The following is a 40,688-nucleotide window of genomic DNA, read 5'->3' on the forward strand; positions in this document are numbered from 1 at the left end:
GCACGACGCGGACGTCGACGAAACGCGCTACATGCAGGTGATCCGCTACAAGACGGCGAAGCTGTTCGAGGCATCGGCGCGCTTGGGCGCGGTGCTCGCGGGCGCCGATGCGCCCACCGAGGCCGCCGCCGCCGAATACGGCCGCCGGATCGGCACCGCATTCCAGATCATGGACGACTGGCTCGACTATGCCGGCACCGCCGAGGCGATGGGCAAGAATGCCGGCGACGACCTGCGCGAAGGCAAGCCGACGCTGCCGCTCATCTATCTGATCGAACGCGGCACCCCCGAACAGTCGGCGCTCGCACGCGAGGCGATCGAACAGGGCGGCACCGATCGCTTCGACACGATTTTCGAAGCGATCACGCGCTCGGGTGCGCTCGATCACACGCTCGAATGCGCACGTCAGGAAGCGCAGGCGGCGGCAGCGGCGATTGCCGCGTTCCCCGACTCGATCTACAAGGAAAGCCTGCTCGGGTTGTGCTCGTACTCGACGTCGCGGCAGTCATGAACACGCCGCGAACAGGAAGCAATGCTCTGTCTCGAAAATTTTCTTCGGCAAAGTATTCCCTTTTAGAAAAAACATCGTTATAGTTACGTTCTTGCTTGAGACGACGCAGAAATCTTCACGAAGACGGCGAAGTCCGAAGAGCAAAAATCGGGGTGTAGCTTAGCCTGGTAGAGCGCTACGTTCGGGACGTAGAGGCCGGAGGTTCGAATCCTCTCACCCCGACCAGATTTAAAAAAACCGTGCACCGTGTGCACGGTTTTTTTTCGTCCGGCCGCCGCGAGCCCCTCGTGTCGCGCGCGACACATCGCGGTCGCCGGCCTCTGCTATATTTCCCCCATCCCTGTCCTTCACTGCCCTTTCCAACGCGTGGACCAAATTCCCTTATGGGCGCAAATCGGCGCCGTCTTCCTGCTTCTCCTCTGTTCCAGCTTCTTTTCCATTTCCGAGACCGCGATGATGGCGCTCAATCGCCATCGGCTGAAGCACCTCGCCGGTCAGGGCGCACTCGGCGCGAAAACCACGCAGGGACTGCTCACGCGCACCGACTTGCTGCTCAGCGTGATCCTGATCGGCAACAACCTGTTCAACACGATCATTCCGGTCCTCACGACGTCGCTCGCGCTCCATACGTTCGGCCGTAACAACCTCGCGCTGTCGATCGCGACCGGCGTCGTCGCGTTCCTGATCATCGTGTTCGCGGAAATCGCGCCGAAGATCGTCGGCGCGACGTTCCCCGAACGCATCGCGCTGCCGGCGAGCCTCGTGATCGCCCCGCTGATGCGCGTGTTCAAGCCGGTCGTCTGGTTCGTCAACGCGCTCGCGAACGGCGTGCTGTGGGTACTGCGCATCAACACGAAGAAAGGCCGCGACCAGCGGATGTCGGCCGACGAGTTGCGGGCCATCGTGCTCGAATCGAGCAGTTTCATGCCGACCAAGCACCGCAGCATCCTGCTCAACCTGTTCGACCTCGAGAACATCACGGTCGACGACGTGATGGTGCCGCGCCGCCAGATCGAGTCGCTCAACTTCTATGCGCCGCTCGACGACATCCTGCATCAGCTCGAAACCTGCTACCACAACCGTCTGGTCGTCTACGAAGGCGACATCGACAAGGTGCTCGGGGTGCTGCACGTGCGCAAGACGCTCACCGCGCTGCACAACCAGGATTTCGACCGCGAGACGCTGCGCACGCTGCTCGCCGAGCCGTACTACGTGCCGTCCGGCACGCCGGTGGTCCAGCAGCTCCAGTTCTTCCAGGAAACGCGGCAGCGCACCGCGCTCGTCGTCAACGAGTACGGCGAACTCGAAGGGCTCGTCACGCCCGAGGACATCATCGAGGAGCTGATCGGCGAATTCACGACGTCGATGCCGCGCAGCGAACGTGCGGGCGGCTGGGACGAGAACGGCGAATGCATCGTCTCGGCCAGCATGCCGCTGCGCGAGCTGAACCGCTGGTTGCACCTGAAACTGCCGACCGATGGGCCGAAGACGCTGAACGGACTGGTTCTCGAGATCCTCGAGGAAATTCCGGAAGACGACGTGTGCCTGAAAATCGACGACGTGATGCTCGAAGTGATGCGCAGCGACGATCAGGCAGTACGCACCGTCAAGCTCTTCAAGCCGCGCGGCGCGCGCACAGGACGCGCCGCCTCACGCTAGGGCCTGTTCACGCCAATAACGGTCTTGCGAACGTGCCTTTCCGCCCGTCCCCCAAGGGGACTTCCTTTGGGCGCGTGCAAGAAGTAAGGCGCGCCGTTTGGCCGTGCCAAACAAGCGACGCACGACGCCGCCATGCGGGCGGAAAGGCACGTCCCCTGTTTGAAAAAATTCATCGTGGGGCCAGCGCAAGCCCGTTATTGGCGTGAACAGGCCCTAACCGAACGGCCGACTGCCGGCGCCGCCCGCGACGCGCGATCATTTGCGCATCACGGTCAACAGGCGGCCCGCGTGCCGGCTCACATGCATTTCCCTTCCCCCGGGGCGCCGCTGCACACGCAGTCGCCGCCCGCGCATTCCGACGCGCCAGCCGCCGCACCCCATGCCCTCGATGCGGCGCAGCTCGACGATGCCCCCGCCGTACGCCTGCTGACGGACACGCTGCATGCGGCGCGGGTGCGCGACGCGTCGGACATCCACGTCGAGCCGTTCGAGGCGGGCTGGCGCATCCGTCTGCGCATCGACGGCGTGCTGCATGAACATGCGCGACCGCCGCTGCACCTGCGCGATGCGCTCGTCACGCGGATCAAGGTGCTCTCGCGCATGGACATCGCCGAGCGGCGGCTTCCGCAGGACGGCCGGCTGCGCATTGCGATCGACGGAGGCACGCGCGGCGACTACCGCGTCAGTTCGCTGCCCACGCTGTTCGGCGAAAAGCTCGTGCTGCGGCGGCTCGAAACGCTGCCGCCCGATCTCACGCTTGCCAACCTCGGCTTCGACGCGCGGCAGGCCGCCGCGATGGAGGCCGCGATCCGTGCGCCGCATGGCCTCGTGCTCGTCACGGGCCCGACCGGCAGCGGCAAGACGCTGTCGCTCTACTGCGCGCTGCAGATGCTCGATCGCGACGCGCACAACGTGTGCACGGTGGAAGATCCCGCCGAAATCCAGCTCGACGGGATCAACCAGGTGGGCGTTGCCGACAAGGCGGGGCTCACGTTCGCGACGGCGCTGCGCGCGCTGCTGCGGCAGGACCCGGACGTCATCATGGTCGGCGAGATTCGCGATGCGGAGACGGCCGACGTCGCGATCAAGGCCGCGCAGACCGGTCATCTCGTGCTGTCGACGCTGCACACGAACGACGCGCCGGCCGCCGTCGCGCGACTGCTCGACATCGGCGTCGCGCCATACAACCTCGCGGCCGCACTGCACCTCGTCACTGCGCAGCGCCTCGTCCGGCGCCTGTGCGTCGCGTGCCGCGTGCATTCGGACGCATCGGCGCACGCGCTGCGGGAAGCCGGCTGCGACCCGGCAGCGCTGGCAGCCGGATGGCGGCCGTTCGTCGCGCGCGGCTGTTCCGCCTGTCACGGCATCGGCTATCGCGGCCGCATCGGCCTGCATCAGACGATGCCGGTATCGCCGGGGCTGGCCGAGCGCATCGTCGCGCGGGCGAGCGTCGGCGAGCTCGCGCAATGCGTGGCGGCCGAGGGCGTGCGCACGCTGCGCGACGCGGCATTCGCGCGCGTCCTGGACGGCACGACGAGCATCGCGGAAGCCGTCGCCGCCACACCTGCGGCATGAGCATGCGCACGCCACCGCGCGAAACCCGCTTTGCATGGCGCGGCCGCCGTCGCGACGGCTCACCGCGCCGCGGGATCGTCATCGCCTTCGACGCCGCAGCCGCGCGCGCCACGCTCGCGCGCGACGGCATCGCGGTACTGTCGCTCGACGTCCGCGGGCCGGCCCGTCCGCCCGCGGCGGCCGCGCGCGACATCACACGCTTCACGCGCCAGCTCGCGAGCCTGCTGCAGGCCGGCCTGCCGCTCGCGCCGTCGCTCGAGATGCTCGCGCACACCCGCACGCGCGACGGCGTGCCGCGCATCGCCGCGGGGCTTGCCCGCGAGATCGTCGGCGGCCGGCGCTTCGCCGACGCGCTCGCACGCTATCCATCGCAATTCGGCACGCTGTATCGCCAGTTGATCGAGGTCGGCGAGGCGTCCGGTTCGCTCGGCATCGTGCTGACGCGGGTCGCGGAACACCGCGAACGCGCCGACGCGCAATGGCGCAAGCTGCGTGCCGCACTCGCGTATCCGGCCGCCGTCATCCTGTTCGCGCTCGCAATCTCGGCGGCATTGATGGTGTGGGTCGTGCCGACCTTCCGGCAGATCTTCGACGGCTTCGGCGCCGCCCTGCCCGCGCCGACCCGCGCACTGCTCGCACTGTCCTCCGCGCTGTCGGCATGGGGCGGCGTGCTCCTGGCCGGTGCGGCCACGATGGGGCTGGCCGCGCAGCACGCGCTTCGGCGCTCGGCCGCGCTACGCCATGCGCTCGCGCGGCGCTTGCTGCGCGCGCCGCTCGCGGGCAGCGCGCTGGAACGGTTCGCGGCGGCACGCTGGTGCCGGTCGCTGGCGACCCTGCTCGGCGCCGGCGTGCCGCTCGCCGATGCGTTCGCCACGCTCGAGCGCACCGCCGGCCATCCGGTGTTCGCGCACGCCACCGCGCACATCGCCGCACGCGTGCTGCGCGGCGTGCGTCTGGCCGATGCGATGCATTCGGCCGGCTGCTTTCCGGACGACGTCGTGCAACCAATTGCCGTCGCCGAGGAAACCGGTGCGCTCGACACGATGCTCGCCGACATCGCCGCACTGTGCGAACGCCAGCTCGACGCGCGTCTCGATACGCTCGCGGCACTGGGCGAACCGTTGATCGTGATCGTCCTGGGCGCGCTCGTCGGCGGCCTCGTGATCGCGATGTACCTGCCGATCCTTCAGCTCGGCAACGTGGTGTAGCATCGCAACCGATTCTGTCGCCTTTTAGTCCAACCTCGAGCCTCATGACGCCAGCGCCCCTGTCCGCCGTTTCCGATTCGCCCGAGAGCACGCTGCTCGCGCTGGCGATGCTGCCGCCCGCGCTGCAGTATGCGTTCGCGGTCGTCATCGGCCTTTGCATCGGCAGTTTCCTGAACGTGGTGGTGCACCGGTTGCCCGTGATGATGCAGCGCGCGTGGCAGGCCGAGATCGCCGAAGCGACCGGCGCCGCGGGCGCCCCGCCCGACGACGGTTATCCGCCGCGCTATGATCTGTGGCGCCCGCGCAGCGCCTGCCCGCACTGCGGCCATGTGTTGCGCGCCTGGGAAAACATTCCGCTCCTTAGCTACCTGATGCTGCGCGGGCGCTGCCGGCGCTGCGGCCATGCAATCGGCATCCGCTATCCGCTCGTCGAACTCGCGTGCGCAGGGCTCGCGGCCGGCTCGCTCGCGGCGTTCGGCCCGACCGTCGCCGCGCTTGCAGCGTTCGCGCTGTGCGCGGCGCTGCTCGCAATGAGCGCGATCGACATCCGGACCGGCTACCTGCCCGACTCGATGACGCTGCCACTGCTGTGGGCCGGGCTCGTGCTGAACCTCGGCGGCACTTTCACGTCGCTGCGCTCGGCCGTGATCGGCGCGATGGCCGGCTACCTGTTCCTGTGGTCGATCTACTGGCTGTTCAAATGGCTGCGCGGCATCGAGGGCATCGGTTTCGGCGATCTGAAGCTGCTTGCCGCGCTCGGCGCATGGATGGGCTGGGCCGCACTGCCGCAAGTCGTGCTGTTCGCGGCGGTGACCGGCGCGGTCGTCGGGCTCGTCGCGACCTGGCGCGGCCGCATGCGCTTCGAGGAGCCGATTCCGTTCGGCCCGTTCCTCGCGGCCGGCGGCGTCGCCACGCTGTTTTTCGGCACCCCTTTCTATGCGGCGCTCGGAGGCTGACATGTTTTCAGTAGGACTCACGGGCGGCATCGGCAGCGGCAAGACGACCGTTGCCGACCTGTTCGGCGCCCGTGGCGCATCGCTCGTCGATACCGACCTGATTGCCCACCGCATCACCGCACCAGGCGGTCTCGCAATGCCGGCGATCGAGCAGGCCTTCGGTCGCGGCTTCGTGGCCGCCGACGGCTCGCTCGATCGTGCAAAAATGCGCACGCTGATCTTCAGCGACGACGACGCGCGCCGGCGCCTCGAAGCGATCACGCATCCGTTGATCCGCGCGGAGACCGATCGCGAAGCGCGCGACGCACGGGGCCCGTACGTGATGTTCGTCGTGCCGCTGCTCGTCGAGTCGGGCACGTGGAAGGCGCGCAGCAATCGCATGCTCGTCGTCGACTGCCCGGTTGAAACGCAGATCGCGCGCGTGATGCGACGCAACGGTTTCACACGCGAACAGGTCGAAGCGATCATCGCGCGCCAGGCGACGCGCGAAGCGCGCCTCGCGGCGGCCGACGACGTGATCGTCAATGATGCGGTCACGCCCGACGCTCTTGCCGCCCAGGTCGATGCACTGCACCAACGCTATGTCGGATTCGCGGCCGCCGCGCACTGAGCCTCGCACGCAATCGTGATGGTGTACGAAATTGGCGCGTTGCTAGGGTAGAGAGGGGGCATTAGAATGTCCTTCATTGTTTCAATCCCTACCCAAGAGGCGAGCGCGCTTGATTCTTTACGAGTATCCGTTCAACGAGCGAATTCGCACGCTGTTGCGTCTCGAAGATCTGTTCGAGCGCTTCGCGTTCTTTTTGGCTCAGGAGGACCCGCGTGAGCACCACGTCGCGCTGACGACGCTGTTCGAGATCGCCGAGGTAACGGGCCGCGCGGACCTGAAATCGGATCTGATGAAGGAGCTCGAACGTCAACGCCAGACGCTCGCCCCCTTTCGCGGCAATCCGGGCATCGAGCAGAACGCGCTCGAGGCCGTGCTCGGCGAAATCGAGCAGACGCTCGCGAATCTCGCGCAAATGCAGGGCAAGACCGGCCAGCATCTCGTCGACAACGAGTGGCTCGCCAGCATCCGCAGCCGCGCGGTGATTCCGGGCGGCACGTGCAAGTTCGACCTGCCGTCGTACTACGCGTGGCAGCAATGGCCCGCCGAGCAGCGGCGCCAGGACATCGCGAAGTGGATCCTGCCGATGCTGCCGTTGCGCGACGCCGCGGCGATCGTACTGCGGCTCGCGCGCGAATCGGGTCAGGCGTCGAAGGTCATGGCGATGCAGGGCAGCTACCAGCAGATGCTGTCCGGGCGCAGCTATCAGTTGATGCAGGTGCGGGTGCCGCCGGAGTTGCGCGTGATCCCCGAGGCGAGCGCCAACAAATACATGCTATGGGTACGGTTCACCATGCACGACGGCGACGTGCGGCCGCGTGCGGTGGACATCGACGTGCCGTTCCATCTGACCCTGTGTAATCTGTAACGGCCGCGTGCCGGTTCAACGCTTTCGTATGACTACCGTTGTGAAATGTCCGTCGTGCGGCGCAGAAGTGCGCTGGACGCCTGAAAACAAGTTCCGTCCCTTCTGTTCGGCCCGCTGCAAGCAGCTCGATCTTGGCGCATGGGCCGCGGAAAAGTATCGGATCGGCGGCGCCTCCGACGAGGGTCCATCGTCGGAAGAGGACGGTACGGACAACCACCGCGACAGCTGAGCGGCGCGCGACGCCACCGTCCGCCGATATGGCCCGCGTTTCCGGCGGGCTACCACGGCGTCATTGCGACGCCGCTTCCTTCTCGAGCAGTTCGAGCACCGGCAGCGCCGCCGGCAGCAGCGGCGCGACCTCGACCGGCAGTTGCTGCCATACGAACGCCTGCCCTTCCTTGCTGTGCGGCTCGCCCGTCCAGCCCGTCACCTTGCAGAAATAGAGCCGCACGTACGCGTGCGGATAATCGTGCTCGAGCGTGTGCCAGCGGTGGCTGGCCGTGACTTCGATGCCGAGTTCCTCGTGCAGCTCGCGCGCCAGCGCGTCCTCGACGCTTTCGCCGGCCTCCAGCTTGCCGCCCGGAAACTCCCAGTAACCTTCGTACGGCTTGCCCTGCAGGCGTTGCGCGAGCAGATACCGACCGTCCGGCTGCACCATCACACCAACCGCGACTTCCGTCACCTTGCGGCCGTCCGGCGCCCGCACGGCGCCCTGTGCCTGATCCGCGCTCATGCCTGCTCCTTGCGGCCCGACCAGTCCCGCGCGAACTGCCACGCGACGCGGCCCGAGCGCGAGCCGCGCTCGAGCGCCCACACGAGCGCGTCGCCGCGTGCGGATTCGATCTCCGCATCCGGGCAGCCGAAATGACGCAGCCAGTGCCCGACGATGTCGAGGTAGTCGTCCTGCTTGAACGGATAGAAACTGACCCACAGGCCGAAGCGCTCCGACAGCGAGATTTTCTCCTCGACCACTTCGCCGGGGTGAATCTCGCCGTCCGGCAGATGCTTGTACGACTCGTTGTCGCTCATGTACTCGGGCAGCAGGTGGCGGCGGTTCGACGTCGCGTAGATCAGCACGTTGTCCGACTGCGCGGCGATCGACCCGTCGAGCGCGACCTTCAGCGCCTTGTAGCCCGATTCGCCGTCCTCGAACGACAGGTCGTCGCAAAACACGATGAACCGCTCCGGACGCTGCGAGATCAGGTCGACGATGTCGCCGAGATCGTGCAGGTCGTCCTTGTCGACTTCGATCAGGCGCAGCCCGTCGTTCGCGTACGCATTCAGGCACGCCTTGATCAGCGACGACTTGCCGGTACCGCGTGCGCCGGTCAGCAGCACGTTGTTGGCCGGCTTGCACTGTACGAACTGCCGCGTGTTCTGGTCGATCAGCGCTTTCTGGCGGTCGATGTTGTGCAAGTCGCCGAGCGTGATCGACGACACGGCCGGTACCGGCTGCAGGTAACCGCGCCCTTGGCGCTTGCGCCAGCGGAACGCGTGCGCCGCGTTCCAGTCGATGGCCGCCGGTGCTGGCGGCAGCATCCCTTCGAGACGGCCGAGCAGCGCTTCCGCGCGCGTCAGAAACTGTTCAAGCTTGTCCATGTCGTTCGAGCGCTCCCGATCAGGAGCGGTAATCCGCGTTGATGCTCACGTAATCGTGCGACAGGTCGCACGTCCAGACGGTAGCTTGCGCGTCGCCACGACCGAGCAGCACGCGGATCGTGATCTCGCTCTGCTTCATCACGCGCTGGCCGTCTTCTTCCTGGTAGGCCGGGTTGCGGCCGCCCGCCTTCGCGACGAGCACGTCGTCCAGATAGAGGTCGATCTTGCCGACGTCGAGATCCGCGACGCCCGCATAGCCGATCGCCGCGAGAATCCGGCCCAGGTTGGGGTCGGATGCGTAGAAGGCCGTCTTCACGAGCGGCGAATGGCCGATCGCGTACGCGATCTGGCGGCATTCGGCGACGCTCTTGCCGCCTTCGACCTGCACCGTCATGAATTTCGTCGCGCCTTCGCCGTCGCGCACGATCAGTTGCGACAGCACCTGCGCGACTTCCGTCACCGCGTCGCGCAGCGCCGCATAGGCCGGCGAATCGGTCGACGTGATCGCCGGCAGCGTGCTCTTGCCCGATGCGATCAGGATGAACGAGTCGTTCGTCGACGTGTCGCCGTCGATCGTGATGCAGTTGAACGAGCGGTCGGCGACTTCCTTCACGAGCGTGTCGAGCACCGGCTGCGCGACGTTCGCATCGAACGCGAGGAAGCCGAGCATCGTCGCCATGTTCGGCTTGATCATGCCCGCGCCCTTGCTGATGCCCGTCAGCGTGACCGTGTGGCCGTCGATCGTCACCTGGCGCGACGTCGCCTTCGGCAGCGTGTCGGTCGTCATGATCGCCTGCGCGGCGTCGAACCAGTTCGCGGCCTTGCGGTTCGCGAGCGCGGCCGGCAAGCCGGCCTTCAGGCGGTCGATCGGCAGCGGCTCGAGGATCACGCCGGTCGAGAACGGCAGCACCTGCGCCGGCTCGATGCCTGCGAGGCGCGCGAGCTCCGTACACGTTTCACGGGCGTTCACGAGGCCCGGCTCGCCGGTGCCCGCGTTCGCATTGCCCGTATTCACGACCAGCGCACGGATGCCCGCGCCGCCCGCACGCACCTTCGCCAGGTGCTCGCGGCAGACGGTGACCGGCGCTGCGCAGAAACGGTTTTCGGTGAACACGCCCGCGACCGTCGCACCTTCGTCGACGGAGATGACCAGCACGTCCTTGCGATTCGGCTTGCGGATGTTCGCTTCCGCCCAGCCGAGCGTGACGCCGGCGACGGGATGCAGTTGGGCGGGATCGATCGACGGAAAATTGACAGCCATGGGGCACACCTGCCGGATGGAAAATGCCGGCACGCGCCGGCATCGATTGGAAGAACCGGCGGCCGCACGCGCGGGCCGCCACAACTCACATCACTGACTCGAAGCTGCGAACGACGCGGCACGCGTGACGCGCGCCGCCGCCGATCATGACAGCTTCCCGTGACATTGCTTGTACTTCTTGCCGCTGCCGCACGGGCACGGGTCGTTGCGGCCGACCTTCGGCATTTCGCCGCCGGGGCCGCTGTGCGTCATCGCGCTGCCGACCATGTCGGCCGTCGCCGTGGCCGCCGCGGCTGCCGTGACGTTCGCGACCGGCGCGCCGGCGTCCGCGTAGTCGGCGTGCTGGTATTCGACGTTCTCGAGATGACCGCCGCGCTCCTCGATCTGCTCGGCAGCTTCTTCCAGCTGCTCCGGCGACTGGATCTGCACGTTCATCACGATGCGCGTGACTTCCTGCTTGATCGCGTCGAGCATCGCGGCGAACAGCTCGAACGCCTCGCGCTTGTACTCCTGCTTCGGGTTCTTCTGCGCGTAGCCGCGCAGGTGGATGCCCTGGCGCAGGTGGTCGAGCGCCGCGAGGTGCTCGCGCCACAGGCGATCGACCGTCTGCAGCATCACCGAGCGCTCGAACGCGCTGAACGATTCGCGGCCGACCATCGCGACCTTCGCCTCGTACTGCTCGTCGGCGGCCGTCATCACCGCGTCGAGGATCTCCTCGGCGGTGATTGACGACGACTCGTTCACCATTTCCTGGATCGCGAGATCGAGCTGCCAGTCGTTGCGCAGCGCTTCCTCGAGCTCGGGCACGTCCCACTGCTCTTCAATGCTGCCTTCCGGCACGAACTGGCGGACGACTTCGGTGATCACGCCGTGACGCATCGCGGTGATCGTCTCGGTGATGTCATGCGCTTCGAGCAGCTCGTTGCGCTGCTGGTAGATCACCTTGCGCTGGTCGTTCGACACGTCGTCGTATTCGAGCAGCTGCTTGCGGATGTCGAAGTTGCGCGCTTCGACCTTGCGCTGCGCCGACTCGATCGACCGCGTGACGATACCCGCCTCGATCGCCTCGCCTTCCGGCATCTTCAGGCGATCCATGATCGAGCGCACGCGGTCGCCCGCGAAGATGCGCAGCAGCGGGTCGTCGAGCGACAGGTAGAAGCGCGACGAGCCCGGATCGCCCTGGCGGCCTGCACGGCCGCGCAGCTGGTTGTCGATCCGGCGCGATTCGTGGCGCTCGGTACCGATGATGTGCAGGCCGCCCGCAGCCTTCACCTCCTCGTGCAGCGTTTCCCACTCGTCGTGCAGCTTCTGGATGCGGCGCGCCTTTTCGTCGGCCGGGATCGCATCGTCGGCCTCGATGAATGCCGCCTGCTTCTCCGCGTTGCCGCCGAGCACGATGTCGGTACCGCGGCCGGCCATGTTGGTCGCGATCGTAATGCGCTTCGGGCGGCCGGCTTCCGCGACGATCGCCGCTTCACGCTCGTGCTGCTTCGCGTTCAGCACTTCGTGCGGCAGCCCTGCCTGCTTCAGCAGGTGCGACAGCAGTTCGGAGTTCTCGATCGACGTCGTGCCGACCAGCACCGGCTGGCCACGCTCGTAGCAGTCGCGGATGTCGCGGATCACCGCGTCGTAGCGTTCCTTGGCCGTCTTGTAGATCTGGTCCTGCTTGTCGATCCGCTTCGGCGGGCGGTTGGTCGGGATCACGACCGTCTCGAGGCCGTAGATCTCGTTGAATTCGTACGCTTCGGTGTCCGCGGTACCGGTCATGCCGGCCAGCTTCGCGTACATCCGGAAGTAGTTCTGGAACGTGATCGACGCGAGCGTCTGGTTCTCGCTCTGGATCTTCACGTGCTCCTTCGCCTCGACCGCCTGGTGCAGGCCGTCCGACCAGCGGCGGCCGGCCATCAGGCGGCCCGTGAATTCGTCGACGATGACCACTTCGCCGTTCTGCACGACGTAGTGCTGATCCTTGTGGAACAGCGTGTGCGCGCGCAGCGCCGCGTACACGTGGTGCATCAGCGTGATGTTCTGCGGCGCGTACAGGCTCTCGCCCTCGCCGATCAGGCCCCATTCGGCGAGCAAACGCTCGGCCTTCTCGTGGCCCGATTCCGTCAGGAACACCTGGCGCGCCTTCTCGTCGAGCGTGTAGTCGCCCGGCTTCTCGACGCCCGTGCCGTCGGCCTTCTCTTCGCCGATCTGGCGCTCGAGCAGTGGCGGCAGTGCGTTCATCCGCACGTACAGCTCGGTGTGATCCTCAGCCTGGCCCGAAATGATCAGCGGCGTACGCGCTTCGTCGATCAGGATCGAGTCCACTTCGTCGACGACCGCGAAGTTCAGGGCCCGCTGCACGCGCGCGTCGGTCTCGTAGACCATGTTGTCGCGCAGGTAGTCGAAGCCGAATTCGTTGTTCGTGCCGTACGTGATGTCCGCCGCGTAGGCCTGCTGCTTCTGGTCGTGCTCCATGCCGGACAGGTTGATGCCGACCGACAGACCGAGGAAGTTGTAGAGGCGCGCCATCCATTCGGCGTCGCGCTGCGCGAGGTAGTCGTTGACGGTCACGACGTGCACGCCGCGGCCGGCCAGCGCATTCAGGTACACGGGCAGCGTCGCGACGAGCGTCTTGCCCTCGCCGGTGCGCATTTCCGCGATCTTGCCGTAGTGGAGCACCATGCCGCCGATCATCTGCACGTCGAAGTGCCGCATCTTCAGCACGCGACGGCTCGCTTCGCGACAGACCGCGAAGGCCTCGGGCAGCAGCTTGTCGAGCGACTCGCCGGCCGCGACCCGCTGGCGGAATTCGTCCGTCTTGCCGCGCAACTGGTCGTCCGTCAGCTTCTCGATCTGCGTTTCGAGCGCATTGATCGTCGCGACGGTCTTTTGGTATTGCTTGACGAGCCGCTGGTTGCGGCTGCCAAAAATTTTCTGGAGAAAACCGGTTGTCATCGGATCGGATCCTGCGTCGCAGCACCGGCGCCCGGCGCGTGTTGCGCGCCCCGGCGCCCGAGCCTCGGCGGCTTAGCGAATTAGTGGACTCAAACGTTGAATTTTAGCACGCGAGAACGCGTGCGCCTGCGTCCCGGCCGGACGGGCATCGCGCGCCGGGGCCGGGCGGGCGGAGCCGAAAGCCGCCCGTGCACAGGCCGGCGCGGGTACAATCGGCTGCAACGTCCGCGCGCGTGCGCGCTCGAAGAAAGCCTCGATGAACCGATTTTCCAAGCGTTTCGGCCCGCTCGCCGCCTATCGCCCGCAACCCGTGTCCGAAGTGCTCGGTCGTACCGACGCGTTCGCCGCGTTGCGCGCCGGCGTCGAGCAGATCGCGTCGCTGCAGCGCGACTTGGGCGCGTGCCTGCCCGACTATCTGGCGAATCACGTCGAACCGGGCTTCATCAAGGACGGCACCCTGACCCTCTTTGCCGCGCACAATGCGCTGGCAGCACGGCTGCGACAGGTCGAAGTACGGCTGCTCGGCGATCTCCAGAAGCGCGGCTGGCCCGTGACGACGCTGCGCGTGCGCGTGCGGCCGAACGACGCGCCCGAGCCGCCGCACGTGAAGCAGGCGCGGATGACTTCGGCCGGCGCCGCCGCGCTGCGCGACCTCGCCGACCACCTCGAGCCGTCGCCGCTGCAGGCCGCGCTCGCGCGGATGGCGGCCCGGCACGGCGCGAAGCCGCGTTGATCGCATCGACCATCGTCGGGGGCGGTCAGCCAACAAAAAAGCGACCCGAGGGTCGCTTTTTTATCGCTTGCGCTGAACGCCGGTCACGCGAAGGCCGTCTGCGCGTCGAACGCGAACCCCTTCGGTGCAGCCTGCGGATCGTCGAACGTCACGATCTCGTACGCGTCTTCGTGCGCGAGCAGCTCGCGCAGCAACGCGTTGTTCAGCCCGTGGCCCGACTTGTACGCGGTGTACGACGCCAGCAGCGGATGGCCGATCACGTACAGGTCGCCGATCGCGTCGAGCATCTTGTGCTTCACGAACTCGTCGTCGTAGCGCAGCCCGTCGTTGTTCAGGATGCGGTATTCGTCGAGCACGATCGCGTTGTCCATGCTGCCGCCGCGCGCCAGGCCGATCTCGCGCAGCATCTCGGCCTCGTGCGCGAAGCCGAACGTGCGCGCACGCGCGATCTCGCGCACGTACGACGTGGTCGCGAAATCGACCTCGAGCTCCTGGCCCGTCTTGTCGACGGCCGGGTGGCGGAAGTCGATCGAGAACTTCAGCTTGAAGCCGAAATACGGATCGAGACGCGCGAACTTGTCGCCGTCGCGGATTTCGACCGGCTTCGTCACCTTGATGAAGCGCTTCGGCGCGTTCTGCTCCTCGATGCCGGCGGACTGGATCAGGAACACGAACGTGGCCGCGCTGCCGTCCATGATCGGGATTTCCTCGGCCGTCACATCGACGTACAGGTTGTCGATGCCGAGACCCGCACACGCGGACATCAGGTGCTCGACCGTCGACACGCGCACGCCATCCTTCTGCAACACCGACGCGAGCCGCGTGTCGCCGATCGACATCGCCGATGCGGGAATGCCGACCGGCGTGGGCAGGTCGACGCGTGAAAAGACGATGCCCGTGCCGGGCGCGGCGGGACGGAGCGTCAACTCGATCTTGCGGCCCGAGTGGACACCGATACCCACGGTCTTCACGATGGATTTGATGGTGCGCTGCTTCAACATGGTCTTCTTCGTCTTGATTGAAGATATCAATCAGGAGTTATATTCGATAGGCGGGATTATAGCGTAATTCCCTATTCAGCGCTGTCTGAAACTGCGTATCAATCTGTTTCGACAGTTTACCCGCGCCGATACGGGACGGGCCGATGCCCGGAACGGAGGCGTTTCCGGTCATCAGCCCGTGTTACAACTGCCCTGAGGCCGGTGAGCAGCGTTGCCGGAAGGCAACGGCGCACCGCACGATCAGGACGTCAACGTCGCGAGAACACTCGCCGCATCGCTCACTTCGAATTTGCCCGGCGCCTCGACGGCCAGCGTCTTGACCACACCGCCGTCAATCACCATCGCGTAGCGCAAGGAACGAATTCCCATGCCACGCGCGGACAAATCCTGCGTCAGCCCCAGCGCATGAGTGAAAGCCGCGCTGCCGTCCGCCATCATGCGCACCTTGCCCGCGGTGTGCAGATCACGTCCCCATGCGCCCATCACGAATGCGTCGTTGACGGACACGCACCAGATCTCGTCGATACCCGCCGCGCGCAATTGCTCGGCGTGCTCGACGTAGCCCGGCACATGCTGCGCCGAGCAGGTCGGCGTGAACGCGCCCGGCAATCCGAAGATCACCACCCGCTTTCCCGCAACCTGATCGCGCACGCTGAAGGCGTTCGGCCCCAGCGTGCACCCTTCGCGCGCGTCGTCGATGAACTCGAACAATTGCGCGTCGGGCAGCGCGTCGCCCACTTGAATCATGGCTGGTCCCTCATAGCGATACGGTTTTTCAGCGTGTAGCGGACAGCACGGCCCATCCCGCTTCGCTCACGCGAAGAGGGCACGTTTCCCGGCCCGGCGTCGCATCCGACGCGGCCTGTTTGGGTCCGTAGCATCCGTCACGCCGGCGTTACCGCGGCAATCTCAACGACTGCGCCGCGGCTTCGCCTGTGTTTGCGTCAGTCAGCCTGCTTGCGCAGGAAAGCCGGGATGTCGTACGTGTCGACACCCTTCTCCTGCAGCGCCTGCACGTGCGATGCCGCGGTTTCGCGCGAATTGCGCCACACCGCCGGCGTATCGAGCGCGCCGTAGTCGGCCGTGCTGACGTGATGCGGCTGCGCATAGCCGTGCGACACCGCGCTGACCGGCTGGTTGTCCGTACCGGTGCGCAGCAGCGTCATCGGGGCCGACTGCTGCTTCTTCGCAGCACGGCCCAGACCCGTCGCCACGACCGTCACGCGCAGTGCATCGCCCATCGCGTCGTCGTACACCGCACCGAAGATCACCGTCGCATCTTCCGCCGCGTAGCTCTTGATCGTGTTCATCACCTCGCGCGTTTCCGACAGGCGCAGCGAACGGCTCGACGTGATGTTGACCAGCACGCCGCGCGCGCCCGACAGATCGACGCCTTCGAGCAGCGGGCTCGCCACGGCCTGTTCCGCCGCGAGGCGTGCGCGATCGACGCCGGCGACCGTCGCCGTGCCCATCATCGCCTTGCCCTGCTCGCCCATCACCGTCTTCACGTCTTCGAAGTCGACGTTCACGAGGCCGTCGACGTTGATGATTTCCGCGATACCTGCCACCGCGTTGTTCAACACGTCGTCCGCGCACTGGAAGCACTTGTCCATCTCGGCGTCGTCGCCCATCACGTCGAACAGCTTGTCGTTCAGCACGACGATCAGCGAGTCGACGTGATCCTCCAGTTGCTGCGAGCCTGCTTCGGCGACGCGCATGCGCTTGCCGCCTTCGAACTCGAACGGCTTGCTGACGACGCCAACCGTCAGAATGCCCATCTCCTTCGCGATCTGCGCGACCACCGGTGCCGCGCCCGTGCCCGTGCCGCCGCCCATGCCGGCCGTGATGAACACCATATGCGCGCCGCGCAGTGCGTCGGCGATGCGCTCACGCGCCTCTTCCGCTGCCGCACGACCCATTTCCGGCTTCGCACCAGCGCCCAGACCCGTGTTGCCGAGCTGGATCACCGACGATGCGCGCGAACGCGACAGCGCCTGGGCGTCCGTGTTCATCACGATGAAGTCGACGCCCTGCACGCCGCGGTTGATCATGTGCTGGACGGCATTGCCGCCAGCGCCGCCAACGCCGACCACCTTGATGATGGTGCCGTTGGTTTCGGTTTCCAGCATTTCGAATTCCATGTTGCCTCCGTCAAGAGAATGACTGCTACTCGGCCGTTATTCGGCAGGAGATCGGGCAACCCCCTGTCGCGCGCCAGCCGCCGGCACCAGCGCGAATTTCGATTCGGTTCGTCAGAAGTTGCTCAGGAACCATTCCTTCATCCGCGAGAACACCTGCCCCGCGTTGCCGGACTGCACGGCGACCTTGCGGCCGCGCATGCGCTGCGCACTGCCTTCGACGAGCAGCCCCATCGCCGTCGAGTAGCGCGGATTGCGCACGACGTCGGAGAGGCCGCCTGCATATTCCGGCGCGCCGATGCGCACCGGTTTCAGGAAAATGTCTTCACCGAGCTCGACCATGCCCGGCATCATCGACGCGCCGCCGGTAATGACCACGCCGGAGCTCAGGAGTTCTTCGTAACCCGACTCGCGCACGACCTGCTGCACGAGCGAGAACAGTTCCTCGACGCGCGGCTCGATCACGGCCGCGAGCGCCTGGCGCGACAGCGTGCGCGGGCCGCGTTCGCCGAGGCCCGGCACTTCGACCATTTCGTCCGGATCGGCGAGCGCCTGCTTCGCGATCCCGTAGCCGACCTTGATGTCTTCCGCATCCGGCGTCGGCGTGCGCAGCGCCATCGCGATGTCGCTCGTGATCTGGTCGCCGGCGATCGGGATCACCGCCGTATGGCGGATCGCGCCTTCGGCGAAGATCGCGATGTCGGTCGTGCCGCCGCCGATGTCGACCAGCACCACGCCGAGATCCTTCTCGTCTTCCGTCAGCACCGCCAGCGACGACGCGAGCGGCTGCAGGATCAGGTCGTTCACTTCCAGACCGCAGCGGCGCACGCACTTGACGATGTTCTGCGCGGCGCTCACGGCGCCCGTCACGATGTGCACCTTCACTTCCAGCCGGATGCCGCTCATCCCGATCGGCTCGCGCACGTCTTCCTGGCCGTCGATGATGAATTCCTGCGTGAGGATGTGCAGCACCTGCTGGTCGGTCGGGATGTTGATCGCCTTCGCGGTCTCGATCACGCGCGCGACGTCCGTCTGCGTGACTTCCTTGTCCTTGATCGCGACCATTCCGCTCGAGTTGAAGCTGCGGATGTGGCTGCCCGCGATCCCCGTGAACACGTTGGTGATCTTGCAGTCGGCCATCAGCTCGGCTTCCTCGAGCGCGCGCTGGATCGATTGCACGGTGGCCTCGATGTTGACCACCACACCTTTCTTCAGACCCTTCGACTCGCTCTGGCCGAGACCGATCACCTCGTAGTGACCCTCGCCTTTCAACTCGGCGACGATGGCCACCACCTTCGACGTGCCGATGTCGAGGGAAACCAGCAGATCCTTGTAGTCTTTGCTCATAAAGTGCTCTTGCGTGTGATCTCTCGTTACTTCTTGCGCTTGTCGGTATCGGTCAGGAACCGCATGCCTGCCGCGCGAATCGCGAATCCGTTCGGATACCGCAGGTCCGCGTACTCGATGTCGTTGCCCCAACGCTCCGTGACGGCCGGCCACGCGGCGACCAGGCGCTGGCTCCGGTCATGCAGCGTGTCGCTGTTGCGTTCCTTGCCCAGCTCGACCTGCATGCCGTTCGACAGCTTCACCGTCCACGCGTACCGCGCCGACAGCGTCACTTCTTCCGGCGCCGCCTTCAGCGGCGCAAACCATTTCCCGAAGTCGCGATACCGCGTGACGACTTCCTTCGCGCTGCCTTCCGGGCCGTCGAACGCCGGCAGTTCCTGCTCCAGCTCGCCCTGGTTCGCGGTGAACAGCTCGCCGTCGACGCTCACCAGCTGATCGCTGCCCCAGGTCCCGAGCGGTTTGTACTCCTCGAGCGTGACAGCCAGCGCATTCGGCCACACCCGGCGCACGCTCGCGTGACGCACCCACGGCATCTGCTCGAACGCCGCGCGCGCCGTATCGAGATCGACCGTGAAGAAATTGCCCTTCAGCCGGCCGACCACGCCCGCGCGCACCGTCGGCGAGTTGATGTGCTCGGTGTCGCCGTCGATCCGGATCTCCCGCAGCGCGAACGTCGGGCGCTGGATCAGCCAGTAGCAGCCGGCCGCCGCCAACACGAGCAGCAGCAGCGCGTACAGCGCGCTGGCGGCAAGGTTGAGTTGGCGAACGTTGTTCCACATACGTCGTTCCGTTCCTGCGTCAATCGTTGAGCGTGAGCGACAGCACCTTCACGACCAGCTCGGAATAGCCGATGCCGACCGCGCGCGCGGCCTTCGGCGGCAGCGAGTGGTCGGTCATCCCGGGGGCCGTGTTCACTTCGAGGAAGTACGCATTGCCAGCCGCGTCGAGCATGAAATCCGCGCGGCCCCAGTCGGTGCAGCCGAGCACGTCGAACGCGCGGCGCGCGATGCGCTTCAGTTCCGCTTCCTGTTCCGCCGGCAGGCCGCACGGGATCAGGTACTGCGTATCGTCGGCGACGTACTTCGCGTGGTAGTCGTAGAACTCGCCCGCCGGCACGATCTTGATCAGCGGCAGGTCGAGATCGCCGGCGATGCACGCGGTATATTCGCCGCCGCCTTCGATGCTCTTCTCGACGATCACGATCTTGTCGTGCGTCGCGGCTTCCGCGAGCGCGGCCGGCAGCGCGTCGGCCGTCTTCACCTTCAGCACCGCGACGCTCGAGCCTTCGCTCGCCGGCTTCACGAACAGCGGCAGGCCGAGCTTCGCGACGATGTCGGTCGCGCGCGCGGCCAGATCGTCGCCGCGCATCACCGTCTCGAACGGCGGCGTCGGCACGCCCGTCTGCTGCCACACGAGCTTCGTGCGGAACTTGTCGAGGCCGAGCGCCGAGCCCAGCACGCCGCTGCCCGTGTAGCGAATCCCGTAGAAATCGAGCGCGCCCTGGATCTGGCCGTTCTCGCCGTAGCCGCCGTGCAGCGCATTGAACGCGCGCACGAAGCCTTCGTCCTTCAGCGCCGACAGCGGCCGCTCGGCCGGGTCGAACGGATGCGCGTCGACGCCCGCGTCACGCAGGCCCTGCAGCACGAGGCGGCCCGAGGTGAGCGACACCTCGCGCTCGGCGGATTCGCCGCCGAACAACACCGCCACCTTGCCGAAACGTTTCGGATCGATCCCGCTCATGTCATGCCTTCTGTTGAATGTGTTGCACGAGCTTCGCCGGCACGCCGCCGATCGAACCCGCCCCCATCGTGATCACCACGTCGCCGTTCTGCGCGACCTTCGCCAATGCGTCCGGCACGTCGTCGACCGTCGCGACGAACACCGGGTCGACCTTGCCCACCGCGCGCAGCGCGCGCGACAGCGCGTCGCCGCTGGCCGTCGGGATCGCGGCCTCACCGGCCGCGTAGACTTCCGTCAGCACCAGCGCATCGACCGTCGACAGCACGTTGACGAAATCGTCGAAGCAGTCGCGCGTGCGCGTATAGCGGTGCGGCTGGAACGCCAGCACGAGGCGGCGGCCCGGGAACGCGCCGCGCGCGGCCGCGATCGTCGCCGCCATCTCGACCGGGTGATGGCCGTAGTCGTCGATCAGCGTGTACTGGCCGCCGTCCGCGCTCGGCACGTCGCCGTAGCGCTGGAAGCGCCGGCCGACGCCGTTGAATTCCGCCAGCGCCAGCTGGATCGCGTCGTCCGACACGCCGAGATCGGTTGCGATCGCGATCGCCGCGAGCGCGTTCTGCACGTTGTGCAGGCCCGGCATGTTCAGCACGACCGCGAGCGGCGCACGCCCTTCGCGGATCACCGTGAAGTGCATCCGGCCGTCGCGCGCGTCGATGTCTTCCGCGCGCACCTGCGCGTCCGGCGACAGGCCGTAGCGCACGACCGGCTTCGAGATGAACGGAATGATCTGCCGCACGTTCGGATCGTCGACGCACACCACCGCGCTGCCGTAGAACGGCAAGCGCTGCGTGAATTCGATGAACGCCTGCTTGAGCCGCGCGAAATCGTGGCCGTAGGTGTCCATGTGGTCGGCGTCGATGTTCGTGATGACTTCGATCACCGGGTACAGGTTCAGGAACGACGCATCCGACTCGTCGGCCTCCGCGACGATGAAGTCGCCCGTGCCGAGCCGTGCGTTCGCGCCGGCGCTGATCAGCCGGCCGCCGATCACGAACGTCGGGTCCAGCCCGCCCGCCGCGAGCACGCTCGCGACGAGGCTCGTCGTCGTGGTCTTGCCGTGCGTGCCGGCGATCGCGATGCCCTGCTTCAGGCGCATCAGCTCCGCGAGCATCACCGCACGCTGCACGATCGGCACGCCCTGGTGGCGCGCGGCCAGCACTTCCGGGTTGTCCGAGCGCACGGCCGTCGACACGACGACCGCGTTCGCGCCCTCGATGTTCGCCGCGTCGTGGCCGATCGCGATCCGCGCGCCCAGCGCCCCGAGGCGATCGGTCACCGCATTGCGCGACAGGTCCGAGCCGCTGACCGCGTAACCGAGGTTGACGAGCACTTCGGCGATGCCGCTCATGCCCGCACCGCCGATCCCGACGAAATGAATGTGTTTGACGATGTGTTTCATTGCAGTATTTCCAGGTTCGCGCCGGCCGCCTTCGCGCAGACGCGCGCGACTTCGTCGGTGGCCTCGGGCTTCGCGAGCGTGCGCGAACGTTCGGCCATCGCCGCGAGCGATGCCCGCGACTGGCCGCGCAGCCAGTCGGCGAGCAGCTCCGCCGACAGGTCGCGTTGTTGCACCAGCACGGCCGCGCCCGCATCGGCGAGAAACGCGGCGTTGGTCGTCTGGTGATCGTCGACCGCATACGGGAACGGCACGAACAGCGCCGCCACGCCCACCGCCGCGATCTCCGACACCGTCATCGCGCCCGACCGGCAGATCACCAGATCCGCCGCCGCATACGCGGCCGCCATGTCGTCGATGAACGGTACGAGCCGCACGCCCTCGCCGGCCGCGAAACCGGCCGCTTCGTAATTCGCCTTCAGTGCCTCGATGTGCTTCACGCCGGCCTGGTGCACGACGCGCGGGCGCTCGCCCGGCGCCAGCAGCGCCAGCGCGCGCGGCACGACTTCATTCAGCGCGGCCGCCCCGAGGCTGCCGCCGACCACCAGCACGTTCAACGGGCCGCTGCGCGACGCATAGCGTGCCTGGGGCGGTTCCGTGCGCGCCAGTTCCGCGCGAATCGGGTTACCCGTCCATTCCGCGTGCGGCAACGCGCCGGGGAACGCGACGAGCACGCGCTTCGCGAGTTTCGCGAGCACCTTGTTGGTCAGGCCCGCGATCGAATTCTGTTCATGCAGCACGAGCGGACGCCCCGACAGCGCGGTCATCACGCCCGCCGGGAACGTGATGTAGCCGCCCATCCCGAGCACGACGTCCGGCCGCACGCGGCGCAGCGCGCCGAGGCTCTGCCAGCATGCGCGCAGCAGGTTAACGGGCAGCGTCAGCTTGGTCTTCAGTCCCTTGCCGCGCAGCCCGCCGAACCGCACGTACTCCATCGGAATGCCGTGCTTCGGCACCAGCGTCGCTTCCATCCCGGCCGGATTGCCGAGCCATACGACGCGCCAGCCCGCCGCCTCCATCCGGTGCGCAACCGCGAGCCCCGGGAACACGTGGCCCCCGGTGCCGCCTGCCATCACCATCAGCGTGCGTTGTGACGCGGTCATACCTTCCCTCCGCGCATCAGCACCCGGTTCTCGTAGTCCACACGCAGCAGTACCGCGAGCGCCACGCAGTTCAACAGGATGCCCGAGCCGCCGTAGCTCACGAGCGGCAGCGTCAGCCCCTTGGTCGGCAGCAGCCCGAGGTTCACGCCCATGTTGATGAACGTCTGCGCGCCGAACCAGATGCCGATGCCCTTCGCCATCAGGCCCGCGAACGTGCGATCGAGCGCGAGCGCCTGGCGGCCGATCTCGAACGCGCGGCGCACGATCCAGTAGAACAGCAGGATCACGACCAGCACGCCGACGAAACCGAGTTCCTCGCCGATCACCGCGAGGATGAAGTCGGTATGCGCTTCCGGCAGGTAATTCAGCTTCTCGACGCTGCCGCCGAGGCCGACGCCGAACCACTCGCCGCGGCCGAACGCGATCAGCGAGTGCGTGAGCTGGTAAGCCTTGCCCTGCGCGTAGCGCTCGTCCCACGGATCGAGATACGCGAAGATCCGCTCGCGACGCCACGGCGACAGCCACACGAGCATCGTGAACGTGCCGACCGCCGTCGCGACGAGGCCGCCGAACAGCTTGCCGTTCACGCCGCCGAGGAACAGCACGCCCATCGCGATCGCGGCGACCACCATGAACGCGCCCATGTCGGGCTCGAGCAGCAGCAGCGCGCCGACCAGGCCGACCGCGAACGCCATCGGCAGGAAGCCCTTCGCGAAGCTCTGCATGTATTCCTGCTTGCGCACCGTGTAGTTCGCCGCGTAGATCGTCACCGCGAGCTTCATGATTTCCGACGGCTGCATGTTCGTGATGCCGAGCGGAATCCAGCGGCGCGCACCGTTCACGCCCTTGCCGACGTGCGGGATCAGCACGATCACGAGGCCGACCAGCGCGATCAGGAAAAGATGCGGCGCGTACTTGTCCCAGGTCGACACCGGCACGCGGAACGCGAGCACCGCCGCGATGAACGCGACGGTGAGCGACACGCAGTGGCGCATCAGGAACGCGTAATCGTGATACGACGCGTATTTCGGCGAATCGGGCATCGCGATCGACGCCGAATACACCATCACGACGCCGAGTCCGAGCAGCGCGATCGCGACCCACAGCAGCGAATAGTCGAAATCGAGCATTCGCGAACGGCTCGGACGCACGCCGTTGACGACGCTCGCGAGGCCGCCCGTCGCGGCGCGCGTGGCCGATGCGACGCGGCCGCCCGCGGCATTGCCGCCGGTGTCGCGCCGGTCGTTGAAACGGGAGACGAGGCGATCGGACCAGCTCATGGCGTCGCTCCTTTGTCGATGGCGATTGCGTCGACCGCCGCGCGAAACACTTCCGCGCGATGGGCGTAGTTCCTGAACATGTCGAGGCTCGCGCACGCAGGCGACAGCAACACTGCATCGCCCGGCTCGGCGAGCTCGGCTGCTGCGTGCACCGCTGCTTCGAGCGTCGCGTGCCCGGCGAGCGGCACGCCCGTTTCGGCGAGCGTGTCGCGGATCACCGGCGCGTCGCGCCCGATCAGCATCACCGCGCGGCACCAGCGCGCGACCGGCGCGACCAGCGGCCCGAAATCCTGCCCCTTGCCGTCGCCACCCGCGATCAGCACGATCTTCTGCGCGAGCCCGTCGAGCGCGGCCACCGTCGCGCCGACGTTCGTGCCCTTGCTGTCATCCACGTAGTCAACGTCGTCGATCGTCGCGATTACTTCGACGCGATGCGCTTCGCCGCGGTATTCGCGCAGCGCGTGCAGCAACGGTGCGGCCGGAAGGTCGATCGCGCGCGCGAGCGCGAACGCGGCCAGCGCGTTCGCCGCGTTGTGCAGCCCGCGGATGCGTAGCGCGTCGGCCGGCATCAGGCGCTTTTGCGCGATGTCGGGCGTATGCGCGGCGTCGCGCTTGCGCCGGCGGGTCGTCGTCGCTTCATCCGGCGCGTCGCGATCGACGGCTTCCACCAGCCATGCGATGCCGTTGTCGCGCGACAGCCCGTAGTCGCTGTCCTGCGTCGGTTCGTTCAGGCCGAACGTGACCGTGCGGGGCGCGTCGGCCGCGCCGGCTGCCGGCGCGAATTTCATCACGGCCGCGTCGTCGCGGTTCAGCACGCGCGTCGTTGTCGCGCCGAAGATCCGGCCCTTTGCCTGCGCGTATGCGTCGAAGCTGCCGTGCCAGTCGAGGTGGTCCTGCGTGATGTTGAGGATCGCGGCCGCATCGGGCGCGAACGTGCGCGCGGTCTCGAGCTGGAAGCTCGACAGTTCGAGCACCCATACGTCGGGCAGCGCGGTTTCGTCGATCGCGCTCGCGAGCCGGTCGAGCATCGCCGGGCTGATGTTGCCCGCGACGGCGACCTTCTTGCCCGAGCGCTGGCACAGCAGGCCCGTGAGGCTCGTCGTCGTGGTCTTGCCGTTGGTGCCGGTAATCGCGAGCACCTTCGGCTGGTAGCCGCTCGTGCCGAGCGCGCGCAGCGCCTGCGCGAAGAATTCCAGCTCGCCCCACACCGCGACACCGCGCTCGTTCGCGGCCGCGACCAGCGCCGCGAGCGCCGGCTCCAGCGGCGACAGCCCGGGGCTCAGCCCGACGATCTCGACGCCGCCGTCGAGCAGCGCGGGCGTGAACGCCCCGCCGACGAATTCCGCATCGATGCCTTCGGCCTGCAGCGCGGCAAGGTTCGGCGGCGCCTCGCGGGTATCGGCAATGCGCAGCCGGCACCCGTGCCTCGCGCACCATCGCGCGATCGCGAGACCCGATTCCCCGAGCCCCAGTACGAGCACCATCGGCCGTTGCCGATCTCCAAACATCTCGCCAGACATCCTTGTTACCTTTCCTTTACCGCAGCTTGAGGGTGGTCAGACCGAACAGGCACAGCATCAGCGTGATGATCCAGAAACGCACGACCACCTGCGTTTCCTTCCAGCCGGACAATTCGAAATGGTGATGCAGCGGCGCCATCTTCAGCAGGCGCCGCCCTTCGCCGTAACGCTTCTTCGTGTACTTGAACCACGACACCTGCAGCATCACCGACAGCGTTTCCGCGACGAAGATGCCGCCCATGATGAACAGCACGATTTCCTGGCGCACGATCACCGCGACCGTGCCGAGCGCGCCGCCCAGCGCCAGCGCGCCGACGTCGCCCATGAACACCTGCGCGGGATGTGTGTTGTACCAGAGGAACGCGAGCCCCGCCCCGCCCATCGCGGAACAGAAGATCAGCAGTTCCCCCGCGCCGGGGATGTGCGGGAACAGCAGGTATTTTGAATAGACCGCGCTGCCCATCACGTACGCGAACACACCGAGCGACGCGCCGACCAGCACGACCGGCATGATCACGAGACCGTCGAGACCGTCGGTCAGGTTCACCGCGTTGCTCGCGCCGACGATCACGAAGTAGGTCAGCACGATGAAGCCCCACACGCCGAGCGGGTAGCTGATCGACTTCAGGAACGGCAGCATCAGGTCGGCGCGCGCCGGCAGCCCCATCGACAGGCCGCTCCGCACCCACGCCATGAACAGGTCGAACACGCGCACGTTGTTTGCCTCGGACACGCTGAACGCGAGATAAACAGCCGCGAACAGCCCGATCACCGATTGCCAGAAATACTTCTCGCGCGACGACATCCCGCGCGGATCCTTGTGGACGACCTTGCGGTAATCGTCGACCCAGCCAATTACGCCGAAGCCGAACGTGACGAGCATCACGATCCAGATGAAACGGTTCGTCAGGTCGCCCCACAGCAGCGTCGCGACCGCGATGCCGATCAGGATCAGTACGCCGCCCATCGTCGGCGTGCCGGACTTGACGAGGTGGGTCTGGGGACCATCCTTGCGCACGGCCTGCCCGACCTTCATTTGCGTCAGCTTGCGGATCACCCACGGACCGCACACGAGCCCGATCCCCAGCGCGGTGATGGTGGCCATCACCGCCCGGAACGTGAGGTACGTGAACAAGCGCAAAAAGCTTGCGTCTCCTTGCAGCCATTGCGCCAGCGCCAGCAGCATGCTTCCTTCCTTCTACTCAGTGTGCGGCGGGCACGGTGCCCGCCGCGGGTTGGTTCGTCAGCGCGTCGACCACGCGCTCCATCTTCATGTACCGCGAGCCCTTCACGAGCACTGTCGCCTGCGCGCCGTAACCGGCGGCGAACAGCGCCGACACGAGCGCGCCGACGTCGTCGAAATGGCGTGCCGTGTCGCCGTAGGCCGTGCACGCGTCGCGCGATGCGTCGCCGAACGCGAACAGCGCGTCGATCCCGCGTTCGCGCGCGTACGCGCCGATCTCGCGATGGAAGGCCGGCCCTTCGTCGCCGACTTCGCCCATGTCGCCGATCACCAGCACGCGCGGCGCCGGATGCGCGGCGAGCACGTCGATCGCGGCACGCATCGAATCGGGGTTCGCGTTGTACGTGTCGTCGACGACCGTCGCGCCCGCGAGGCTGCCGACGCTCGCCTGCTTCACCTGCAGCCGGCCCTTGACCGGTTCGAACGATTCGAGACCCTGCCGGATCGCCGACAGCGCGACGCCGGCCCCGAGCGCCGCGGCCGTCGCGGCCAGCGCGTTACGCGCGTTGTGCTCCCCGAGCGCGCGCAGCCGCACCGTGACGGCGCCAGCCGGCGTGTCGATCGCGAGTTCGCCGCCGTGCATGCGGCCGACGACCTGCGCGTCGTTCTGCCGTTCGGCGTCGTGCAGCGCGAAATCGAGGATCCGGTTGCCGGTCGCCGCGACGCGCCAGATGCCCGCGTACGCGTCGTCGGCCGGGAACACCGCAACGCCGTCCGGCGGCAGCGCGTGAATCACGGCCGCATGTTCGAGCGCGACGGCTTCGACCGTCGCCATGAATTCCTGGTGCTCGCGCTGTGCGTTGTTGACGAGCGCGACCGTCGGCGCGGTGAGGCGCGCGAGGACTTCGGTTTCGCCCGGATGGTTCATCCCGATCTCGATCACCGCGAGACGATGCGCGGCCGACAGGCGCAGCAGCGTCAGCGGCAGGCCGACATCGTTGTTCAGGTTGCCGGCCGTCGCGAGCCGCGCGTCGGCGCCGACCGCCGCCGCGAAAATCGACGCGATCATTTCCTTGACGGTCGTCTTGCCGTTGCTGCCCGTCACCGCGACGAGCGGCAGCGGGAATCGCATCCGCCAGCCGTGCGCGAGCGCGCCGAGCGCGGCACGCGTTTCGCCGCCTTCGATCATCGGCATCGCAATGCCCGCCCGGGCGTGCGCGACGAGCGCCGCGGCAGCGCCGCGCGCGGCAACGTCGCCGAGAAAGTCGTGCGCATCGAAACGCTCGCCCTTCAACGCGACGAACAGGTCGCCCGGGCCGACCGTGCGGCTGTCGGTCGACACGCGGTCGAACGTGACGCCCGCGTCGCCGTGGACGGTGGCGCCGGGAATCAGGCGGGCGGCTTCGCCGAGGCTGAGCATCGTCATTCGGCGCCTCCCTTGCCGTGCGTCGCGCGCGCTGCGAGCGCGAGCCGTGCGTGATCCTGGTCGGAGAACGCGCGCTTCTTGCCCATGATTTCCTGTGTGGCCTCGTGGCCCTTGCCGGCCAGCACGACGACATCCTCGCGTGCGGCGCCGCGCACGGCCTGCAGGATCGCGCTCGCGCGATCCTCGATACGGCGCGCGCGATCGGGCGCAGTCATGCCCGCGACGACCTGGTCGATGATGTGCTGCGGATCTTCGCTGCGCGGGTTGTCGCTCGTGACGACGACTTCGTCGGCGAGCCGCTCCGCGATCGCGCCCATCAGCGGACGCTTCGTCGCATCGCGATCGCCGCCGCAGCCGAACATGCAGACGAGCCGGCCGCCGCGCGCCGCGGCGATCGGGCGCAGCGCGTCGAGCGTCTTTTCGAGCGCGTCTGGCGTATGCGCGTAGTCGATCACGACGAGCGGTTCGTCGTTCTGCAACCGGCCGCCGAGCCGCTGCATCCTGCCGTTGACCGACTCGAGCCGCTCGATCTCGGCAAGGGCCGCGTCGAACGGCACGTCGGCCGCGAGCAGCGCGCCGAGCACCGCGAGCAGGTTGCTGACGTTGAACGTGCCGAGCGTGCCGACCTCGACGTCCGCGTCGCCCCACGACGAACGCAGGCGGAATGCGGTACCCGTCACGGTGGCGCGCACGTCGAACGCGACCAGTTCCCGATCGGCGTCAGGCGCCGGTGCGTCGCCGATCCCGTACGCGATCGTGCGCACACGGCCAGCCAGCTTCTCGAGCAGGCGGCGGCCAGCCGCATCGTCGCGGTTGATCACCGCCGCGCGCAGGCCGCGCCATGCGAACAGCTTCGCCTTCGCTGCCTCATACGCATCGAACGTGCCGTGATAGTCGAGGTGATCCTGCGTGAGGTTCGTAAACACCGCGACGTCGAACGCCGTCCCGTTCGCGCGCCCCTGGTGCAGCGCATGCGACGACACTTCCATCGCCACCGCCTGCGCGCCCGCGTCGCGCAATTGCGCGAGGCTGCGCTGAAGTTGCGGCGCGTCGGGCGTCGTGAAACCGGTCGGCACGAGCTGACCGGGCATCCCGGTGCCGAGCGTGCCGATCACCGCGCACGGCTGGTGCAGCGCCGTCAGTGCGGTGGCGATCCATTGCGTGCACGACGTCTTGCCGTTCGTGCCCGTGACACCGATCGCCAGCAGGCTGTCGCTCGGGTCGCCGTACCAGCCGCTGGCGATCTCGCCGGCGAGCTGGTCGAGCGCCGGCACCGCCAGCGCGACGGGTACGGCCGGCGCGGCCGGTGCGTGGGCCAGCCCTTCCGGCTGATACAGCACGGCGGCCGCACCGCGTGCAACGGCATCCGCCATGAAAGCGCGGTTATCTGCCCCGTCGACCGCATACGCGACGAACACGTCGCCAGCCTCGAGGCTGCGCGTGTCGGCATGCAGTTGCGCCGTAGGGGCCACATGCTGACGCAGCCACGCAAGCGCGGCTGCGATCTGCTGATGCGCCGGATGGGAACTGCGGGCGGCGCTCATCGAACAACTCCTGGTGAATTACGCGTCGTGCTGGACACGATCATATGCTTCGCGCCGCTGCTCGTAGCCAGCTTTTGCGGGCCCTTTGCGGCAGGGGAGTCCGGCGAATCGTCGGACACCACGAGCTGCTTGATCGGCATGTTCGGCGGAACGTTCAGCGCACGCATCGTGTCGCCGGCGATCGCCGAGAATACGGGGCCGGACACCTGGCCGCCGAAGTGGCTGCCGGCAGTCGGTTCGTCGACCGACACCGCGATCACGACACGCGGATTCGGCATCGGTGCCATCCCGACGAACGACGCGCGGTACTTGCGCGTGTAGCCGTGACCTTCATGTTTGTACGCGGTACCGCTCTTGCCGCCGACCCGATAGCCCGGCACGGCCGCATCCGGCGACGTGCCGCCCGGCGCCACCACCGTCTCGAGCATCGCGCGCACTTCGCGCGCGGTGGTCGGATTGAACACCTGCGTGCCGGCGACCGGCTGATTGGGGTCGGTCTTGAAAATGGTCACGGGCATCAGCTCGCCGTCGTGCGCGATCGCCGTGTACGCCCGCGCGAGCTGGAACAGCGACACGGACAGGCCGTAGCCGTACGACATCGTCGCCTGCTCGATGCGGCGCCAGCTCTTCCACGGACGCAGGCGGCCAGCCACCGCGCCCGGGAAGCCGACCTTCGGCGCCTGGCCGAGGCCGATGCTCGTATACATATTCCACATTTCCTCGGGCCGCATCGTCATCGCGATCTTCGTCGCGCCGATGTTGCTCGACTTCTGGATCACGCCGCCGACCGTCAGCGTGCCGAAACCCGCGTCGTCGGTGATCGGCGCGCCGTCGAGCACGAAATGCCCGTTGCCCGTCTCGACGAGCGTGTTCGGCGTCACGCGGTGCAGGTCGAGCGCGAGCGACACCGTGAACGGCTTCATGATCGAGCCCGGCTCGAACACGTCGGTCATGATCCGGTTGCGCAACTGCTCGCCCGTCATGCGCGAGCGGTCGTTCGGGTTGTACGTCGGGTAGTTGACGAGCGCGAGCACTTCGCCGGTCCGCACGTCGACGACCATCGCCGCGCCGGCCTTCGCCTTGAACTTCTCGACGGCAGCCTTCAGGTTCGCGTACGCGATGTACTGGATCTTGCTGTCGATCGACAGGTCGACGTCGGTGCCGTTGTGCGGCGGAATCTGCTCGGCGACATCCTCGATGATGTGCCCCATCCGGTCCTTGATCACGCGGCGCATGCCCGACGTGCCGGACAGCATCTTCTGGTCGCCCAGTTCGACGCCTTCCTGCCCTTCGTCCTCGACGTTCGTGAAGCCGATCAGGTGAGCGGTGATCTCGCCTTCCGGATAGAAGCGCTTGTATTCGTTGCGCTGATAGATGCCGGGAATGTCGAGCGCGGCGACCTTGTCGGCGACGTCGATCGGCACCTGGCGCTTCACGTAGACGAAACCCTTGTCTTCCGACAGCTTCACGCGCAATTCCTTCGACGTCATGCCGAGGAGCTTGCCGAGCTGGTTGACCTTGTCGGCATCGAGATCGTCCGGCACCGCGTCGGGAATCGCCCAGATCGCGCGCACCGGCAGGCTCGTCGCGAGCACGAGCCCGTTACGGTCGAGGATCTTGCCACGCGTCGCGGGCAGTTCGATCGTGCGCTGGTAGCGGCTTTCGCCCTGCTTCTGATAGAACGCGTTGCCGGGCCCCTGGATCCAGAACGCCCGTGCGGCCAGCGCGACGAACGCCATGAACAGCAGGAACACGACGAGCTTCGAGCGCCACATCGGCAAATGAACGCCCAGCACGGGGCTCGACGAGAACTTCACGTTCTGGCGCTTCGGGGACGGCTTCATCGCGCGCCCCCCTTGCCCTTGCCGGCCGTGTCGGCCGACGCCGGGATCGGCGCGTCGATCGCCTTCGCGGCGCCCGCCGGCAGCGTCAGGTATTGCGTGCGGCCAGTCGAGATCGGCTGCATTTTCAGCGAATCGTTCGCGAGCTGCTCGATGCGCGACGTCTTCGACAGCGCGCTCTGCTGATATTGAAGCTGCGCGTAGTCCTGCTGGAGCTGACGCTCCTGCGACTGCGCGCGCTGCAGCTGGATGAAGATCTGGCGCTGCTGGTTCGTCGAGTTGACGACCGACAGCGCGCAACCCATCACGATGATCAGCAGGAAGATATTGAGGCGGCTCATGGCGTGACGCGCTCCGCGATGCGCATCACGGCCGAGCGGGCGCGCGGATTCGCGGCGACTTCCGCTTCGCTCGGAAACTGGCGGCTGATGATCTTGAGCGGCGGGCTCGGGAGGTCGACGGCGCGGATCGGCAGGCGACGATCGACCGCAGGCGCACTCGCGTGCGCCTGCATGAATCGCTTGACGATCCGGTCCTCGAGTGAATGAAAGCTGATGACCACCAGCCGCCCCCCTTGCTCCAGCAACGACAGTGCCGCGTCTAGTACGACTTGCAGGTCCGCAAGCTCTTGATTGACGTGAATCCGTATAGCCTGAAAGGTGCGGGTTGCCGGATCCTTGCCCTTCTCACGGGTTTTGACGACGTGACCCACGATTTGGGCAAGCTCGCCCGTGGTGTCGAGAGGCCCAAGACGGTCGGACTCTGCCCGGCGAGCAACAAGCGCCTTTGCAATCTGAAAAGCAAACCGTTCTTCCCCATAATCCCGTATCACCTCCGTCAATTCCTGCACCGAAGCCCGCGCGAGCCATTCGGCCGCCGACTCGCCACGCGTCGGATCCATTCGCATGTCCAGCGGACCATCGGCGCGGAAACTGAAGCCGCGCGCCGGATCGTCCACCTGCGGCGAGGACACGCCCAAGTCCAGCAACACCCCCGACACCTTCTCGACGCCGCGCGCCGCAAGCGCGTCGCGCATCGATGCAAAGCTGTCATGCACGATCGAGAAGCGCGCATCCTCGATGCCCTGCGCCGTCTCGATCGCCCTCGGATCCTTGTCGAACGCGATCAGCCGCCCGGCCGACGCCAGCCGCGCGAGCACCGCGCGGCTGTGCCCGCCGCGCCCGAACGTGCCGTCGACGTACACGCCGTCCGGCCGCGTCACGAGCGACTCGACCGCTTCATCCAACAGCACCGTCCGATGCCGCAATTCATTTCCCATCGCGGGCGTCTCCGTCACCGCAATCAGAACGTGAAATTCTTCAGCGCGTCGGGCATGCCCTGCGCCATCGCCGCCTGCTCCTTCGCGTTGTAGGTCTGCGAATCCCACAGCTCGAAGTGACTACCCATTCCCAACAACATGACTTCCTTTTCCAGTCCGGCTGCCATGCGCAGCTCGGGCGATACAAGAATCCGGCCCGCGCTGTCGAGATCGACGTCCATCGCATTGCCGAGAAAAATTCGTCGCCACCAGTGCGCGTCCATCGGCAGCGCGGCGATCTTGGCGCGGAACACTTCCCATTCGGGGCGCGGAAACAGCAACAGGCAGCCGTCCGGGTGCTTGGTCACAGTCACCCGTCCTTCTGCCTGTCCTTGCAGCGCTTCGCGATAGCGAGACGGCACCGACATCCGCCCTTTCGCATCGAGCGTCAGCGCCGACGCCCCTTGGAACACTTTCCGCTCTCCCGTTCAGGGCACCGAAGCACCCGCTCAATGCTGAGAATTTAGCCGGAACAGCCTGCTAAATCACACAAAAATACACTTTCTCACACTGTCTCCCACTTTAGAGGAAGGGTGTGGCACGGTCAAGGGAGCGGCCCGCTTTTTTGACGAATTTTGTTAGTTAGAACAAGGACTTACGCGCACATGCTCATGCGCCCCCTCATTCCAAAAACCGTTATAAATGAATGAGCTAGTGCAACTTGTGAAGGTGATACGTGAGAAAGACGGGCCAGACGGGCGTGCGGACGGGGCTTTTGGGGGCGGGAAAACGAGGAGGGAGCGGGCGATATCGGGGCCGGTGAACCGGGGCGGCGTCCCACGCCACCCCGGCGCAAATCTCAGAGATAGTACGCAGTGCTCGTCATGACTTTCGACGCGGCGCGCATCAGCATCCGCGCGGGCAGCGGCAGCTCGATCCCGCCGGCGTCGGTCGCGGCCTTGCCGTGCTTCACCTCGTCGATCCGCATCTGGTCGACGATCGCGCGCGACGCGGTATCGGTCGGCGGCAGTTCGGACATGTGACCTTCGAGATGGCTCTCGACCTGCCGCTCCGTCTCGGCCATGAAGCCGAGGCTGACCTTGTCGCCGAGCGTGCCGGCCGCGACGCCGATCGCGAGGGCGCCGGCATACCACAGCGGATTCAGCAGGCTCGGGCGCGAATCGAGTTCCTTCAGGCGGTGCGCGGTCCACGCGAGGTGATCCTCCTCCTCTCGCGCGGCCTCCTCGAACATCGCCTTCGCCGACGCCGTGCGCGCGGTGAGCTTCTGCGCCTGATAGAGCGCCTGCGCGCAGACCTCGCCCACGTGATTCACGCGCATCAAGCCGGCCGCGTGCGTGCGTTCGGCGGGCGTCAGTTCGACGTCCGGCGTATCGGCCGGCACGGGCACCGGCCGGCTCATCCGGCTAATGCCGGTCAGCGATCGCAGGCCGCGATCGAATTCGCTGATCAGTTCGTCCAACACCATCCTGTTCTCCTGGCTGCAGGTGCCGCTGCGCGCGGCAAGGGCACGAGTGCGCTGCGTAACCGACTTGATTATTCAGCGGAAATTGCGGTTAACCCGTGATTTTAACCATTGTTGCATAAAGGAAACATGGCGGTGTTGAGCTGCAGCATTTCGCTTTGTGGCAAAAACCGGCTTTGCTACATTACGTGCGACTTCTTGCGAAGTTGATGGGGCCCGTCGCCAGAACATAACTATCCGCCCCGCCAAAAAAATTCAGTGATTCTTGGAGATCCGTTAATGAAAAAGTCGCTTCTCGCGCTCGTCGCGCTGGGCGCGTTCGCTGGCGCTGCCCATGCGCAAAGCAGCGTGACGCTTTACGGCATCATCGATGAAGGCTTCCTCTTCAACAACAACGCAGGCGGCAAGCACTTGTACGGCCTGGCGAGCGGCGTGATGCAGGGTAGCCGCTTCGGCCTGCGCGGCACCGAAGACCTCGGTGGCGGCCTGAAGGCGATCTTCACCCTCGAAAACGGTTTCGACGTGAACAGCGGCAGGCTCGGTCAGGGCGGCCTGATGTTCGGTCGTCAGGCTTACGTCGGCCTGTCGAGCCAGTACGGTACGGTCACGCTGGGCCGTCAGTACGACTCCGTCGTCGACTTCGTCGGCCCGCTCGAGGCAGGCGACCAGTGGGGCGGCTACATCGCCGCTCACCCGGGCGACCTCGACAACTTCAACAACGCGTATCGCGTGAACAACGCGGTCAAGTTCACGAGCGCGAACTACGGCGGCCTCACGTTCGGCGGCTTGTACAGCTTCGGCGGCCAGGCAGGCCAGTTCTCGAAGAACCAGGTCTGGTCGCTCGGCGCAGGCTACACCAACGGCCCGCTCGTCCTCGGCGTCGGTTACTTGAACGCACGTACGCCGAACCAGTTCGGCGGCATGTTCAACAACGGATCGACGTCGTCGTCGGTTTCGTCGCCGGTCTACGGCGCGTACGCGAACAACGCGAACACGTACCAGGTCATCGGTGCAGGCGGCGCTTACACGTTCGGTGCAGCGACGATCGGCGCGACGTACTCGAACACGAAGTTCAAGGGCTTCTCGGCAGGCCCGTTCGTGAACCAGACCGCGACGTTCAACAACGGCGAAATCAACTTCAAGTACCAGTTGACGCCGGCGTTGATCCTCGGCGCGGCGTACGACTACACGCAAGGCAGCAAGATCGACGGCAACTCGGCAGCCAAGTACCACCAGGGCTCGCTGGGCGTCGACTACTTCCTGTCGAAGCGTACCGACGTCTACGCGATCGGCGTGTACCAGCACGCATCGGGCAACGTGCTCGATTCGAACGGCAACGTCCTGAAGGCAACGGCAGCGATCAACGGTCTGGCCGGGTCGAGCACGAGCAACCAGGTCGCGGCACGCGTCGGTATCCGTCACAAGTTCTAATCAGCTTGCCTGACAAGCCGCAGCATATTGAAGGCGCCTTCGGGCGCCTTTTTCTTTTGTGGTGAGGCGGTGGCGGTGGTGGATCAGCGGGTCGGTGGATCGGTGGATCGGTGGATCGGTGGATCGGTGGATCGGTGATCGGTGATCGGTGATCGGTGATCGGTGATCGGTGATCGGTGATCGGTGATCGGATGGTAGCTGTCGACACGCCCTCCAGCCGTCAGCTCGAAACGCAAGGCTTGCCGCCGCGCCCCGCACGAAACGGGCGCTTCCGGTCATCCACCCGCAGCCGCAAACAAAAAACCCGGCACAGGCCGGGCTTTTCGTTCAACCGCATCGTTGCGTGCGTTGCGTGCGTTGCGTGCGTTGCGTGCGTTACGCACGTCCATCGCGCAGTTCGCGCCGCAGGATCTTGCCGACGTTCGTCTTCGGCAACTCCGTGCGGAACTCGACCAGCTTCGGCCGCTTGTACCCGGTGAGCCGCTCCTTGCAGTAGGCAAGGATGTCCTTGTCGGTCAGCGCCGGGTCCTTTTTCACGATGAACAGCTTCACGGCTTCGCCGGAATGCTCGTCCGGCACGCCGACCGCCGCCACCTCGAACACGCCCGGATGCGACGCCACCACGTCCTCGACTTCGTTCGGATACACGTTGAAGCCGGACACGAGAATCATGTCCTTCTTGCGATCGACGATCTTCACGTAGCCGCGCGCATCCATCACGCCAACGTCGCCCGTCTTGAAGAAGCCGTCCGCGAACATGACCTTCGCGGTCTCGTCCGGCCGGTTCCAGTAGCCGGCCATCACCTGCGGCCCGCGGATGCAGATCTCGCCGGGCTCACCGAGCGCGACGTCGTTGCCGGCATCGTCGCGAATCGCGACCTCGGTCGACGGCAGAGGCAGACCGATCGTGCCGCTGTATTCGGTCGCCGTCACGGGGTTGCAGGTCGCCACCGGCGACGTTTCGGACAGCCCGTACCCTTCGATGATCGCGGTACGCGTCTTTTCATACCAGCGCTTCGCGACGCCCTCCTGGATCGCCATGCCGCCGCCGTTGGCGATCACGAGTTTCGACAGGTCGAGCTGACCGAACTCGGGATGATTCAGCAGCGCGTTGTACAGCGTGTTGACGGCCGGAATCGTCGAGATCTGGTAGCCCTTCAGTTCCTTGATCATGCCGGCGATGTCACGTGGGTTCGGGATCAGGATGCCCATGCCGCCCGTACGCATCGTCAGGAAACCGCAGACGGTGAGCGCGAACACGTGATACAGCGGCAGCGCGACAACGGTCACGAACTGTTCCACCTCCGGGTACTTCTCGTGAGCCGGATGGTGCCAGGCGCCAGCCTGCAGCACGTTCGACACGATGTTCCGGTGCAGCAGCGTCGCTCCCTTCGCGACACCGGTCGTACCGCCGGTGTACTGCAGGAACGCGACGTCGTCGGGGCCGATCTTCTGCGGCTTGAACGCCAGTCGCGCGCCCTCCGACAGCGCGGCCTTGAAGCGCGTGAACGACGGCAGCTGCCACGCAGGCACCATCTTCTTCACGTTGCGCACGACGTAATTGACGAGCCATCCCTTGATGCCGAGCAGGTCGCCCATCGATGCGACGACCACGTGCTTGACGGCCGTATTGGCGATGACGGCCTGCAGCGTCGACGCGAAATTCTCCAGGATGACGATTGCCTCCGCACCGCTGTCCTTTAGCTGATGCTCGAGCTCGCGCGGCGTATAGAGCGGGTTGACGTTGACGACGGTATAGCCGGCGCGCAGGACCGCGGCGATCGTCACCGGGTACTGCAGCACGTTCGGCATCATGATCGCGACCCGCGACCCGCGCGCCAGGCCGCGGGATTGCAGCCATGCGCCGAACTGGCGCGACAGCTTGTCGAGTTCGCCATACGTGATGCCCTTGCCCATGCAGACGAACGCGGTACGGTCGCGATACTGACGGAAGCTCTCGTCGAGCAGGTCCGGGACGGACGGATAAGGAGAGGAGTCAATTTCGGCTGGAACGCCGGGTGGGTACGATTTCAGCCAGATTTTGTCCATACCGCGCGTCTCCTCACTGATTTTCGAATGGTCGTGCTAAAACGCATCGTAACGGCTCCCCCGCCCCGAGACAACAGGGTTAGATGTCCACTTCCAACTTCCATATCAATTTTGTCTGATGATACGGCGATATTCGATCAAATCCGCTCAACTTCCACAAGACAATCGTAAAACGTCGCCGAATTCCCCAGATCGGTCAGTGCCTGACTCGTCACCTCGTTCGCGTTCCTGCCGTCCGGCGACAGCTTCTTCCACCAGATCGACAATCCGACGACGAGCCCGGCACGCGCACGGTCGGTAATGCGCGCGAGCGCCTGCATCGAGCCACGGTCATTGAAGATGCGGACGGTGTCGCCCTCCGCGATGCCGCGGGCATCGGCGTCGGATGGGTGCATGTCGAGGTGCGGCTCGCCTTCCGTCGAACGCAGGCTGTCGACGTTCACGAACGTGCTGTTCAGGAAGTGGCGGGCCGGCGGCGAAATCATCGCCAGCGGATAGCGTACGGCGAGCTCGGGCGCGGCTTCGGCCGACTCGAACGGCGGCAGATAGTCAGGGACCGGCTCCATGCCCATCTGCTCGAGCCGTGGGCTGTAGAACTCGCACTTGCCGGAGGGCGTGCGGAAACCACCATTCGCGAACGGCGCCTCCGGCAGCTTGAGCTTCAGCCAGCCGACCCGCTTCAGCGTGTCCCAGTCGCTGTCGAGCGCCGGATCGTCCCAGCGAAGCGCCGCGCGAGCGACCTCTTCGTCGCTGTGATAAAGCGCCGGTTCGTCGAGCCCCATGCTGCGCGCGATCCCCCGGAAGATCTCCGTGTTCGGCCGCGCGTCTCCTACTGGCGGAATCGCCGGCAGGTTCGCCATCACGTAGGTATGGCCGTACGACTTATGGACATCCAAATGCTCGAGCTGCGTCGTCGCCGGCAATACAATGTCGGCGAAATCGGCCGTATCTGTCTTGAAGTGCTCGAGAACGACCGTGAACAGATCGTCGCGAGCGAAACCTGCGGCCACCTTGGACGAATCGGGCGCGACCGCCACCGGATTCGAGTTGTACACGATCAGCGCTTCGACTTTCGGCCCGAACCTCGCGTCGCCCGGGTGCAGCAGTGCGTCGCCGATCGCGTTCATGTTGATGATGCGCGGCAACTTATGCGGCCAACCCTGCATCAGATCCGGACGCAGCAGCGCTGCCTGGTTGACCGGCGCGGATTCCGACGACGAGAGCAGCAGTCCGCCCGCCCGATCGCGCCACGCCCCAGTTAGCGCCGGCAGGCTGGCAATCGCGCGCACCGCATTGCCGCCGCCGCGAACACGCTGCATGCCGTAGTTGAGGCGAATCGATGCCTTGCGGGTGGCGCCGTAACGACATGCAAGATCGACCAGTTCCGACGCATCGATGCCGCAGATCTGCGCGACACGTTCCGGCGGATAGCTCAGGGCGCGCGCCTTCAGTTCGTCGAAGCCGAGCGTATGGTCGGCAATGTAGTCGTGATCGAGCAGGTTTTCGGTAATGAGCACATGCATCATGCCGAGCGCAAATGCGCCATCGGTACCGGGTTTCAGCGCGATGTGCTGATGGCATTTCTCCGCAGTCAGCGAACGATATGGGTCGATCGCGACCAGACGCGCGCCGCGGCGCTTCGCTTCCTGGGCGCGGGTCCAGAAGTGCAGGCTCGATGCAATCGGATTTGCGCCCCATATCAGGATCAGTTCGCTTTCCTCGAAGTACTCGAGGTGCATGCCGACACTACCGCCGTATGTGTATCGCAGCCCCGCTGCGCCGGCCGCCGCGCAGATCGCACGCTCCAACCGCGAAGCGCCGAGCTTGTGGAAGAAGCGTTGAGCAATGCCCTCGCCTTGCACGAGCCCCATCGTTCCCGCATAGCTGTACGGCACGATCGCCTCCGGCGCACGCGCGGCGATTTCACCGAGGCGGCGCCCAATCTCGTCGAACGCCTCACTCCAGCTGATCGGCACGAAGCGCCCTTCGCCCTTCGCACCGACGCGCTTGAGCGGAACAGTGAGGCGATCGGGATGGTGAACGCGATCCGCGTAACGACTGACTTTCGTGCACAACACGCCCTGCGTCGGCGGATGGTCGGGGTCGCCCGTGACCTTGATTGCCTTGCCGTTCTCGACGGTCACACGCATTGCGCATGTGTCCGGACAATCATGCGGGCAAACGGCCCGGGCTACCTGGGTGGCGGCGTTCATCGTTTTGAATGCAGAGATGGGGGTTCGCAAATTTTACGTGGACGCGCCAAATAAAGCGTTCATTTCGCAGCGATTTTGGATGATCTGCGCGGCGGTCGAGTGGAAGCGGGGCGGGCTGCTGCGAGCGGAAAGCTGATCATAGGATCGCGCTTGTCGATACGCTGCGGAGAAGAAATTGCGTCTTGATTGAAGATACGATCAATAAGAAGTTGAATCGCCGGAGATAGAAGCAATTGAGGGAATGGGATGCTGGGATTGCTTGCGTGGGTGAGATGCTAATGCAGTGGCGTTGGTAAGGCTTTACCCCGCCATGCACATTTCCGTCGCCGCAATGCAAAAACCCCCGCCTTTCGGGCGGGGGTTCTTGGCTTAGGGAGCCTGACGATTACCTACTTTCACACGGGAATCCGCACTATCATCGGCGTAGAGTCGTTTCACGGTCCTGTTCGGGATGGGAAGGGGTGGGACCGACTCGCTATGGTCATCAGGCAAAGAGGGTTGTTGCGTTGCTTCGCAGCGCAACCAATCTTGGAAGAAGCAGTAATTTTTGAGTTGTGTGTATCACACACGAGAATCCAACTTGTCTCATCTTGCTACGCAGGTCACCGGTACTTCAACCGGCGCGCCGCATCGATCAGCTTCGCTGCTCGACGCTCTGCGTGGGATGCTCGTAAGTGCTGAAGCACTAACGATCATCGACACAAGACAGACTTGTTATAGGATCAAGCCTTACGGGCAATTAGTATCAGTTAGCTGAACGCATTACTGCGCTTACACACCTGACCTATCAACGTCCTGGTCTCGAACGACCCTTC

The 40,688-nt window shown here is 66.1% G+C and carries 34 protein-coding genes, 1 tRNA gene and 2 rRNA genes (1 of these 37 cut by a window edge); 11 read left to right on the top strand and 26 right to left on the bottom strand.

The window, feature by feature from the left end; translation table 11 throughout:
• From HWX07_RS13630 to HWX07_RS13670, 9 genes are all read left to right on the top strand, one after another.
• On the top strand, positions 1-511 hold the 3' portion of the coding sequence (locus HWX07_RS13630; RefSeq protein WP_011544516.1) for a polyprenyl synthetase family protein. The gene continues 485 nt to the left of window position 1, outside the view; 511 of the gene's 996 nt are visible here — the last part of the coding sequence; its start codon lies off the left edge, out of view; the stop codon is at positions 509-511.
• Positions 512-659: 148 nt separating this feature from the next.
• Positions 660-736, top strand: a tRNA-Pro gene (locus HWX07_RS13635).
• A 141-nt stretch (positions 737-877) separates the two neighbouring features.
• A complete protein-coding gene (locus HWX07_RS13640) occupies positions 878-2,170 on the top strand; it encodes an HlyC/CorC family transporter (protein WP_041491943.1) in 1,293 nt (430 codons plus the stop codon).
• 300 nt (positions 2,171-2,470) lie between these two features.
• Positions 2,471-3,745, top strand: coding sequence for an ATPase, T2SS/T4P/T4SS family (locus HWX07_RS13645; protein ID WP_175876560.1), 1,275 nt, complete (start codon positions 2,471-2,473; stop codon positions 3,743-3,745).
• On the top strand, positions 3,742-4,953 hold the full coding sequence (locus HWX07_RS13650) for a type II secretion system F family protein (protein WP_175876561.1): 1,212 nt from the start codon (positions 3,742-3,744) through the stop codon (positions 4,951-4,953). The genes HWX07_RS13645 and HWX07_RS13650 overlap by 4 nt, the downstream gene beginning before the upstream one ends.
• 44 nt (positions 4,954-4,997) lie before the next feature.
• Positions 4,998-5,909: an A24 family peptidase gene (locus HWX07_RS13655; RefSeq protein ID WP_175876562.1), complete on the top strand. Its 912-nt coding sequence runs from the start codon at positions 4,998-5,000 to the stop codon at positions 5,907-5,909.
• A 1-nt stretch (position 5,910) separates the two neighbouring features.
• The gene (coaE, locus tag HWX07_RS13660; RefSeq protein WP_175876563.1) at positions 5,911-6,519 is read left to right on the top strand and encodes a dephospho-CoA kinase; all 609 of its coding nucleotides are present in this window, start codon (positions 5,911-5,913) and stop codon (positions 6,517-6,519) included.
• A 109-nt stretch (positions 6,520-6,628) separates the two neighbouring features.
• The gene (gene zapD, locus HWX07_RS13665) at positions 6,629-7,384 is read left to right on the top strand and encodes a cell division protein ZapD (protein ID WP_175876564.1); all 756 of its coding nucleotides are present in this window, start codon (positions 6,629-6,631) and stop codon (positions 7,382-7,384) included.
• 28 nt (positions 7,385-7,412) lie between these two features.
• Positions 7,413-7,613: a DNA gyrase inhibitor YacG gene (locus HWX07_RS13670; protein WP_054927334.1), complete on the top strand. Its 201-nt coding sequence runs from the start codon at positions 7,413-7,415 to the stop codon at positions 7,611-7,613.
• A 60-nt stretch (positions 7,614-7,673) separates the two neighbouring features.
• Here HWX07_RS13670 and HWX07_RS13675 read toward each other — a convergent pair whose 3' ends face one another.
• The 4 genes from HWX07_RS13675 to secA form a co-directional block, all read right to left on the bottom strand.
• Positions 7,674-8,117, bottom strand: a complete 444-nt coding sequence (locus HWX07_RS13675; RefSeq protein ID WP_059580864.1) for an NUDIX domain-containing protein — start codon at positions 8,115-8,117, stop codon at positions 7,674-7,676.
• Positions 8,114-8,983, bottom strand: coding sequence for an ATP-binding protein (locus tag HWX07_RS13680; protein ID WP_175808067.1), 870 nt, complete (start codon positions 8,981-8,983; stop codon positions 8,114-8,116). The genes HWX07_RS13675 and HWX07_RS13680 overlap by 4 nt, the downstream gene beginning before the upstream one ends.
• Positions 8,984-9,002: 19 nt before the next feature.
• Positions 9,003-10,244 (bottom strand): bifunctional glutamate N-acetyltransferase/amino-acid acetyltransferase ArgJ, encoded by a 1,242-nt coding sequence (gene argJ / locus HWX07_RS13685; RefSeq protein WP_006496770.1) that lies wholly within the window; start codon positions 10,242-10,244, stop codon positions 9,003-9,005.
• Between the two features lie 144 nt (positions 10,245-10,388).
• Positions 10,389-13,187 carry a preprotein translocase subunit SecA gene (gene secA / locus HWX07_RS13690; protein ID WP_011694136.1) on the bottom strand — a complete coding sequence of 933 codons (2,799 nt, stop codon included), beginning with the start codon at positions 13,185-13,187 and terminating at the stop codon, positions 10,389-10,391.
• A gap of 256 nt (positions 13,188-13,443) precedes the next feature.
• Here secA and HWX07_RS13695 point away from each other — a divergent pair, with 256 nt between their 5' ends.
• Positions 13,444-13,920, top strand: coding sequence for a DUF721 domain-containing protein (locus tag HWX07_RS13695; protein ID WP_175876565.1), 477 nt, complete (start codon positions 13,444-13,446; stop codon positions 13,918-13,920).
• Positions 13,921-14,003: 83 nt separating this feature from the next.
• Here HWX07_RS13695 and lpxC read toward each other — a convergent pair whose 3' ends face one another.
• The 18 genes from lpxC to coq7 form a co-directional block, all read right to left on the bottom strand.
• The gene (lpxC, locus tag HWX07_RS13700) at positions 14,004-14,921 is read right to left on the bottom strand and encodes a UDP-3-O-acyl-N-acetylglucosamine deacetylase (protein ID WP_175876566.1); all 918 of its coding nucleotides are present in this window, start codon (positions 14,919-14,921) and stop codon (positions 14,004-14,006) included.
• A gap of 240 nt (positions 14,922-15,161) precedes the next feature.
• Positions 15,162-15,668: a peroxiredoxin gene (locus HWX07_RS13705; RefSeq protein ID WP_175876567.1), complete on the bottom strand. Its 507-nt coding sequence runs from the start codon at positions 15,666-15,668 to the stop codon at positions 15,162-15,164.
• 197 nt (positions 15,669-15,865) lie between these two features.
• Positions 15,866-17,062 (bottom strand): cell division protein FtsZ, encoded by a 1,197-nt coding sequence (ftsZ, locus tag HWX07_RS13710; protein WP_006477012.1) that lies wholly within the window; start codon positions 17,060-17,062, stop codon positions 15,866-15,868.
• Positions 17,063-17,173: 111 nt separating this feature from the next.
• On the bottom strand, positions 17,174-18,406 hold the full coding sequence (ftsA, locus tag HWX07_RS13715) for a cell division protein FtsA (protein WP_006487138.1): 1,233 nt from the start codon (positions 18,404-18,406) through the stop codon (positions 17,174-17,176).
• Positions 18,407-18,432: 26 nt separating this feature from the next.
• On the bottom strand, positions 18,433-19,185 hold the full coding sequence (locus tag HWX07_RS13720; protein ID WP_006477014.1) for a cell division protein FtsQ/DivIB: 753 nt from the start codon (positions 19,183-19,185) through the stop codon (positions 18,433-18,435).
• A 19-nt stretch (positions 19,186-19,204) separates the two neighbouring features.
• Complete coding sequence (locus HWX07_RS13725) at positions 19,205-20,146, bottom strand: D-alanine--D-alanine ligase (RefSeq protein WP_124455309.1); 942 nt, start codon at positions 20,144-20,146, stop codon at positions 19,205-19,207.
• Position 20,147: 1 nt separating this feature from the next.
• Positions 20,148-21,545, bottom strand: a complete 1,398-nt coding sequence (gene murC / locus HWX07_RS13730; RefSeq protein ID WP_175876568.1) for a UDP-N-acetylmuramate--L-alanine ligase — start codon at positions 21,543-21,545, stop codon at positions 20,148-20,150.
• Positions 21,542-22,645: an undecaprenyldiphospho-muramoylpentapeptide beta-N-acetylglucosaminyltransferase gene (gene murG / locus HWX07_RS13735; RefSeq protein ID WP_012327852.1), complete on the bottom strand. Its 1,104-nt coding sequence runs from the start codon at positions 22,643-22,645 to the stop codon at positions 21,542-21,544. The genes murC and murG overlap by 4 nt, the downstream gene beginning before the upstream one ends.
• The gene (gene ftsW / locus HWX07_RS13740; protein ID WP_006487115.1) at positions 22,642-23,925 is read right to left on the bottom strand and encodes a putative lipid II flippase FtsW; all 1,284 of its coding nucleotides are present in this window, start codon (positions 23,923-23,925) and stop codon (positions 22,642-22,644) included. Before ftsW ends, murG begins: the two co-directional genes overlap by 4 nt.
• Positions 23,922-25,433 carry a UDP-N-acetylmuramoyl-L-alanine--D-glutamate ligase gene (gene murD / locus HWX07_RS13745; RefSeq protein WP_175876569.1) on the bottom strand — a complete coding sequence of 504 codons (1,512 nt, stop codon included), beginning with the start codon at positions 25,431-25,433 and terminating at the stop codon, positions 23,922-23,924. Before murD ends, ftsW begins: the two co-directional genes overlap by 4 nt.
• Positions 25,434-25,461: 28 nt before the next feature.
• The gene (mraY, locus tag HWX07_RS13750; RefSeq protein ID WP_006477019.1) at positions 25,462-26,631 is read right to left on the bottom strand and encodes a phospho-N-acetylmuramoyl-pentapeptide-transferase; all 1,170 of its coding nucleotides are present in this window, start codon (positions 26,629-26,631) and stop codon (positions 25,462-25,464) included.
• Positions 26,632-26,647: 16 nt separating this feature from the next.
• Positions 26,648-28,054: a UDP-N-acetylmuramoyl-tripeptide--D-alanyl-D-alanine ligase gene (murF, locus tag HWX07_RS13755; protein ID WP_175876570.1), complete on the bottom strand. Its 1,407-nt coding sequence runs from the start codon at positions 28,052-28,054 to the stop codon at positions 26,648-26,650.
• On the bottom strand, positions 28,051-29,598 hold the full coding sequence (locus HWX07_RS13760) for a UDP-N-acetylmuramoyl-L-alanyl-D-glutamate--2,6-diaminopimelate ligase (protein WP_175876571.1): 1,548 nt from the start codon (positions 29,596-29,598) through the stop codon (positions 28,051-28,053). The genes murF and HWX07_RS13760 overlap by 4 nt, the downstream gene beginning before the upstream one ends.
• Positions 29,595-31,442 (bottom strand): penicillin-binding protein 2, encoded by a 1,848-nt coding sequence (locus HWX07_RS13765; RefSeq protein WP_012327848.1) that lies wholly within the window; start codon positions 31,440-31,442, stop codon positions 29,595-29,597. Before HWX07_RS13765 ends, HWX07_RS13760 begins: the two co-directional genes overlap by 4 nt.
• On the bottom strand, positions 31,439-31,780 hold the full coding sequence (ftsL, locus tag HWX07_RS13770) for a cell division protein FtsL (protein WP_006477023.1): 342 nt from the start codon (positions 31,778-31,780) through the stop codon (positions 31,439-31,441). Before ftsL ends, HWX07_RS13765 begins: the two co-directional genes overlap by 4 nt.
• Complete coding sequence (rsmH, locus tag HWX07_RS13775; RefSeq protein ID WP_011694135.1) at positions 31,777-32,718, bottom strand: 16S rRNA (cytosine(1402)-N(4))-methyltransferase RsmH; 942 nt, start codon at positions 32,716-32,718, stop codon at positions 31,777-31,779. The genes ftsL and rsmH overlap by 4 nt, the downstream gene beginning before the upstream one ends.
• Positions 32,719-32,741: 23 nt before the next feature.
• Entirely contained in the window at positions 32,742-33,170 is a 429-nt protein-coding gene (gene mraZ / locus HWX07_RS13780) for a division/cell wall cluster transcriptional repressor MraZ (RefSeq protein ID WP_006477025.1), read from the bottom strand.
• Between the two features lie 386 nt (positions 33,171-33,556).
• On the bottom strand, positions 33,557-34,183 hold the full coding sequence (coq7, locus tag HWX07_RS13785) for a 2-polyprenyl-3-methyl-6-methoxy-1,4-benzoquinone monooxygenase (RefSeq protein ID WP_006477026.1): 627 nt from the start codon (positions 34,181-34,183) through the stop codon (positions 33,557-33,559).
• 276 nt (positions 34,184-34,459) lie between these two features.
• Between coq7 and HWX07_RS13790 the strand changes: the two genes are divergently transcribed.
• The gene (locus HWX07_RS13790) at positions 34,460-35,611 is read left to right on the top strand and encodes a porin (protein ID WP_023477229.1); all 1,152 of its coding nucleotides are present in this window, start codon (positions 34,460-34,462) and stop codon (positions 35,609-35,611) included.
• 375 nt (positions 35,612-35,986) lie between these two features.
• Here HWX07_RS13790 and HWX07_RS13795 read toward each other — a convergent pair whose 3' ends face one another.
• The 4 genes from HWX07_RS13795 to HWX07_RS13810 all read right to left on the bottom strand — a co-directional run.
• Positions 35,987-37,660 carry a long-chain fatty acid--CoA ligase gene (locus tag HWX07_RS13795; RefSeq protein WP_011544492.1) on the bottom strand — a complete coding sequence of 558 codons (1,674 nt, stop codon included), beginning with the start codon at positions 37,658-37,660 and terminating at the stop codon, positions 35,987-35,989.
• A 137-nt stretch (positions 37,661-37,797) separates the two neighbouring features.
• A complete protein-coding gene (locus HWX07_RS13800) occupies positions 37,798-39,873 on the bottom strand; it encodes a molybdopterin oxidoreductase family protein (RefSeq protein ID WP_175876572.1) in 2,076 nt (691 codons plus the stop codon).
• 376 nt (positions 39,874-40,249) lie between these two features.
• Positions 40,250-40,362, bottom strand: a 5S ribosomal RNA gene (gene rrf / locus HWX07_RS13805).
• 229 nt (positions 40,363-40,591) lie between these two features.
• Positions 40,592-40,688, bottom strand: a 23S ribosomal RNA gene (locus HWX07_RS13810); the annotation flags it as partial.

Source organism: Burkholderia sp. BCC0097, from assembly GCF_902832985.1.
Taxonomy (GTDB): Bacteria; Pseudomonadota; Gammaproteobacteria; order Burkholderiales; family Burkholderiaceae; genus Burkholderia; species Burkholderia orbicola.

What these genes read in the sequence shown, in the direction of transcription:
- HWX07_RS13800 (WP_175876572.1), bottom strand. Translation starts at nt 39,873, where the DNA reads ATGAACGCCGCCACCCAGGTAGCCCGGGCCGTTTGCCCGCATGATTGT.
- rsmH (WP_011694135.1), bottom strand. Translation starts at nt 32,718, where the DNA reads ATGGGAAATGAATTGCGGCATCGGACGGTGCTGTTGGATGAAGCGGTC.
- HWX07_RS13720 (WP_006477014.1), bottom strand. Translation starts at nt 19,185, where the DNA reads ATGTGGAACAACGTTCGCCAACTCAACCTTGCCGCCAGCGCGCTGTAC.
- lpxC (WP_175876566.1), bottom strand. Translation starts at nt 14,921, where the DNA reads ATGTTGAAGCAGCGCACCATCAAATCCATCGTGAAGACCGTGGGTATC.
- HWX07_RS13650 (WP_175876561.1), top strand. Translation starts at nt 3,742, where the DNA reads ATGAGCATGCGCACGCCACCGCGCGAAACCCGCTTTGCATGGCGCGGC.
- ftsL (WP_006477023.1), bottom strand. Translation starts at nt 31,780, where the DNA reads ATGAGCCGCCTCAATATCTTCCTGCTGATCATCGTGATGGGTTGCGCG.
- HWX07_RS13725 (WP_124455309.1), bottom strand. Translation starts at nt 20,146, where the DNA reads ATGAGCGGGATCGATCCGAAACGTTTCGGCAAGGTGGCGGTGTTGTTC.
- ftsZ (WP_006477012.1), bottom strand. Translation starts at nt 17,062, where the DNA reads ATGGAATTCGAAATGCTGGAAACCGAAACCAACGGCACCATCATCAAG.
- HWX07_RS13675 (WP_059580864.1), bottom strand. Translation starts at nt 8,117, where the DNA reads ATGAGCGCGGATCAGGCACAGGGCGCCGTGCGGGCGCCGGACGGCCGC.
- murD (WP_175876569.1), bottom strand. Translation starts at nt 25,433, where the DNA reads ATGTTTGGAGATCGGCAACGGCCGATGGTGCTCGTACTGGGGCTCGGG.
- HWX07_RS13655 (WP_175876562.1), top strand. Translation starts at nt 4,998, where the DNA reads ATGACGCCAGCGCCCCTGTCCGCCGTTTCCGATTCGCCCGAGAGCACG.
- murF (WP_175876570.1), bottom strand. Translation starts at nt 28,054, where the DNA reads ATGACGATGCTCAGCCTCGGCGAAGCCGCCCGCCTGATTCCCGGCGCC.
- murG (WP_012327852.1), bottom strand. Translation starts at nt 22,645, where the DNA reads ATGACCGCGTCACAACGCACGCTGATGGTGATGGCAGGCGGCACCGGG.
- HWX07_RS13795 (WP_011544492.1), bottom strand. Translation starts at nt 37,660, where the DNA reads ATGGACAAAATCTGGCTGAAATCGTACCCACCCGGCGTTCCAGCCGAA.
- coaE (WP_175876563.1), top strand. Translation starts at nt 5,911, where the DNA reads ATGTTTTCAGTAGGACTCACGGGCGGCATCGGCAGCGGCAAGACGACC.
- HWX07_RS13760 (WP_175876571.1), bottom strand. Translation starts at nt 29,598, where the DNA reads ATGAGCGCCGCCCGCAGTTCCCATCCGGCGCATCAGCAGATCGCAGCC.
- HWX07_RS13765 (WP_012327848.1), bottom strand. Translation starts at nt 31,442, where the DNA reads ATGAAGCCGTCCCCGAAGCGCCAGAACGTGAAGTTCTCGTCGAGCCCC.
- ftsA (WP_006487138.1), bottom strand. Translation starts at nt 18,406, where the DNA reads ATGAGCAAAGACTACAAGGATCTGCTGGTTTCCCTCGACATCGGCACG.
- coq7 (WP_006477026.1), bottom strand. Translation starts at nt 34,183, where the DNA reads ATGGTGTTGGACGAACTGATCAGCGAATTCGATCGCGGCCTGCGATCG.
- secA (WP_011694136.1), bottom strand. Translation starts at nt 13,187, where the DNA reads ATGACAACCGGTTTTCTCCAGAAAATTTTTGGCAGCCGCAACCAGCGG.
- ftsW (WP_006487115.1), bottom strand. Translation starts at nt 23,925, where the DNA reads ATGAGCTGGTCCGATCGCCTCGTCTCCCGTTTCAACGACCGGCGCGAC.
- murC (WP_175876568.1), bottom strand. Translation starts at nt 21,545, where the DNA reads ATGAAACACATCGTCAAACACATTCATTTCGTCGGGATCGGCGGTGCG.
- HWX07_RS13645 (WP_175876560.1), top strand. Translation starts at nt 2,471, where the DNA reads ATGCATTTCCCTTCCCCCGGGGCGCCGCTGCACACGCAGTCGCCGCCC.
- HWX07_RS13790 (WP_023477229.1), top strand. Translation starts at nt 34,460, where the DNA reads ATGAAAAAGTCGCTTCTCGCGCTCGTCGCGCTGGGCGCGTTCGCTGGC.
- argJ (WP_006496770.1), bottom strand. Translation starts at nt 10,244, where the DNA reads ATGGCTGTCAATTTTCCGTCGATCGATCCCGCCCAACTGCATCCCGTC.
- HWX07_RS13695 (WP_175876565.1), top strand. Translation starts at nt 13,444, where the DNA reads ATGAACCGATTTTCCAAGCGTTTCGGCCCGCTCGCCGCCTATCGCCCG.
- HWX07_RS13705 (WP_175876567.1), bottom strand. Translation starts at nt 15,668, where the DNA reads ATGATTCAAGTGGGCGACGCGCTGCCCGACGCGCAATTGTTCGAGTTC.
- HWX07_RS13680 (WP_175808067.1), bottom strand. Translation starts at nt 8,983, where the DNA reads ATGGACAAGCTTGAACAGTTTCTGACGCGCGCGGAAGCGCTGCTCGGC.
- HWX07_RS13670 (WP_054927334.1), top strand. Translation starts at nt 7,413, where the DNA reads ATGACTACCGTTGTGAAATGTCCGTCGTGCGGCGCAGAAGTGCGCTGG.
- mraY (WP_006477019.1), bottom strand. Translation starts at nt 26,631, where the DNA reads ATGCTGCTGGCGCTGGCGCAATGGCTGCAAGGAGACGCAAGCTTTTTG.